Here is a 56,500-nt window from a genome sequence, read left to right on the forward strand (position 1 = left end):
GGGTGTAGTGGGTGATGAGCGGTGACAGTGGCGGGCAGTCGGCACCGTGATCGCCGCCTCCGGAGCTGTGCGGCGTTCTCGTGGCGTGGCCCGGCCGCGGAGCCGTGGTCGCTCTCGGGCGGCGGGAGGTGCCGCTGCTGCCGGCCGGTACTGTCGGCCTGGCGCTCCGCCTCTCGCTCCGTCCTGGCGTGGGGGCGAAGCGGGCTGAGGGAGGGAAGGCCGCGGTTCCGTTACGTGGGCCGTGGGCTGTAGTGGCTCAGGAACATGTCGACGCCGCTGGTGAGGAGGCGGTCGGTGAGGTCGTCGTCGATATGTGTGCCGTAGGAGCCGAAGACCATATGGGGGAAGGCCAGGAGCGCGTAGAGCTGGATGATGGCCGCCTCCAGATCCGGGATCACCAGTCGGCCCTGGTCCGCCAGGGTGCGCAATGCGTTCGCGACCGCGGGATGGTGCCCCTCGGGCCCGTGCTGCTGCCAGGCCCGGCCCAGCTCGGGAAAGCGCTGCGCCTCGGCGGCCACGAGATTGCGCAGCGCCGCCACCTCGCGATTGGTGCGCACTGAGTGGACCCAGCTGCGTGCGGCGTCGAGGAGGGCCGTGCGGAGGTCCTCGGCCTCCGCCAGCCCTTCGAGAGCGGTCTCCGCACTTCCCGCGAGGGGTTCGTCGAGGGCGCCCGTGATGACCGCGGTGAAGAGGGCTTCCTTGCTGCCGAAGTGGTTGTAGACGGTCACCTTCGACACGCCGGCCTCGGTGGCGATGGCGTCCATGCCGACACCGAAGCCCTCCCGCAGGAACAGCTCGCGTGCGGCTCGCACGATGGCCTGCCGTTTGAGCTCCGCACGGGGGCCGACTGGCGGCTGCTTGGCACTCTCCCTGCTCATGGTCAGGACCCTAGCACCCATCTGAACTGAACAGTTGAGTTCAGATGAACTGAACAGTACAGTTCAAGTGTGCTCACGTTCAGCGTCGGTCATATCCGCGAGGGCCGTCATCACGCGCTCGGCCTCCCCTCGTGCTCATCCTGGCGCCCGCCCATGCGCCACCTGGCCTCAAGGAGCTGCCATGACCCACTCCACTGCCGGTACTCCGCACACGCCGGAACACGCCGCCCCGTCGCCTCCCGACCCGCGCCGCTGGGCCGCCCTCGCGCTGGTCTGCCTGGCCCAGTTCATGCTGATCCTGGACGTCACCGTGGTGAACGTCGCCCTGCCCGACATGGCCGCCGACCTGGACCTCGACCGTGAGACGCTGACCTGGGTCGTCACCGCGTACACCCTCTGCTTCGGCGGTCTGATGCTGCTCGGAGGCCGCCTCGCCGACGCCCTCGGTGCGCGCCGCACCCTGCTCGTCGGACTCGCTGTCTTCACCGTCGCATCCCTCGTCGCCGGACTGGCTGAGAACGCTCCGGTCCTGCTCGGCGGACGCATCGCCCAGGGCATCGGCGCCGCCTTGTTGTCGCCGTCCGCGCTGTCGATCGTCACCACGACCTTCCACGGTGCGGAGCGCAACAAGGCCCTCGGCGTGTGGGCCGCGATCGGCGGGTCCGGTGCCGCGGCCGGTGTCCTGGTCGGCGGGGTGCTGACCGACGGGCCGGGCTGGCAGTGGGTCTTCTACGTCAACGTGCCCGTCGGCCTCCTGGTCCTGACCGCCGTCCCCGTGTATGTGGCGGCCCGGGGACCGCAGCCCGCCCGGCTCGACGTGCCCGGCGCACTGCTGGTCACCGGAGGCACGGGCGCGCTGATCTACGGGCTGGTCGAGGCGGGGGGCTCGGGATGGGTGGATCCCGCCACGCTGGTGCCGCTGGCCGGCGCGGTGGTGGCGTACGTCCTGTTCGCCGTCGCCGAGCGGACGAGCCGGGCCCCGCTGATGGACCTGCGGATGTTCACCCGGCGGCCTGTGCTGGCCGGGGCGTTCCTGATGCTGATGGCGACGGCCCTGCTGATCGCCTTCTTCTTCCTCGGGTCCGTCTACCTCCAGCACCTGCGAGGCTTCAGTCCGTTGAAGACCGGCCTGGTCTTCCTGCCGGTGGCTGTCGCCACCGGCATCGGCGCGCACCTGGGGTCCCGCCTCGTCGGCCGGATCGGCAGCCGCGCCACGGCCGTCGGGGGCATGGTGATCGCGGCTGCCGGAACCGTGCCCCTCACCCGACTGTCGGGTACCGGCAGCGTGTACGGCGGCCTGCTGCCGGGCTTCGTGGTCGCCTCCCTGGGGGTCGGCGCGGTCTTCGTCACCGCCACCACCACCGCGCTCGCCATGGTCGAGCATCGAGAGGCGGGGCTGGCCTCCGGAGTCGTCAACACCTTCCACGAGGTGGGCGGTTCGATCGGCGTGGCGGTCGTCTCCACCGTCGCGGCATCCGGCTTCGAGCGCGGCGCGGTGGGCGGCTTCACCGACGCTTTCACCGTGTGCGCAGTGGCGGGGGCCGTCAGTGCCGCGGTGGCCCTGGGGCTCGTACCGCGCGGCAAGCCGCAGTTGACCGGCGGACCGCACGTGCACTGAGCCGACGCTCGCCGCCAGGCGGGCCGATGGTGCGGCGGCCCGCCGAGGTGTGTAAGGGCCGCCGGATCGGCGTACCGGCGGCCCTGCCTTGTGGGGTGTGGCCGCGCTGGTCGGCCGAGGGCCTGGACGAGGTCGTTGCACGCCTGTTCGCAGGAGCGGCAGGCTTCGGCGCACAGGCGGCAGTGCTCGTGCTGGTCTGCGTGCGCGGAGCATTCGTCGGCGCAGGCTCTGCAGGCGGTGGCGCACGCGGTGAGGGTCGCGCGGGTGATGTCGGCGTCGTAGCCGGTGTGCCGGGAGAGCGCGGCGGCGGTGGCGTTGCCATCATCGGTCGCCTCCTTCGGATCGGTGCCGGAGGGCGGCGGGCCCTGCCGCTTTTCCACTAAAGATGTTCGTAGAACGTTCGCGCAGCCGACCTCATCTCCCGTTTACCCCCGTGGGGTATATTGATCCGGCAGTCCTCTCGACAGGAAGCCCCAGGTGCAGTGACGGCAGTCCCGGCAGCCCTCGCCTCGCGGACTCGCGACCCCCGTGGCGCCGTCCGCTGGACCCGTGCTGCCGCCATCGCCCTGTTCGCCGCGCTGGCCGTACTGATTCACCATGAGGCGACGGCAGCGCCCATGGCCTCGTCGCCGTCGTCCGCCGTGCACGTGATGCCCGGGGGCATGGTGATGGCAGGCAATCCCGCACTGCGGGCCATGGAGATGCCCGGGCACACGCACCGAGACGCGGCCGCGGAGCAGGGGGCCGCGGAGCAGGCGGCCGCTGCGCTCGCCGGACCCGCGGCGGACGGCACCGAGGGCGCGGCATGTGTCGGCATGGCCATGCAGCACTGCGCGCCGGCGAGCGTCGGCGAGTTCACCCTCGTGCCGCCTGCGGCCTCGACGGTGCCGTGGGGCCTCGACGCTTACGGCCCCGCCGCCCTTGGTGCGGTGCCGGCCGGGGCGGTGGGCCGGGCGCCCCCGGATCTGTCCGCTCTCTCTCAGTTGCGCATCTAGGCCGTGCCCAACGGCCTCCTCGCCGCTTTCTCATGCCGAGGAGCCGTCTCCGCACGTGTCGTCCCATGCGTACAGAGAGATTTGAGGTCAATCGATATGAACAGCATCAACCGCCGCTCCGTCCTGCTGGCCGGCCTCGGCGTCGCGGGCACGGGCGCGCTCGCCGCCTGCAGCGCCGGCTCAGGCAGTACGCCTTCCCTGGTCAGCCCCTCCGGCTCGGCGGTCGCTGCCGCAGAGAAGAAGCGCCCCAGCACCGGCAACGTGCGTAACGTGACCCTGACCGCCGCGCCCGCCACGCTCGACCTGGGCGGTGGTGTCATGGCCAAGAGCTGGGCCTTCAGCGGCCGGACCCCGGGCAAGGAGATCCGGCTGTCCGTCGGCGACACGCTGGCCGCCGAACTCTCCAACCAGCTGCCGAACAGGACCACCACGTCCATCCACTGGCACGGCCTCTCCCTGCGCAGCGACATGGACGGCGTGCCCCCGGTCACCCAGCAGGCGGTGCGGGCGGGCTCCACCTTCACCTACCGCTTCCTCACCGACGCCCCCGGCACCTACTTCTTCCATCCCCATGTCGGTGTTCAGCTCGACCGGGGCCTGTACGCGCCGCTGATCGTCGAGGACCCGAAGGAGCCGCTGTCGTACGACGACGAGTGGGTCGTCGTCCTGGACGACTGGGTCGACGGTGTCACCGGCACGCCCGACGAGGTTCTCGCCGAGCTGAGGCAGGGCATGGGCGCCATGGACATGGGGGACGGCTCCGGATCCGGCAGCGGCCACGGTGGCCATGACATGGGGGACATGGAGGGGATGGACATGGGCGACGGTTCCGCCTCTCCGTCCGCCTCGTCCTCGTCCGGCGGGATGTCCATGAGGTTCATGCTGATGGGCGCCGAGAGCGAGCTGCTCGGCGGCGACGCCGGTGATGTGAAGTACGCGTACCACCTGGTCAACGGACGCGTCCCCGCGGACCCGGACGTCTACCGGGGCGAGCCCGGCAAGCGTGTACGGCTGCGGATCATCAACGCGGGCGGCGACACCGCGTACCGGGTGGCGCTCGGCGGCCACAAGCTGACGATCACCCACACCGACGGCTTCCCGGTCGAGCACCAGCAGGTCGACGCCCTGCTGATCGGCATGGGCGAGCGCTACGACATCCTGGTGACCCTCGGCGACGGCGTCTTCCCGCTGGTCGCCGAGGCAGAGGGCAAGGACACCGGCGGTATGGCCCTGGTCCGTACCGGATCCGGCAGCGCGCCGCAGCCGTCCGTCCGGCCGAAGGAACTGAACGGCAGGATCCTGACCGCCTCCCAACTGAAGGCGGCGGACGACGTCCGGCTCGCGTCGAAGAAGGCGGACCGGGTGCACCGCATCGAGCTGACCGGCGGCATGGACACATACAACTGGGCCATCAACGGCAGGGCGTTCGACATGGACGACCCGTCCGCGAACCCCGTCCTCGTCGAGGAGGGCCGGCGGGTCCGGCTGGACTTCGTCAACACGACGGAGATGTGGCATCCGATGCATCTGCACGGCCACACCTACCAGCTCGCAGGTGGCGGCCCGCGCAAGGACACCGCCATCGTGCTTCCGAAGAAGACGCTGTCGGTGGAGTTCGACGCGGACAACCCCGGCCAGTGGATGCTCCACTGCCACAACGCGTATCACGGCGAGGCCGGGATGATGGCGCTGGTGGCCTACCAGGCGTGAACGCCGGCCGTCTCGCGTGCCGGCCGGTCCGCCGGCCGGCACAGGGCGGGTAGGCCCGGAACGCGGCTGATCGCTGCGAACGAAGCGGCGTGGCTTTGTGCACCGACTTTCGGTTTTCGCCGGCCGCTTCTTCGCGACCCGCCCCCTCGTTGCCAAAGCCCTCGCTCGGTGGGGGCACATCCTGCTGCCGCTGGTCCTGATCGCCCTCGGCCTGCTCATCCTCATCGAAGGCGGCGCTTTCGGGCTGTGAAGCACCTGGGACACGCAGGCGCGGGTGCTTCGGCGTCGTGCGTCGGTGCCGATTCCGGCCGTTCGGGTCCGAGATCAGGGGCGGGTGGCCGCGTAGAAAGGCATGTAGTCGTAGGAGTCCGGTCCGGTCGACCCCCACTCGTACGGCTTGCCGAGCTGGGCGTAGGCGAACTCGATGGCGGGGCGGGCGCGTCCGCCGGCGGGGCCGTTGTACGTGGCCGAGCTGTCGCTGGTGCCGGCGGCCCGGTCGGCCTCGGCTTCCTTCTCCCCGAGCTGTGCCCGCTGCTCGGCGGTGAGGCTGTTCAGCGATCACCCGCACCGTCGCCGGCCGCTGCCACCGCCACGGGCGGTCCATGATCTCTGCCACGAGGTCCCCAGCCGCCGCATGCCGTCGCTCCCTTTCGCTGCACTACGCAGCCCCATAGGAGAAGCTTCATCAGCGGCCCCATGCCCGCGTCCGCGGCTGGGACACCTGCGCTCTCGCGGGAGTTGGGATCGGCAGGGAAGGGCCGTCGAGCGTTCGCTGCGCGGGTCAGGCGGCTCGGCGGACGGGCTCGTCGGCGCTGCCGGCGGCTGGTGCCGGCGGGGCGGGAACGGGGCCGGGAAGAGCGATCGGCAGGCGCAGGCGTTTCAGCGCGAGTGCGTTCACGGCCACAATGACGCTGGAGCCGGACATGGACAGGGCGGCGATCTCGGGCCGGAGGACCAGGCCGAAGGCGGGTTCGAACACCCCGGCGGCGATCGGCAGAGCGAGGGCGTTGTAGCCGATGGCCCAGCCCAGGTTCTGGCGCATCTTGCGCAGGGTGCCGCGGCCGATGCGCAGGGCGGTGGGCACGTCCAGCGGGTCGGAGTGCATCAGGACCAGGTCGGCGGTCTCGATGGCGACGTCGGTGCCCGCGCCGATGGCGATGCCGAGGTCGGCCCGGGCCAGGGCCGGGGCGTCGTTGACGCCGTCGCCGACCATGGCGACCGTGCGGCCGGTGGCCTGGAGTTCGGCGACCTTGGCGGCCTTGTCGCCCGGCAGGACCTCGGCGATCACCGTGTCGATGCCCAGCTGCTCGGCGATCCGCTCGGCGGTAGCCCGGTTGTCGCCGGTGAGCATGACCACTTCGACGCCGAGGGCGTGCAGCTCGGCCACGGCGGTGGCGGAGGTCTCCCGGGGTGCGTCGGCGATGCCGATCAGGCCGGCAGCTCGCCCGTCGACGGCGGCGATCACGACCGTACGGCCGGTGGCGGCCAACTCCTCCCGCTTCGCCGCTAGTTCCGTCAGGTCGACGTTCTCACGTTCGGCCAGACGGCGGTTGCCGACCACGATCCGGTGGCCGGACACGGTGGCGATGGCTCCGTGACCGGGGACGCTCTCGAAGCCCGCCGCGAGTTCCGTCACGCGCTGTGTCGCCTCCGCATGGCGTACGACGGCTTCGGCGAGCGGGTGTTCGGACTCCCGCTCCACCGCCGCGACCAGGCGCAGCAGCTCGCCTTCGTGGAAGCCGCGAGCGGTGACCACGTCGGTGACTTCCGGCTCGCCCTGGGTGAGCGTGCCGGTCTTGTCCATGACGACGGTCTGGATGCGGGCGGAGGTCTCCAGCCCCATGGCATTCTTGAACAGCACGCCGCGCTTGGCGCCCAGACCGGTGCCCACCATGATCGCGGTGGGCGTGGCCAGCCCGAGCGCGTCCGGGCAGGTGATGACCACGACCGTGATGGCGAACAGCATGGCGGCACCGAGGGAGCGGTCGGTGGCCAGCAGCCAGACGGCCAGCGTCGCGGCCCCGCCGATCAGCGCGACGAGGACCAGCCAGAACGCCGCCCGGTCCGCGAGCCGCTGTCCCGGGGCCTTGGAGTTCTGGGCCTGCTGGACCAGCTTGACGATCTGGGCCAGGGCGGTGTCCGTGCCGACCTTCGTCGCCCGCACGCGCAGCGTGCCGTTGGCGTTGATGGTGGCACCCACGACCTGCGAGCCCGGCTCCTTGTGCACGGGCAGACTCTCGCCCGTGACCATCGACTCGTCGACCTCGCTGCTGCCCTCCTCGACCACGCCGTCGACGGCGATCTTCGCGCCGGGGCGGACCAGCAGCAGGTCGCCGACGACCACCTCGGCGGTGGGCACCTCGACCGGCTCGCCGTCGCGCAGCACGAGCGCCTTGGGCGGGGCCAGGTCGAGGAGGGCGCGGATGGCGTCGTTGGCGCCGCCGCGGGCACGCATCTCGAACCAGTGGCCGAGCAGGACGAAGGAGGTCAGCACGGTGGCCGCCTCGTAGAAGACGTCTCCGCCGCCGGTGAGCGTGACGATCAGGGAGTACAGCCAGCCGGAGCCCACGGCGACCGCCACCAGCACCATCATGTCCAGGGTGCGGGCCCGCAGGGCCCGTAGCGCACCGTCGAAGAAGATCACGCACGAGTAGAAGATCACCGGAAGGCTCAGCAGCAGCGCCCACACGTCCTCGCGCAGCCCGAACGGGACGGGCACGTCCAGGTGGAAGACGTCCTCGCCGATCGGCGACCAGATCACGATGGGGATCGAGAACACCGCCGCGACCAGGAAGCGGTTGCGCATGTCGGCCACCATGGCCGCCATCGACATGGCGCCGTGCCCGCCGTGGCCCATCACCTCGTGGGGCGAGGGCGTCGCTTCCTCGTGCTCGTGGGCGGCGTGGTCCGCGGGCGCGGCCGGTTCGTGGACGTGAGGCGCGGCTGTCGTCTCGGGCCGCGCGGTCGCGTGGCCCGCGTGCACGCCCGGCGGCGGTGCGCTCGGTGCCGTTGCGGTCGGGGCGGGCGGATCCGGCTCGGCCATCGGATCGCAGACATGGGCCGGGACGGACTGACCCGCGCAGTGCAGGCCGCACTCCTGCACCCGGTCGCGCAGCTCCGCCAGGGACGTGCGCCTTGGGTCGAAGACCACCGTCGCCGTCTGCGCCACCGGGTTTGCCTCGACATCGAGCACGCCGGGCCGTCGCCCCAGGACGGCGGTGACAGCGCTCTGCTGGGAGGCCCAGTTGAGACCCCGTACGTCCAGCACCGCGGTACTGCATCCCTTGGGAGCACGGGCGTACCGGGGCTCGGAGGGGCTGGCGTGACCCTCATGGCCTTGGTGTTCCGTGTGATGGTCGTGCACGGTCACTTCTCCTTCGCAGGGCGGGTAGTGGCACCCTCCCAAGGTCGAGGGATGCGTCACGGACCGGCGAGGGCGGTCAGGATCCGGGCCGCCTGGACGCCGGTCAGAGTGGTGGGAGGCGTGCATCAGTGGCCCTTCGGGTTGGGGCACCCATATGTCGACGGTGCGCGCGAGGAGGGCCGGCAGCAACACAACGGCGGCTTTGCCTCGGCGGCACCGGTGGCGTCGGGGACGGGGAGGCGTGGTCCGTGGGAAGAACGAGTCCTCCTGGAGTTCGCGGAGGCGGTGGTCAGCTGGTGGCCGTCGGTGTGCCGCTGGGGGTGCCGCCGAAGGCGTCGGCGAACGCGTGCACCAGGGCGGTGGCGGTGTAGCCGACTCCCCAGAGCCCCCAGGCCGCGGCTGGTGCGTCGGTCCGCGTTGACCGAGCATCTCGGGCCCATCACCCGTGTCGGTCTGGACGGCAGTGCCTGGGACGGACTGCCGACCCGGGTGATGGTGGACGGCGGAGTCGTGCACATCGATTCCTTCCCGGTCGGTGACGACACCGTCCTCATCACCCGAGGCGAAGGGGACCTTTTCTCTCTGTTGCTGGTCCCTCCGGACACGTCGCCCGACGCGGCACGCGGCGCCATGGCCCGGGCCGTACGGGTGGACAACGTCACCGAGGCCAGGCAGATCCTCATCGACACGGGCGGCGACACGCCGTCTCTGCCGGCCTGACACATCCATCGCGGATCGACTCCCCGTCGGCCCGGACGCTAGGGGGTGTTTCGAAAGTCCTGTGCGGTGCCCGCGGTGTCCGGTGCGTGCTCTCGGCGTGCCGGACGAAAGCCCTCGTACTGGGTGTACTTGGGGTTTCGGCCGGTGCGGCGAGAGTGCGTGCCGGGCGCCGTGGGTGCTGTGCGGGACTTTCGAAACACCCCCTAGATGCGGGCGAACTTGTCCGTCTGCTGGGCGAATTCCTGGGCCATGGCGGCGCTGACCGTGGGCCTGGTGTCGCCGATCGTGTCCAGATAGTCGTCGGTGGTGGGGGTGGTCCGGGTTCCGGTATCGAAGGTGCGCTCGAACTGGGCCTGCGAGACGGTGCGCGCCGCGTGGGCGATGTCGGCGGGGGTGAACCCCTCGCTGGCGGACGCGAGTACCGCGCTGTCGGCCCGCGCCCCCGCTCGGGCCAGGTAGCTCTCCCACAGCGCGGTCCTGGCGGTGTGGTCGGGAGGGCCGATCGGCAGCACGTAGTCGAAGCGGCCGTGCCGCAGGAACGCGGAGTCGAGCGTGGTCACGTTGTTCGTGGCGCAGACGAGGAGCCGCCCGTCCTGCCTTCGGAACCGGATGATCGCCTTGAGCAGCTCGTTCACGACGCCGACCGCAGTCGCGTCCGCGCCGCCACGTTCGCCGGCGACCTCCTCGACCTCGTCGATGAAGACGAGGACGTGGTCCAGCCCGGCGATCTCGTCGAAGCGCCGGTTCAGCCCGGTCGCCAGGCCGTACTCGGCGGCCAGACGGGCGGGGAACAGTTCGAGGAAGGGCCATCCCAGACGGCTGGCGATCGCGTGCGCGAACGTGCTCTTGCCTGTCCCGGGCGGGCCGAACAGCATCACCGCCCGTGGCAGTTCCACTCCGTGCTGGGCGGCCAGTTCGGGATGGGCCAGCGGCAGGACCAGGCGCCGCTCGATGAGCCGCTTCTCGTTCTGCATGCCCGCGACCTTCTCCCACAACCCCCCGGGTGGCAACTCGGCCCCGAGCGAGGAGAGCATGCCGACGGACTGCGGGGTCACCGGCCCCTGCTTCTGAAAAAAGACCAGGCCCGAGCGGGCGCCGAAGTCACAGTTGCGCAGAGCGGTGGCACCGGTCTCTCCCTCGGGCAGGACCGCGTGCACCGCCCGGACGCCGTCAGCGAAGAGCCGTTGCTCAAGGGCTGTGACCAGAGCACTGCCCAGCCCGCGCTGCCGCCAGCCGGGCGCCATGCAGATGCGCAGAATCCATGCCCGCTCACCCTCCACCGTGCTCACCGCGGCGCCGATCAGCACGTCGTCGGCCGTGGCCACCACAGCCGGGTGGCGGGCCTGGAGAGCCGTCACGGCGTCCGAGAGCGGGAAGAGCGGCGGCTCCTCGGTCGTGCCGCTCTCCATGTCGACGCGGACCACCGCCTCGAGATCGTCTTGGGCGTAGTCCCTGACCCGCCAACCCGCCATGATCAGCTCCGCGTGTTCGGCCGTACTCCCATCATCAGCCGATGCACGCAGGACGCGCGCGACAGGCATCGGCCACGAGGCCGTCCCGGTGGCACGGACCGCTCGCCCGCCCCATCACCGCGGGATGCAGTGATGGTGGCAGTCGGGTCACGCCGCGGTGTCGGGCGCGGCTGCCGCGGTTTCCCGGGCGAGGAAGGAGCCGAGCTCGCCGATCGTGCTCATGAGGGGGGCCGGGAAGACGACGGTGGTGTTCTGGTCGACACCGATCTCCACCAGGCGCTGCAGATTGCGCGGTTGAAGCGCCAGGGGGTGGGCCATCATGGTGTCCGAGGCGTCACCAAGCGCGGCTGCGGCCAGCGACTCGCCCTCCGCGTTGATGATCTTCGCCCGCTTCTTCCGCTCGGCCTCGGCCCGGCGGGCCATGGCGCGCTTCATGGTGCCGGGCAGCTGGATGTCCTTGAGCTCGACCAGCGTGACCTGCACACCCCGGTCGGAGCGGTTTCGACAGCCGGCAGGCTGCCGATGTATCCGCCACGTCACCCGGCGCACCAGTCGCCGAGCCGAACGGACCGGCACCGGCGTGCCGGCTCTCGGGCGTCGGTCACGGCTCTCGCCTCCTGCGGCCGGCCGAGGCTTGCTGCGTGTCCGCGCCGGAGCTGACGTGCCGCTGGGTCTGCTGGGGGCCGTGCCAGTCCAGGCACATCGCGGTCGCATCGTCTTCGAGACGGCCGCCGGCGGCCTTCAGGACCGCGGACGTCAGCGTCAGCGCGGTCTCCCGCGGGTGCAGGCCCCGGGTCTGCTCCAGCAGGGCGAGCAGGTCGACCTTCTCCCCGTGACGTTCGAGCATGCCGTCGGTCATCATGAGCAGGCGGTCGCAAGGGCGGAGGTCGACTTCCTGCACGCGGTAGGGATGCGGCACGCGTACGGACAGACCGAAGGGGTGGTCCACCTCACAGGTGAGCACCTCCGCAGTCCCCCCGCGCAGTCGCAGGGGCCAGGGGTGACCGGCGTTGACGAGCCGGGCCTGCCCGGTGTGAAGGTCGATGCGCAGCAACTGCCCGGTGGCGTGGCCCCGGCCGTGGTCGGCCAGGGCCTGGTCGGCCAGGTGGGCCTGCTCGGCCAGGTCGGCTCCGGCACGGCGGGCACCGCGCAGGGCGCCCACGAGGACCGTGGCGGCCAGCGCGGCGTCGATGTCGTGGCCCATGGGATCGGTCACCGACAGGTGCAGCAGTCCCTTCTTCCGGGCGGCGTTCCGTCTCGACAGCCTCAGCTTTGCGAGGGAGGTCATGGACGTGCTCGGATTCGCCGAATACCTGGACGAGCGGGCCGGCGTCCTCAGCGGAGGGACGCGGCAGAAGCTCAACGTGACGCTGGCGTTGATGCACGACCCGCAGGTGCTGCTGCTGGATGAGCCCTATCAGGGCTTCGACTGGGACACCTACCTGCGGTTCTGGGAGCTTGCATCCCGGTTGCGCGAGCGGGGGCGTTCAGTTCTCGTGGTCTCTCATCTCGCCTACGACACCGCGCCCTTGGACGAGTTGTGGCGCCTGGACGGCGGTCGTCTCCAGGCGCACGGGAGGGAAGCGGCATGAGGGAGCAGGTGATGCTGCTGTTCACGGCCACGCGGTACGCGGTGGCCGAGCACGCCCGTAACCGATTCGCAGCGGTGCTCATCGCGATTTTCCTTCCCGTGTGGACGCCTCTGGCGTATGTGTCGATGCCGGACAGACCGGTGCGGGTGCGGCTGCAGGCCACGGGGGAGGTCCTGGCGCCTCACGGCAACGAGCTCACCGCGGTCAGAACCTGTCTTTCAACCTGCCCAGTGTGGAAGGGGTGACCAGAGGGGCGACTGACCCCGTGACGGCTGAGTGCGGGACGTTACTTTCAAGCTTCGCTACTGGTCAATTTTCAGCCGTCGCCGACTTGCTTCATGTCGTAGTCCTCCTCCAAGGCCATACGGCATCCCGAGCCGGAGACAGCCGAGTAGCCGGACGAGTGCGACAGGCCATCACAGGAAGGTCACTGCTTCCCCAGGTAGCGGACACATCATCTCCCCGGCAGTACCGTCATCCCCTCCATATCCGCCCACCGGGGGACGAGATGACCAACCCGTACATGTGGCCGCCCAGACCGCAGCCGCCGCGACTGACCCCGACATGGGCGCGCAAGAGGTACGTCCTGCCCGCACTCGGCATCGCGTTCGTTCTCGGCATCTACCTCGGCGTCGTCCTCGGCCTCGTCGCCGGAGGCAGCAGCGACGGCACCACGACCGACGATGCGAAACCCGTGGCGGCCAGCCCTGGCCCGACCGTCACCGTGACGGCGAAGGCGGAGGTGAAGCCCGCGCCCACGGTCACCGCGACGAAGACAGTGGAGGTGACCGTCACTGCGCCGCCCGCGGAAGGCAGCGGCGACGACTCCGGCGGTGGCGGGACAAGCGGCGGGAGCAGCTCTGGCGGCCAGACGGGTGTCCAGTTCGGATACGCCTGCTCCCCCGTCGGCGCTCTCGGCACCGCAGAAGACGGACGGCCCGCCAAATGTTTCAAGGGCAAAGACGGCCGGGCTCGGTGGGGCTATGACTCGAACCGTGGATAGATTCTCGGGAACCGACGTCCTGCCTGACCAACGGCACGGCCGTCAGCCGGGCAGGAGGTCAGGCCGCCTGCGCCAGGTAGTACGGGGTGTTGTCGCGCCGTTCGGCGGGGTGGGTTCTCGGCGCCGGACGACCTTGTACTGGCCGCTGCGCGTGACGCCGCGGTGCTGGTCACCGTGCTCATCACCTACCGGCACGCCGCCGAGCGCATGGAGCGCGAGCTGCCCGAGGACTTTCTCCAGCTCGCATCGGCCGCCTTGCGGGCCTGCGAGAAGCGCCTTCGCGGCCTGAGTGATTGAGGATCCGTCAGAGCCCCTCCTTGGCCTGCAGAAGGTAAAAGCTGTGGCCGGTGGTTGCTCTGATCTCCCTTCAGCAGGATGCTGCGGAGGAGGCCGAGGCTTGTCGCCGGCGGAGGGAGTGTCGGCGTCCCGTGCTGAGGGGTGGTGGGCGCTATGCCCACGAGCACGAAGGTCGGGAGCGTTTCCCGGGCGCGGTACGAGGAGATCATCGCCGAGGACCGGAAGCTCGTCGAGGTCGATACGGAGATCCAGTTCAAAATCGGTGACCATGCTTTGGAGATCGAGCCGATGCGGCCGCACGGCGGCTCGTTACCGGCCGCCGGTGAGGAACTGCTCGGGGTGCGGGAGTGGCATGCGGGGGAAAGCGGCTGCGTCCAGTCCTGAGTGTCCTGGGCTGGCAGGCCGCACAGCCGAAGCGGGACGTGCCCGCGCCGGTGCTGAAAACAGCTGCCGCCCTGGAGCTGTTCCATGCCTTCGCGCTCATCCACGACGATGTCATGGACGACAGTGACATGCGCCGCGGCCGCCCGAGTGTGCACCGGGCCATGGCACTTCGCCACGAGGCAGCCGATGGGCCCACGCCGGGGCGGGTGGGAATCGGTACCGCGATCCTCGCCGGAGATCTGGCCCTGGTCTGGTCGGACGAACTCCCGCACACCGCTGGTCTGCAACCGGCGCAGCTGGCCGCCGTTCTCCCGCTCATCGACGTGATGCGCACGGAGATCGTCTGCGGGCAGTACCTCGACATCACTGCCGCCGGGCGGCCCAACGCCACCGTGGAGGTGGCACTGCAGGTGGCGCGCTACAAGACGGCGAAGTACACCTTCGAGCGGCCTCTGAGTGGGCGGTTCGTGAGTCTTTGAGCGGATCTGCTGTCGCCTGATGGTGTGGCGGCAGGGCGGAATCTGCCGGTCCGCGGCTGTTGATCTGGTGGTGTGACCGGGTGAGTGAACGCAAGCCGTACCCGAGTGACTTATCGGACGAGCAATGGTCGTTGATCGAACCGGTGATCACCGCGTGGAAGGCCCGGCACCGCTCGGTCAGCGGCCACCAGGGCAAGTACGCGATGCGGGAGATCGTGAACGCGATCCTCTACCAGGGCCGGACCGGCTGCCAGTGGGCCTATCTCCCGCACGACCTGCCGCAGAAGAGCGCGACGTACTACTACTTCGCCGCCTGGCGGGACGACGGAACCGACCAGGTCATCCACGAACTCCTGCGCTGCCAGGTCCGGGAGAGTGCCCGCCGATTAGAGGACCCGACCCTGGTGGTCCTGGACACCCAGAGTGTCCACGTGGCCGCCGGGGTCCCCGCCTCCACAACCGGCCACGACCCGGCCAAGCGGGTGCCGGGCCGCAAGCGGGGCCTGGCCGTGGACGTCCTCGGCCTGGTCATCGCAGTCGTCGTCCTCGCCGCGAACGCCCACGACAACGCCGCGGGCAGCATCCTGCTGGACCAGGTCGCCGAACACGCCGGCGGAAGTGTCCGCAAGGCCCTGGTCGACCAGGGCTTCAAGAACCAGGTCGTCGCGCACGGCGCCGGCCTGGGGATCGACGTCGAGATCGTCGAACGCGACCCGCAGGTCAAAGGGTTCGTGCCGCAGCCGAAGCGGTGGAGGGTCGAGCAGACCTACGGGATCCTGATACTGCACCGGCGCCTGGTCCGTGACTACGAGCACCGCCCCTCCTCCTCCGCCTCCCGCGTCTACTGGGCGATGACCCACGTCATGACCCGACGCCTCACCGGCGCGAACGCCCCCACCTGGCGCGAGGCGCAGGCGGCGGCAGCGTGAACATCCAGCCCCTGCTCGACGCCCTGGGCCTCCAGGAAGACGCCGCCCGGGCCCACGCGGACGACCTCCGCGCACAGATCGACGACCTACAGACCCGGTTGCGGGAGGCCGAGACGCACCTGGAGCACCTCGCGATCACCCGCACGACCGTCACCGCCCTCGCCGACCGGCTCCCCGCATCGCCGCCGGACCTGCCCGAGCACCCGGACTACCCCCGCATCCTCGCCGCGTTCAACCACACGACCGGACCGCTACGGGCCAAGGACGTCTGCGAAGCCCTCGGCCACGAACTGCTGCCGAAGCACGTCGAAGGCACCCGCGCCAAGCTGAAACGCCTGGTCAGACTCGGCATCCTCACCGAGGCCGACACCGGCAACTTCGCCAGAAAGCAATAGCCGACGGAACCTCCACCAGCGACCTCGCACCAACCTCAGCCGGAAACAGACATCAGCTCACGAACCGCCCACTGAGAGCATCCGGCTACGGCCAAGCCTTCTACCAAGCGTTCACCGTGTGGCGTTTAAGTTGCTGTTGGGCGGGGTTTCGGAAGGTTTCCAGGTGGATCGCGCCGAGCCTCGTTCGTGCCACCACACTCGATGCTGCTTCCTGAACCGCCTGGAGGCCGTGATCAAAGAGGAAAGCGTTGCTCGTAGCGGCTGAAGGAGGGCACGCGCCCGGAGGGCCCACTGCCGACATGGCCACGAGTACATGCCGGAGAATGTATACCTGGGTTCTCGTTGGCAGGACCGGAGCGGGGCAAGGCCCGCTAGGTCCACCCCGGCGATGTGACATCTCGTGACAGATGAGAGGCTCAGACGGGTGAGCGAGACACCACCGAACACCCTGCAATACCGGTTTGACGGGCCAGAAGACGCTCCCGTCCTGATCCTGGGTCCCTCACTGGGTACCACATGGCACATGTGGGACCGCCAGATCCCGGAACTGACCAAGCAGTGGCGGATCTTCCGCTTCGACCTGCCGGGCCACGGCGGCGCACCGGCGTACCCCGGCGGCTCGGTCACCGAACTGGCCGCCCGTCTGCTGGCCACGCTGGACGCGGTCGGTGTGCAGCGGTTCGGCTACGCGGGCTGCGCGCTCGGCGGCGCCATCGGCACCGAACTCGCCCTGCGCCGCCCCGAGCGCCTCGCCTCGCTCGCGCTGATCGCCTCCTCGCCTCGCTTCGGCACGGCCGACGAGTTCCGCCAGCGCGGGGTGATCGTGCGGACCAACGGCCTCGACCCCATCGCGCGGACGTCCCCCGACCGCTGGTTCACCGCGGGGTTCGCGGCGGCGCAGCCCGCCATCACCGAGTGGGCCGTGCAGATGGTCCGCACCACCGACCCCGGCTGCTACATCGCCGCCTGCGAGGCGCTCGCCTCGTTCGACGTGCGCGCCGAACTCGGCCGGATCGGCGTCCCCACGCTCGTCCTCGTCGGCTCCGACGACCAGGTCACCGGCCCCGCCGAGGCCCGTACGCTGGTCGCGGGCATCCCGGACGCCCGGCTCGCGGTCGTCCCCGGGGCCTCCCACCTCGTCCCGGTCGAGCAGCCCGCCGCCGTCACCGATCTGCTCGTCCGCCACTTCTCCACCGCCTGGCAGCCCGCCTACGACTCGACCACCGGCCAGGTCGCCATTCCGGCCGCCCCGGTCAAGCCGGCCCTCGCGGCCGTCCTGCCGCAGACCGGACCGGTCGCCGAGATCGCGCCGCCCGTCCTCCAGCCGGAGGCGACGGGCAGACCGGACCCGTACGACGCCGGGCTGAAGGTCCGCCGCGAGGTGCTCGGCGACGCGCACGTGGACCGGGCGCTGGCATCAGCGGACGACTTCTCCGGCGACTTCCAGGAGTTCGTCACCCGCTACGCCTGGGGCGAGGTCTGGGACCGGCCCGGCCTCGACCGCCGTTCCCGCAGCTGTGTCACCCTGACCGCGCTCGTCGCCGGCGGGCACCTGGACGAGCTCGCCTTCCACACCCGCGCCGCCCTGCGCAACGGCCTCACCCCGAACGAGATCAAGGAAGTCCTCCTCCAGGCGGCCGTCTACTGCGGGGTACCGGCCGCGAACAGCGCGTTCCGCGTGGCCCAGCAGGTCATCCGCGAGGAGACCACCCCCGAGGAGTGAGCCGCCGCCGACCGCCCGTCCGGGGGAGGATGGAGTCATGACCATGAAGCTCACGAAGAAGTCGCATGCCTGCGTCCGGCTGGAGAAGGACGGACGCACGCTCGTCATCGACCCGGGCGGGTTCAGCGAGGAGGACGCCGCCCTCGGCGCGGACGCCGTGCTGGTCACCCACGAGCATCCGGACCACTTCGACGAGGGACGGCTGCGGGCGGCCCTGGAGGGCAACCCGGCCGCCGAGATCTGGACCCTGCGCTCGGTCGCCGAGAAGATCTCCGCCGCCTTCCCGGGCCGGGTGCACACCGTCGGCCACGGCGACACGTTCACCGCCGCCGGCTTCGACGTGCAGGTCCACGGTGAGCTGCACGCGGTGATCCACCCGGACATCCCGCGCATCACCAACGTCGGCTACCTCGTCGACGGCGGCCGCGTCTTCCACCCCGGCGACGCCCTCACCGTCCCCGGCCGGCCCGTCGAGACGCTGATGCTCCCCGTGATGGCCCCCTGGAGCAAGATCTCCGAGGTCATCGACTACGTCCGCGAGGTCGGGCCACAGCGGGCGTACGACATCCACGACGCCCTCCTCACCGACCTCGCCCGCCCCATCTACGACCGCCAGATCGGCGCCCTGGGCGGCGCGGAACACCTCCGGCTCGCACCCGGGGCCTCGGCGGACGTGTAGCGGCCCACGGGACCAGCGGCCCACGGGACCACGGGACCACGGGACCAGGGGCCCCACCGGGCCCGTGACCGGGCGGGACGGGCGTTGTCGGACCCGCCCGGTAGGTTGTGGGGCATGCGCATCGCGACCTGGAACGTGAACTCGATCACCGCCCGCCTCCCGAGGCTCCTCGCCTGGCTGGAGAGCAGCGGCACGGACGTGCTCTGCCTCCAGGAGGCCAAGATCGCGGAGGACGGCTTCCCGCTGGACGCCTTGCGCGAGGCGGGCTACGAGGCCGCCGTGCACGCGACGGGGCGGTGGAACGGCGTGGCGGTGATCTCCCGCGTCGGCATCGAGGACGTCGTCAAGGGCCTGCCCGGTGACCCCGGCTACGACGGCTCCGTGGAACCCCGCGCGATCTCGGCGACCTGCGGCCCGGTCCGCGTCTGGTCGGTGTACGTGCCGAACGGCCGCGAGGTCGACCACCCGCACTACGCGTACAAGCTCCAGTGGTTCGAGGCCCTCAAGGCCGCCGTCGCCGGTGACGCGGCCGGCAGCCGCCCCTTCGCCGTCATGGGCGACTACAACGTGGCGCCGACGGACGACGACGTGTACGACGTCGCCGCGTTCGAGGGCCTCACCCACGTCACCCCCGCCGAGCGCGCCGCACTGGCCTCCCTGCGCGAGGCGGGCCTGACCGACGTCGTCCCCCGGCCCCTCAAGTACGAGCACCCCTTCACGTACTGGGACTACCGCCAGCTCTGCTTCCCGAAGAACCGTGGCATGCGCATCGACCTCGTCTACGGCAATGAGCCGTTCGCCAAGGCGGTCACCGACGCGTACGTGGACCGGGAGGAGCGCAAGGGCAAGGGCGCCTCGGACCACGCGCCGGTCGTGGTGGACCTGGAGGTCTGAGCCGCGCGACACCTCCGGGGCCGCGCGGGCCGTCACAGCAGGTCGAGGTCCACCGACTCGGCGAGCGCCGCGAGGCCCGCCTCGTTGGGGTGCAGATGGTCCCCGGTGTCGTACGCGGGGAGCAGCCGGGCCGGACGAGCCGGGTCGCGCAGCACCTCGTCGAAGTCGAGGACCCCGTCGAACGCCTCGCCCGCCTCGCCGCCCCGGATCCACTCGTTCACCGCGACGCGCTGGGCGTCGGCGGCGGCCGTGCAGCGTGCCTCGCCCTCGCAGGGCGCCACGGTCGCCACGAGCACGCGCAGACCCCGCTCGCGGCCCCGGGCCGCGATCTCCCGCAGCCCGGCGACGACCTCGCCCGCCGTGGCACCCCAGCGGACGTCGTTGACGCCCTGGAAGACGACGACGGTACGGGCGGAGGTCTGGGCGAGGACATCGCGGTCGAGGCGGTGCACGGCACTGACGCCGCCCGTGTCGGTGGAGACACCGTCACCGGGGTAGCGGTCGGTGACCACCCGGTTCGCCGAGATCCCCTGGTTGAGGACGCCGTAGCGCGGGACCTCGTCCTGGCTCAGCAGCCGCCGGGCCAGGACGTCCGGCCACCGCCGGTTCGCGTCGACTGTCGTGGCCTCCCCGTCCGTGATCGAGTCCCCGAGGAGTACGACGGAGCCCGGTCCGCCGCCCACGTCCACGCCGGTCAGCAGCGGCCAGGACGAGATCGTGGAGGTGTACGCCGTGGCCGACGCGTCTCCCGCGTGGTTCCCGGGCTCGCTGACGTACGACGTCTGGCGGGCGAGCCGGTGCACGGGGGCGGCCGTCACGGTGCCGGGCAGGTGGAAGCTCACCAGCAGGTCGGTGTCCGGCGGCACCTCGAAGCCCAGCGGATCGCTGAACGCCTGCGCACCGGCCGGGATCTCGGTGCCGGCCGCACCCCGGAAGGACAGGGCCACCGGCTTGCTCCGGGCGCTCGCGCCCGTCGCCCGCACCGCCACCGTCGCGCCGCCCACCCGTACCGGCGCCGAGGCGAAGGTGTTGTCGAGCCGGATCCGCACCCGGTGCCCGCCCGCCGAGGTGTGGACGACCAGCCGCAGGGTCCGGTCCGTCCAGGGGCCGACGGCCGGGTAGCCGGACGTGGAAGCGGCCCAACCGCCGGTCCAGGCAGCGGTGTCGGGGCGGACCGAGAGGGCGAACACATGCAGGTCGGGGACGCGCGGGAGGGTCACCGAGGAGACCTCGCGGCCCCGGACGAGCGGCACGGTGACGACGTACAGCCGCGCCTTCTCGACGAGTTGACCGCCGGGGGAGTTCACATGGGGGAGGGCGACGGCCTTGGTGGCGAGCGGTCCGGTGCGCCAGTCGGGGGCGGTCAGCCGGTACGGGGAGCGGGCCCCGTCCCGGTAGCGGACGGTGCCGGTGCCCGTCGCGGCGCCACCACCCGTGGCGGCCACCAGGAAGGCGAGGGCGTCGCCCCGGCCCCGTACGCGCACGGCCTGGCCCGCGGCGCGCACGTTGTCGGGCTCGCCCGCCGCGCGGCGCGGCCAGGTCAGGCGCGCGCCCTGAACGGTCAGCGTGCGCCCCGGCGTCCATCCGGCAGCCGTCAGGTCGTCTGCGGAGAGCGAACGGCCGGAGCCGTCGAAGTCGGCCTCCGCGGGCCGCGCGTCGTCGCTGACCGCCCTGTTGTCGAAGAGGTGTTCCAGCGGGGCCGGTTCGGCCGCCGGGCCGGCGGCGGCCCGTGCGGTGGCGACGGGTGCGACCGCCGCCACGAGTGCCAGGACGACGACCGTTCTCCAGACGCGTCGGCGCACGCGTGATCCCTTCTGCTCGCTGGACCCGCGACGGCGGCGATGCCGGCGGACACGACATCGCCGCGCCCACGGGTGCGACACCGGTACGACGACGAGACGACCGATGTGTCATGACGACGGATGTGCCATGAAGCTAAAGAGGCGTCAGGGACCCGTCAATGAGGCAGGCGGGAACCACGGCCGAACTCCCGGCGAACAAGCGGTTTCCGCGCGCCTGTGGTGCGAAGCGTGAGGCGGATGACACGCTGAGCGCATGAACATCTCTTTCCTGGGCAACTGGCGCAAGAGGCGTGACCCCGCGTTCGGGGTCGCGGTGTTCACCGGCGGTGACGGTGACGACGACGGTCACGAGGGCCTCGCCGAACTTCTCTCCGAATGCGAACTGCTGCGCGCGCAGGCGGCGCTGGCCGGCGTCGAACTCGACGACTCCGCACGTTCGTTGGAGGCGATCGACCAACTCGTCCCGCGTTGGCGCGACGACGAGGAGACCGCGGCCTGGCTCGGGAACGACGCGGGTCTCTACCTGGGCACGGTCGTCGTCCGCACCGTCCCGGGCGCCCGCTGGGAGATCTGGCCCAACGGCCAGCCCGTGGTGCGGCTGGACTCCGGCCGCGAGATCGACGTGGTCGAGGCGGGCCGGGCGTGGGCCGCCAGCGGCGCACCGGAACTCTCCCAGCTCTACGCCGAGGTCGCCGAGCAGTGAGCGGCCCGCGCGCGCTCCCCGGCGCGGACAGAGGCGGACGAGCGGACGGTGGCCGACAGGCGGACGGTGACCGACAATACGGCTAATCCCCGCGAGTGCGTGTCGCGTATTGCGGTCTCCTGCAGCCGGATAGTTTGCGGCACCTGCGACACCACACGGTCGAGGGCGAGTAGGGCGGGCAGGGCATGGCGGTCGATCCGCTGATCGAGATGCACGACGTGAACAAGTACTTCGGCGAGCTGCATGTCCTCCAGGACATCGAACTCACCGTCGGCAAGGGGGAGGTGGTCGTCGTCATCGGCCCGTCGGGGTCGGGGAAATCGACGCTGTGCCGGGCCATCAACCGGCTGGAGCCCATCCGTTCCGGCACGATCCGGATCGACGGGCAGCCGCTGCCGAGCGAGGGCAAGGCCCTGGCGGCGCTCCGCGCGGACGTGGGCATGGTCTTCCAGTCCTTCAACCTCTTCGCGCACAAGACGGTCCTGCAGAATGTGACGCTCGGTCAGGTCAAGGTCCGCAAACGGAAGAAGGAGGAGGCGGACCGGCGCTCCCGCGAACTCCTGGACCGGGTCGGTCTCGCCGACCAGGCGCCGAAGTACCCGGCCCAGCTCTCCGGCGGCCAGCAGCAGCGGGTCGCCATCGCCCGCGCCCTCGCCATGGACCCCAAGGTCATCCTGTTCGACGAGCCCACCTCGGCCCTCGACCCGGAGATGATCAACGAAGTCCTCGAAGTGATGCAGCAGTTGGCGCGTGAAGGCATGACCATGGTCGTCGTCACCCATGAGATGGGTTTCGCCCGCTCGGCCGCCAACCGGGTGGTCTTCATGGCGGACGGCCGCATCGTCGAGGACCGCTCTCCGGACGACTTCTTCACGAACCCGGAGAGCGACCGCGCCAAGGACTTTCTCTCCAAGATCCTCAAGCACTGACCACCGGCACCGGACCGGGTGCGGGCCTCGACTACGATGAGCGGTTCATCCACTTGGGGTGAGCGAGGCCGTGGACGCCACCCCCGGCCGAACAGGGACGCCGCTGCCGGGCGCGCAGCGGCCAGGGGCCAGGCCCGCCCGGCAGCAGCCGGAGATCACTGCTCGCGCAGCGGGATCGACACGTACGACGGGTCGTTCGGCGGCGAGGAGAAGGTCAGCTGCGCGCCGGTCGGGTTGTGCTCGATGTAGAGCGGGTCGACCGTGTCGACGACCAGGGCGAGACGGTGGCCCGCCGGAACGTCGTAGGCCGTGGAGAGCAACTCCAGGTCCACGCCGAACGGCTTGCCGGGCGTCTCGCCGTGGAAGGTGTACGGCGCGTGGCTGACCAGCCTGCCGAGGCCGAGCGGGCCCACGTCGTAGAGGTATGCGACGAGGGTGCCGCTCTCCTTGGTGGCCGTCACCGTGGTGTGCAGCTTCGCGGTGCCGCGCACGGCCTGCGAGGTCGGGTACTTCTCCGACTGCCACACGGCCGCCCAGCGGCGTGGCAGCAGCGGTATCGATGCCACGGGCGGGAGTCGGGCCACCTGGTCCAGGATGCTGGAGAGGAAGACCACCCCGCCGTTCGCGCCCGAGTCGACGTTCGCGCGGATCGTGGTGGAGTTCGCCAGGGCGATCTTCTTGCGGGTGGCGGTGACCGACTTCCAGTCCGGGTAGCCCTCGAAGGCGCCGCCCGTACGGGACTTGAGCCGGACGGGCTGCTCGCGGTCGATGCCGTTGGCGGTCCCCTTCAGGTAGCGGTCGAACCAGCGCCGGGTGTCCGTCCACACGTCGTTGGGGAGGCCGAACAGACCGGTCATCTCGGTGGTGGCGTGGTCGCCCGGCCGCAACTCCAGCCGCTTCGGGCCGGTGAGCTTCTCGTAGAAGTCGGCGTACTGGTTGGGCGGGAAGATCGAGTCGCCCCAGGCATTGGCGAGCATGACGGCCGTGCCATGGGTGTTGAGCTGGTCCACATAGGTCCTGGGGGAACGTTTCTTCCCCCAGGTGATCATGTCCCCTTCCTTGGCGAGGTTGGAGGCGTAGAAGTCCTTGAAGATCTGCTGGAGTTCGGGGCTCTGCCGGCCGGTGATCCGTCCGGCTCCGTCGAGCAGGGCGGAGGCCTGGAGGTGCTGGGTGCGTCCGCCGTAGATCGAGTCGATCAGGTCCGCCCAGCCGCTCAGCGCGGCGACCGCCTTGACGCGTTTGTCGTGCGCGGCGGCGAGGAGGCTGATGCCCGCCCCGTACGACAGCCCCGCCATGCCGATGTGGGCCGCGTCGGCCGGGGTGTTGGCGAGCGCCCAGTCGATCACCTTGGAGGCGTCGGCTGTGTCGGGTGGCCCGGCGACCTCTATGTATCCGCCGGACTCCCAGAAGCCGCGCACGTTGTAACTGACCACGACGTAGCCCGCGTCGGCCAGCTTGCGGGCCTGGGCCAGGTATTCGACCTGGGGCAGGCCCCAGCTCGTGGGCAGCACCAGGAGCGGGTACGTGCGGGAGGCGTCCGCCGGGGCGACGACATTGGCCTTGAGGACGGTCGCGCCGTCGCCCTCGATGTCGACGAAGCGGGTGGTGGGTGTGGCGGTGGCGCCGGACGCGGCCTGGGCGGAGGGGGCGAGACCGAGGGCCGTACCGGCGACCAGGGTGGCCGAGACGGTGCCCACGGCGGTCGTCCGCAGCGCCCTGGTCGTACGCGATGTGGTGCCGTGCGGGTGCCTCACGGGTCGCTCCTCACTCGTGTCAGTGCAAAGTGACCCGACGGTAACCGGACACCCTTACCGGAAGTAACTCCTCGGTAAGTTACGTGACGGTAACGTTCGGCGGTGAACTATGAGGCGCGGTGGGAGATCTGGGCGGGGGCGGACGGTGCGGGTGCCGGGGTCTGGGCCGCCCGGGTGACGTCCGCGACGAGCTCGACCACGTCGGCGCCGTACGCCTGGGAGTTGACCACCTTCAGGAGGAGCACGAAGGTGCCCGTGCCGTACTTGCGGTGCAGACGCTCGTGGTTGCGGGCGAGATAGCGCGTGGCGGCCTGGTTGGTGATGGCGCGCTGGCCGCAGAAGAGGAAGACCGGCCGCGACTGGTCCGGCTGTCCGGTGGTGAGCCGGGCCAGGAGCACGTGCTCGGTGACGCCGGGGTCCAGGCGGTACTGGTCGCTGCCGATCTGGAAGGCCGCCCGGTGCGGGCCCGGCTCAGGATCGCTGTTGAAGGTGACGCCGGGCAGCATGGCCCCTATGTGCGCCGCCATCCGGCGATTGGAAACGGGGCCTCCCACGCAGAACTCGGTGCGCTCGCCGAACCCCTGCTGAGCCGCGTCCTGGGTGATGATCTGGGCGTGCGAGCCGCAGTCCTTGATCAGCGCGGAGAGCTCCAGCAGCGCGAACACGTCGAAGCGGTGGACCGCCAGGTCCGCACTGGACGGATCCCGGTTGACCACCAGCAGGGACTCCGAGTTCGCCGGCAACCCGAAGAACGCCTGCTTGCGGCGGAGCTTCCGCTTCCACAGGTATGTCCGGAAGAACCAGCCCAGGGAGGCACTGAACCCGGCCGCGATCACGCCGAGGACGATATTGCGCACGTCGTCATTCATGGCCGCGCATGGTAGCGGGCGCCGTCGAACAGTGCTCGAATCCCGTGTCCGATTCAGGGCCCCGGAGTGCCTCCTGACGGGGCCATGGCAGCCGCGTTAGTCTGCGCGGACGGTCCTTGACTGGAGGTACTGATGCGTCTGCGTCGCCCTGTCGCGCGGAAACTGGCTGTACTGGCGGCGACGTCCGCCGTGATGTCGGTGGGGGCGGCCCCGCCGACCTCGGCGGCGACGAACACCCCCTCGAAGAGCCCGGTCGCCGTCGGCTACGGCGGCGCCGTCTCCAGCGTCGACCCGGACGCCTCCGCCGCCGGCATCGAGGTGCTCCGCAAGGGCGGCAACGCGGTGGACGCCGCGGTCGCCACGGCCGCCGCGCTCGGTGTGACCGAGCCCTACTCGGCGGGCATCGGCGGAGGCGGCTACTTCGTCTACTACGACGCCAAGTCCCGTACGGTGCACACCGTCGACGGCCGCGAGACCGCGCCGCTCAGCGCCGGCGAGGACCTCTTCCTGGAGAACGGGCAGCCGATCCCGTTCGCCGAGGCCGTCACCAGCGGGCTGAGCGTCGGCACCCCCGGCACCCCCGCCACGTGGGGGACCGCGCTGAAGAGCTGGGGCAGCAAGCCCCTGGACAAGCTGCTCAAGCCCGCCGAGAGACTCGCCCGCGACGGGTTCGTGGTCGACGAGACCTTCCGCGCCCAGACAGCCTCCAACGAGGCCCGGTTCCGCAACTTCCCGGCCACGGTCGACCTCTACCTCCCCGGCGGCAGGCTCCCGGTGGTCGGCTCTACCCTCAAGAACCCCGATCTGGCCCGCACCTACGCCGAGTTGGGCCGCAAGGGCGTCGGCGCGCTCTACCGGGGCGACCTCGCCCAGGACATCGTCGACACGGTCAACAAGCCGCCGGTGGACCCGGCCTCGGGTTACAACGCCCGCCCCGGCGACCTGACGAGGGCCGACCTCGCCCAGTACCGCACCAGGCGCCAGGCCCCCACCAAGGCGTCGTACCGCGGCCTCGGCGTGTACGGCATGGCGCCCTCCTCCTCCGGCGGCACGACGGTCGCCGAGGCGCTCAACATCCTGGAGCGGACCGACCTCTCCAAGGCGAGCGACGTCCAGTACCTGCACCGTTACATCGAGGCGAGCCGGATCGCGTTCGCCGACCGGGGCCGCTGGGTCGGCGACCCCGCCTTCGAGGACGTACCGACGAAGGAACTGCTCTCGCAGCGGTTCGCGGACTCCCGTGAGTGCCTGATCAAGGACGACGCGGTGCTCACCAGCCCCGTCGCCCCGGGCGACCCGCGCAACCCGGCGCCCTGCGCGAGCGGCGGTACGGCGGCGCCGACGACGTACGAGGGCGACAGCACGACCCACCTCACGGTCGCCGACAAGTGGGGCAACGTCGTCTCCTACACCCTCACCATCGAGCAGACCGGTGGCAGCGGCATCACCGTCCCGGGCCGCGGCTTCCTGCTCAACAACGAGCTGACGGACTTCTCCTTCACCCCGGCGAACCCCGCCGTGCACGACCCCAACCTGCCGGGACCGGGCAAGCGGCCGCGTTCGTCGATGTCCCCGACGATCGTGCTCGACCGGCACGGCAAACCCGTGGTGGCGCTCGGCTCGCCCGGCGGCGCGACCATCATCACGACCGTGCTGCAGACCCTGACCGGCTTCCTCGACCGGAGGCTGCCGCTGGTCGACGCGATCGCCGCGCCGCGCGCCAGTCAGCGCAACCAGACCACCACCGAACTCGAACCGGGCCTGTGGAACAGCCCGTTGAAGACCGAACTCGAAGCCATCGGGCACGGCTTCCGGCAGAACCCGGAGATCGGCGCGGCCACCGCCGTCCAGCGTCTGCCGAACGGCAAGTGGCTGGCCGCCGCGGAGACGGTACGGCGCGGAGGCGGCGCGGCGATGGTCGTGCACCCCGTCAGGTAGCGCCCCCGGGTGCGCCCTCGGAGGCGGGCGGCGGCGTCGTACGGAACGCCAGCCGTCCGTCCTCCACCTCCGCCGCCACCCGGCTGCCGGACGGCAGCCGCCCGTCGAGCAGCAGCCGCGACAGCGGGTTGTCGACCTCCCGCTGGATCGTGCGGCGCAGCGGCCGGGCGCCGTACTCGGGCTGGTGGCCGTGGCGGGCGAGATGGTCGACGGCCCGCTCGCCGAACTCGATCGTGACGCCCCGCGCGTGCAGCCGCAGCCGCGTCCCCTCCAGCAACAGAGCGGTGATCCGCCGCAGTTGGTCGTCGCCGAGCCGGCGGAAGACGACGATCTCGTCGATACGGTTGAGGAACTCGGGTCGGAAGTACTCCCGGAGCGGCCGCAGGATCCGCTCCCGCCGGTCCTCCTCGTCCGCCTCGGCGCCGCCCGCCGAGAAACCGAGCCCCGCCCCGCCCCCGGCCGATGGCGTCCGAGCCCAGGTTGCTCGTCATGACGACCACGGCGTTGGCGAAGTCGACCGTACGGCCCTGGGAGTCGGTGAGCCGGCCGTCGTCGAGGACCTGGAGCAGCAGGTTGAAGACGTCCGGGTGGGCCTTCTCCACCTCGTCCAGCAACAGAGGTGAGTACGGGTGGCGTCGTACGGTCTCGGTCAGCTGCCCGGCCTCCTCGTGGCCGACGTAGCCGGGCGGGGCGCCCACCAGGCGGCTGACCGTGTGCCGTTCCTGGTACTCGCTCATGTCGAGCCGCACCATCCGGTCCTCGCTGCCGAAGAGGGCCTCCGCGAGCGCCCGGGCCAGTTGCGTCTTGCCGACGCCGGTCGGGCCCAGGAACAGGAAGCTGCCGATCGGCCGTTCGGGACTGGCGAGCCCGGCGCGCGAGCGCAGCACGGCGTCCGCCACCACGTCCACCGCCTCGTCCTGCCCGACGACCCGGCGGCGCAGCCGCTCCGCGAGGCCCAGCAGCCGTTCCCGCTCCTCCTGGGTGAGGCTGCTGACGGGGATGCCGGTCTGCCCGGAGCCGGTGACCCGGGCCAGCTCGTGCGCGTCCAGCAGCGCGCGCTTGACCGCCGGGGTCAGCGCGAGCGACGCGGGCGCGGGGCCCTGACCGGGTTTGTGCCGCTCGGGGCCCGACCGCTCGTCGATCGCACCGGCCAGCGCGTCGGGGTCGGAGAGCACGATGGCCACTGACCACGACGCCGAACGCGACGCCATCACCGCAGCGATCCAGCGGCTGTTCGACGGCCGTCCAATCCGGTCCACGGGGGCGCTCACCACGCTGCAACTCGCCGCAGAGGCAGGCGTCAAGCGCTGGGTCCTCACGCACAAGCACGTCGACTTGAAAGAAGAGTTCACCCGCCGAAAGTCCGAGGCAAACGGCATCCCGCCCGCGTTCCAGCATCTGCACGCCCGCGCAGCAGACGCCGAAGCCGTCGCCCGCGCACTGCGGGAGGACAACGGCCGGCTCCGCGAGCGCGTCGCCGTCTATGCCCAGGTCATCCACGAACTCCGCACCGAGCTGGACCGGCGCACCGACAACAGCACCCAGCCCAGCCCCGTCCGGACCTTCCCCACCAGCATCACCTGACGCGCGAGGCGGTCGCTGCGCTGACCCTTTCCCAAGCCTGGTACGTGTCACAAGAACTGCGATGCGTGTCTGGGATGGGGAACTCTGTCGACCGCATCAGCCGGTCGAGTGGTACCGGCCCGGCCGCTCGGGCTCCATCCGGAAGCAGACCAAGCGGGTCTTGGCGGCGGCCGTGCGCAGCTCGTCGTCGGTGGGTCGCCGGTCGCCCGGGAGGCCGAGCATCAGTGCCTTGGCGGCCTTGGGCCCTTTGCGCCGACCGAACTCACCGAGCAGGGCGGCGACTTCCTCAGGGTCCTCGACGACCGTCGGGACGGCGCTGTGGTCCTGGCCCCGGATGCGCAGCCGGACGGCGGACCCTTGGCGCATGCTGGGGATCCAGCCGAGCTGGGAGGACATGGCGAGCACCGTGCCGGGGTCCCAGTCGAAGTAGCCGATGGGGACCGTGAATTCGCGGCCCGTCCTGTGCCCCTGGTACGTGAGCAGCATCAGGCGCCCGCTCAGCGGCTTGTGGAAGCGGGAGGCGAGCAGCGGCCGTACGACCTTGTTGGCGGCTCTAAAGATCTTCACCATGGGCGGCGTGGCCGTGTTCGCCGCGGGCGTGCCGGAGGTGCTCACCAGATGCCGCCGGGGACGGTGTGGACGATCTCGGCCTGGTCGCGCTTGGTGTAGGCGTTCCAGTAGTGCTCGGCGATGGTCTCGGGCTCGGTGCCGGGACCGCTGCCGATGAACACCCCGATGGCCACGTGCGCGGCGTGCACACCGTGCTCGGCGAGGTCGATGCCCAGGGCCATGGCGTAGTTGCGCAGGGCCGCCGCCGCGACGCCGACGCTGCCGAACGCGCCGCCGAGCGGCCGGATAGAGGAGGCGCCCGTGGAGAACAGCAGGGTGCCACTGCCGCGTTCGAGCATGGCGGGCAGCACCTGACGGACCGCGGCAACCGCTCCGTACAGGTAGTAGTCGAGCTGCTTGTGGAGGTCCTGCGCCGTGGCGTCGACGGCGGCGGCGCCGGCGAAAGTGGGGTCGGCGGGCGAGTACTCCAGTACGTCGACGGCCCCGAACCGGTCGGCGACCGCGGCGAGCGCCGACTGCAGCGAGTCGGGACGCGTCACGTCCGCGGCGAAGCCTGCGGCCTCGATGCCGTCCTCGGCGAGCCGCGCGGCGAGCGCGTCGAGCTTGTCCTGGGTCCGGGAGACCAGGGCGACCTGGAAACCCTCCCTTCCGAAGCGGCGGGCGATGGACAGGCCCAGTCCGGGGCCTGCCCCGATGACGGCGATGACGGGCATGGGTGGTGCTCCTCTGGTCGGACGGGCTGGACGGATGAGGGGCACCTCCCGCCACGACAGCGGTCAGGACTGAAAGTCGAGGGCAGCCTCATGTTCTTGGATCGTAGCAGAGAACATGAGGCATCCCTCCGGTTGGTAGGCTGAGGGACATGGCCATCGACCCTCCGTCCGCCTCCGCCGGGAACCCGGCCCCTGTCCGCCCCCTGCGGCGCGACGCGCAGCGCAATCGCGAGGCCCTCCTCACCGCGGCCCGCTCCTGCTTCGCCGAGCAGGGCCTGGAGGCACCCCTGGAGCAGGTGGCCAAGCGGGCCGGGCTGGCCATCGGCACGCTGTACCGGCACTTTCCCACCCGGCTGGACCTGGTACAGGCGACCTTCGCCGGGAAGCTGGCCGTCTGGCGGGAGGCCGCCGAGAAGGCCGTCACCATGGATGACGCCTGGGCGGGACTGTGCCACTTCCTGGAGACCATGTGCGAACTCCAGTCACAGGACCGGGGGTTCAACGACCTGGCCTCCATGCGGTTGCCGGAGAGCGCCTGCCTGGCGGGCGCCCAGACCCGCATCCGCGAACTCGGTGTACACATCGTCGAGCGTGCGCAGGAGCAGGGCAGCCTGCGCCCCGACCTCACCCCCGAGGACCTTGCCTTCGTCATCTGGTCGCACAGCCGCGTCACCGAGGCCACCCACGCCATCGCCCCGGACGCCTGGCGCCGCCACCTCTACCTGCTGCTCGACGGCTTCCGAACCGACCGCGCCCACCCGCTGCCGGCGCCGCCGCTCACCGAGGAGCAGCTGTACCGCGCCATGATCAGCCTCGGCGGAAACGGGGCCTGCGTCCCGTGACCGTCGGCACGCGTCATTGTCCCAAGGCGCCGCGGGGAGCCCCTTCCCGCGACCAGGCCGAGCCGGTACGTGTTCCGTCCCCGCGACGCAGAATTCGTGGAGACTTTTGGCGACCTCCGCGCGCACCAGCGACACGGCGCGCTCGAAGGCCGCCTCGTCAGCGAAGCATGCGCACATCCAGACCACGTCCGGGTCCCCGCTGCTGACATGCATCAGGTAGAGCAGCCACGACGCCACGCTCTACAAAGACTGCGACACAGTCGAGCGCGCCATCAACAAGTTCAAGGAATGGCGGGGGCTGGCCACCCGCGACGACAAGACACTCGATATTCCTCAGCGGCGCACGGAAGCCCGGTCGGCGTCACGCCGAGGAGGCGGCAAGGGCCCGCGCGCTGCTGAAGGCAGCGGGCGTTGACCAGTCCTGTTGGCGAAGGAGGTCCAGCAGGGCGGTTTCGGCCGGCCCCGGGTCGTGACGCACGCCGACCAGGACCCGTTCGGAGAGGGCGGGGGCCAGCGGCCTGGCCAGCTGGGTATAGGGGGGCGGGACGGTGGAGGCGGGGACCATGGTCACACCCAGGCCATGCGCGACCAGTTGTACCGCCGTGGCGATCTGAGAGGCGCGTGCCACGGTCGAGGGAGTGATCCCGACGCGCCTGAGAACCTGGCCGATCTGTTCGTCCAGGAGGCCGCCACGGGTGAACCGCACCCAGCCCTCGCCGGCCAGGTCCTCCAGTCGTACGGAGTCCGCCCGGTGCAGGGGGTGTTGGGGAGGAAGGATCACGGCATACGGCTCCTCGCCCAGTTCGTGGACGTCGTAGCCGCACTCGGGTGCGAGGTGGTGGTACAGCACCAGATCGACCGTACCCAGGTGGTCGAGGTGTTCCATCTCCACCGGCGTGGGTTCTTCCACGAGAGTCACATGAAGGCGCGGATGGATGCGCCGCAACTCTCCCAGGGCGGCGGCAAGCTGGTTGGTCGCCAGGCCGGTTGAGGCGACCACGAGGAGTTCGCCCGTCAGATCGCCTCCGCTGGCACGTGCCGCGGCGCGGGCTCGGCGGGCGGCGCTCACGGCGATCTCGGCCTCTTTGAGGAAGGCCCGCCCGGCGACGGTCACCGCGACTCCGCGCGGGATCCGGGTGAAGATGCGGACGCCGAGATCCTTCTCCAGCGCCGCGACCTGATGGGAGACCGTGGGCTGGGCGACGCCGAGCCGGGCGGCGGCCGCAGTGACAGAGCCCTCTTCGGCCATGGCCAAGGCGTATTCGTACTGGCGCAGGTTCATCGGTTTCTCCTCACGTGACTCATAGAAGCATTCTATAGCGCGTGCGCAAATGAACTATTTGCTTCTATGGATAGTCACTCATACCGTGATGCTCATGGCGCGGTCAACACGAGGAATTTCCCGGTGCCGCCGTTTTGAGGAGAAAGCCATGGGACAGAAGTCGAAAACCACGGACAGTGAAATTCAGGAGCTTGTTGACAAGGCTGCAAAACTCGTTCCCCGGCTGGCTGAAATCGGCAACCGCGCGGACAGCCTGAGTGAGGACCCGACGGAGGCGATGAAGCTGCTCAATGAAGCCGGCTTCTGGCGTCTGCAGGTCCCGGCCGCATACGGCGGGTACAGCGACGGCAGCGTCGCGTTCGGCCTGGAGGCCCTGTACAAGATCTATCTGTCTATCGGTCGAGGAGACGCCGCCGTCCTGCTCAACACCGTCGTCGGCTCCGTCGTCCTGGCCGAGTTCTTCAGCAGCGATCTTCCCGAAGCGACCAAGCGTCAGGTGGCAGAGGACATCGCCACCGGCCGGAGGTTCCGCTTCGTCGCGTCCGCCTCCGAGACCGGTGTCGCCACCGGCCCGACCACCGCGCGCAAGGTCGACGGCGGCGTGCTGGTCAAGGGCACCAAGTCCTTCAACAGCAACAGCGGCAGCGCGGCCGAGGGCTACGCGAGCGTCTCCGCCCAACTGGAGGGCTCGACGTCCCTGGTCACCGCCCTGATCCCGCTCGACGCCCCGGCCGTTCGCCTCCACGGCGACTGGGACGTCATGGGCATGCGCGGCACCCAGAGCCAGCGCATCACCTACGACGACGTCTTCGTCCCCGACGGCTGGTACACCGTCCAGGCCACGCGCGACCCCCTGCTGTTCCCCGTGGCACAGGCCGGCCAGGCGATCATCGTTCTCGGCCCTGCCTACGGGGCACTGGACGCGGCGATCGACTACGTCAGGGCCTCCACCACTCCCACGGTGAAGATCTACGACTCGATCCAGACCGACCCGTTCGTCCGCCGGCGCATAGGCGAGTTCCGCATCAAGCTGGACGCGGCCCGAGCCCTGCTGATGGAACTCGTCCGTGCCGTGGAGAACGCCGACGACAAAACCGAGATCGCCCAGCTCATGATCGACGCGCTCTCCGCCAAGACCGCCGCGACCGGCATCGCCGTCGAGGTCGCGTCCGGGATCGTCGACCTCACCGGGACCCGCAGCGCCGCCGCCAAGTACAACATCGACCGTTTCTGGCGCAACATCCGCACCTTCTCCCAGCACGACCCCAAGGTCGATGCGGCACAGTACTTCGTCGGCGGCTACCACCTGGCCGGAGAAGTCCCCGGCATGGAGGTCTACGTCCGTGTCTGACAGGCTCGCCGGCAATGACCGCCCCGCCCAGCGCGGTACAAGAAGGGAAACCACCGCCCCCCAGAACGCGTTGCCCTTCGATGCCATCGCGCCGACGCTGTTCTACTTCGCCCCGAAGAACCTCTGGGTGCTCGCCTACAACGGGGCTTGGCCATACAGCTTCGGCTACCGCACCTCGAGCGAGCGACACGGCGCTCAACCTGTTCGAGGCGGTCGAGGTCTACAAGGTCCAGGGGCAGAACCAGTACCTCATGATCGTCGAGGCCCAGAATTACACAGGGTACGGTCGCTGCTTCCGCTCGTTCACGGCCACCAGCCTCGGCGGCACGTGGACACCGCAGCCGCAGGCCGAGACCGTGACCAGCCCCTTCGCCGGCAAGGCCAACAGCGGCGCGACCTGGACCAACGACATCAGCCACGGCGATCTGGTTCGCACCAACCCCGACCAGACCAAGACCATTGACCCCTGCAACCTGCAGTTCCTCTACCAGGGGCACGACCCCAACATCGACGGCCTGGACTACGGCCTCATCCCTTACCGGCCAGGCGTACTGACACTGCAGCGCTAGCCGGTGGCGTGACGCAGGGCCTGGTCTTTCAGGGGCGCGGGGAACCGCGCGAGAACCCCCACGCGCCGGTGGTCGCCCGATCGCCGGCCGGGCAACCGCGCTCCGCAACAACGGTCACCGCGCGGTCAGCACCCGCGGCCCCGCCTCCGTGATCGCCACCGTGTGCTCCGCGTGCGCCGCCCGGGAACCGTCGTTCGTGCGCAACGTCCAGCCGTCCGGGGCCGCATGGTACCCGTCCGTACCCCCGCCGATCACCATCGGCTCGATCGCCAGGACCATCCCGTGCCGCAGCTTCATCCCGCGCCCGGGGTGCCCCTCGTTCGGCACCCCCGGGTCCTCGTGCATCCTGCGCCCGATGCCGTGCCCGCCGAACCCGTCGGGGATGCCGTACCCGGCGGCCCGGCAGACGCTGCCGATCGCGTGCGCGATGTCTCCGATGCGGTTGCCCACGACGGCCGCCTCGATACCCGCCGCGAGGGCGCGCTCGGCCGTCGCGACGAGCCGCAGGTCTGCCGTGCGCGGCGTGCCCACCACGAAGCTGAGCGCCGAGTCCCCGGCCCAGCCGCCCAGTTGCGCGCCGAAGTCGAGGGACACGAGGTCACCGTCGCGCAGCCGGTACGCCGTCGGGATGCCGTGCACGATCGCGTCGTTCACGGAGGCGCAGAGCACCGCGGGGAAGGGCGTGGGCGCGAAGGAGGGGTGGTAGCCCAGGAAGGGGGAGGTGGCGCCCGCCTTCCGCAGCACATCGTGGGCCAGCTCGTCCAGTTCGAGCAGGGAGACCCCCACGTCGGCGGCGTCCCGCACGGCCGTGAGCGCCTGCCCCACGACCTGCCCCGTCTCGTACATCGCTTCGATCGACTCATCCGTCTTCAGTTCCACCATGCCAATTACTATACCGCTCGGCGCCCAATTCTAATACCGGTCCGCCGGAGGGGATCGGTATTAGAATGGGGTCATGGTGCGCACCCCTCTCACCCCCGAAGAGCGCGAACGCGGCGAGCGGCTCGGCCGGTTGCTGCGTGACGCCCGTGGCGGCCGCAGTATGGCTGAGATCGCCGCCGGCGCGGGCATCTCCGCGGAGACCCTCCGGAAGATCGAGACCGGCCGTGCCCCCACCCCGGCCTTCTTCACGATCGCCGCCCTCGCCCGCGCGCTGGGTCTGTCCATGGACGACCTCGTGACGCGCTGCGGGCCGGCCGCCGCCGAGACGCCGACGGCGGCGACGGTGGCGGCCGTGGCCTGAGGCGGACCGTCGCCCTGGCCGAAGTTGTTCGCCTGCCCTGGCTGGACTTCTCGCTCACGGCCACCGCGACGGCGCGCGCGGCACACCGCGTCCGCTCCGAAAACTCTACGTAGCCCGTCTGTAACACAACTGGTGTTTTCTTGCGGACCGGAGCACTCCAGTCGGCCGGGGAGTATGCGATGGCTGTGGATCAACTCCCGGGTCAGGTGCGGGAGTTCGCGGGATACCTGAACAAGCTGATGACCAGGCTCGACCAGGGCGCCGGTTGGTGCGCCGTCTTCTGGCAGCGGGATCCCGAGGGCATGCGCGCGTGCCTGGACGGTCTGGAAGTGCCGCCCTGGGACGTCGTGGAAGCGCTGATGCACGACCTCGACACCGCGTACGGACCCGCCGCGGCCGCCCAGGAGACCCAGCGGGCCCGCGCACTGCACCGCGCCTCGCTCGCCGCGTACGACTCCCGGCCCGGTGGCCGTCACGCCCTCGGCGACCGGCTCGACGTCATGCTCCGCGAACAGCGCTACGCCGCCGACCGTACCGCCGACCTGACCCGCAGGCTCCAGGCGGCCACCAGCCAGGAGGAGGCCGACTCCCTCCGCCTGGACCTGGCCTGGGCCCACAACGACCACGAACGAGCCAGTGCCCGCTGCATGGAACTGCGCACCCGCATCGAGGACGCCGACCGCCGCGCCCCGCACCACCCCGTGCGGGGCGCGGCGCGCGTCGAGAGCATGCCGTCGGGGACGTCAGCCGCGTACCGTCGGCGGGGAGCGGGCGGACGACCGTCACCCCGTATCCACCCCGCCCCCACCGCCACACCCACCCCGGCCCCAGATCCGAGGCCCGATCCCGGCCCCGGGACCACGCCCGGAATCCACCGCCCAGGAGTCCCCGCACCCGCCCCGCGGCGACCAAGCAGCGTGCCAAGCGCCGCCCCCGAGGGTGCCCGTTTCGCCGGGGCGGTGGAGGTCGAGGAGGCACCGCCCGCGGCCGAGCCCGTGGCCGAGTCCAAGACCGAGCCGAGCGGGGGCCGCAAGGGGAAGGCTCCCCGGGGTGCCCGGTACGCCGGGGCCGGGGAGCCGGCCGAGGCCGTGGCACCGCAGCAGCCGCAGGCGCGTCAGGCGCTGGACGACGAGGCGCGGCAGGAGATCGCCGGGACCGTGCACCGGCTGGTGAGGTTGCGCCGGGAAGGCCGCAGCGGGGAGGCGCACGCCCTCCTCGTGGAGGTCGCGCACTGGCCCGCCGCCCGTTTCCCGCTGCTCGCGGCCGAGTTGCACCGCGCGGGGCTGGACGCCGACTGGGCGACCCTGCTGTGGGAGGCCGGGTCGTTGCCCGCCGACCGGCTGGTCGCGGTCGCGGACGCCCTGAACGCGGTCGGTCGCGCCGCGGACGGGGAGCAGATGCTGCGGCAGGGCGTCACGAGGCCCGCCGAGGAGATCGGCGAGGCGGTGCTCGGCTTCGTCGCGCAGGGGCGTGATCGGGAGGCGCGTGCGCTGCTCGACGTCTATGTGCGCGTGCGTACGCCGGAGGAGGCGGCGCGGAGCGTGGAGGCCCATCCTCGACGGCTCGCGCCCCTCGTCCTGGCGGCGGCGCGCGGTGTCTCGAAGGAACGCCACCGAGACGTCACCCACGCCCTACGAGTCCAGGGCCTCACCTGACCCCGCCCCCGCCCCCGCCCCACCAGCCCGCAGCCGGGCCCGCCGTCGCCGGTGCGTCCGGTTCCAGGTGCGAAACGCAGGCGTAATCACCCACTGGAGTGCGAAACGTGATCGACTCGGCCGGTTGACGACGATGGTCTTGCCCAGCCCGTCGACGGGGCTTAGTTTCAAGCCTCTACGGCCTGCTTCTACGGGCGTAGAGGCTCTCTGACGTCCCTGTCGAAGGAGCAGCTGACATGGCCAACGTCGTACGCGCCGCCCTGGTCCAGGCCACCTGGACCGGAGACACCGCGTCCATGGTCGACAAGCACATCGAGCACGCCCGCGAGGCGGCCCGGCAGGGCGCGAAGGTGATCGGCTTCCAGGAAGTCTTCAACGCGCCCTACTTCTGCCAGGTCCAGGAACCGGAGCACTACGCCTGGGCGGAACCCGTGCCCGACGGCCCCACCGTGACCCGCATGCGGGAGCTGGCCCGCGAGACCGGCATGGTGATCGTCGTCCCCGTCTTCGAGGTCGAGCAGTCCGGGTTCTACTACAACACCGCCGCGGTCATCGACGCCGACGGCAGCTACCTCGGCAAGTACCGCAAGCACCACATCCCCCAGGTCAAGGGGTTCTGGGAGAAGTACTACTTCAAGCCCGGGAACCTCGGCTGGCCGGTGTTCGAGACGGCCGTCGGCAAGGTGGGCGTCTACATCTGTTACGACCGCCACTTCCCGGAGGGCTGGCGCCAGCTCGGTCTGAACGGCGCCCAGCTCGTCTACAACCCGTCGGCCACCCACCGCGGCCTCTCCGCCCACCTCTGGCAGCTGGAACAGCCGGCCGCGGCCGTCGCCAACGAGTACTTCGTCGCCGCGATCAACCGCGTCGGGCGGGAGGAGTACGGGGACAACGACTTCTACGGCACCTCCTACTTCGTGGACCCGCGCGGCAAGTTCGTGGGCGAGGTCGCGAGCGACCAGAGCGAGGAACTCGTCGTCCGGGACCTCGACTTCGACCTCATCGAGGACGTACGACAGCAGTGGGCGTTCTACCGGGACCGCCGGCCCGACGCGTACGAAGGACTCGTGCAGCCCTGACGTGGGCACGTACAGCCGTGACACTCGCAGAACCCGTACAGCAGTGAAAGGAGTGGTGCAGCCGTGACCGACGAACTGCTCGGACGCCACAAGGCCGTACTGCCCGACTGGCTCGCGCTCTACTACGCGGACCCGCTGGAGATCACCCACGGCGAGGGGCGCCACGTCTGGGATGCCGCCGGCACCAAGTACCTCGACTTCTTCGGCGGCATCCTCACCACGATGACGGCGCACGCCCTGCCCGAGGTCACCAAGGCGGTGAGCGAGCAGGCCGGGCGGATCATCCACTCCTCGACGCTCTACCTCAACCGGCCGATGGTCGAACTCGCCGAGCGGATCGCGCAGATGTCCGGCATCCCGGACGCCCGCGTCTTCTTCACCACCTCCGGCACCGAGGCCAACGACACCGCCCTGATGCTGGCCACGACGTACCGCGGCAGCAACCAGATCCTGGCAATGCGCAACAGCTACCACGGCCGCTCCTTCAGCGCGGTCGGCATCACCGGCAACAAGGGCTGGTCCCCGACCTCGCTGTCCCCGCTGCAGACGCTGTACGTGCACGGCGGCGTCCGCACCCGCGGCCCGTACGCCGACCTGAGCGACGCCGACTTCATCACCGCCTGCGTCGCAGACCTGGAGGACCTGCTCGGCCACGGCCGCCCGCCGGCCGCGCTGATCGCCGAACCGATCCAGGGCGTCGGCGGGTTCACCTCACCGCCCGACGGCCTGTACGCGGCCTTCCGCGAGGTGCTCCAGCGGCACGGCGTGCTGTGGATCGCCGACGAGGTGCAGACCGGCTGGGGCCGCACCGGCGACAACTTCTGGGGCTGGCAGGCGCACGGCCAGAACGGGCCGCCGGACATCCTGACCTTCGCCAAGGGCATCGGCAACGGCATGTCCATCGGCGGTGTCGTCGCCCGCTCCGAGGTCATGAACTGCCTCGACAGCAACTCGATCTCGACCTTCGGCGGCACCCAGATCACCATGGCCGCCGGCCTCGCCAACCTGAACTACCTGGTCGAGCACGACCTCCAGGGCAACGCACGCCGCGTCGGCGGGCTGCTCATCGAGCGGCTGCGGGCGATCACCGCGCAGATCCCGGCGGTCAAGGAAGTACGCGGCCGGGGCCTCATGATCGGCATCGAGCTGGTGAAGCCCGGCACCGAGGAGGCCAACCCCGAGGCCGCGTCCGCCGTTCTCGAAGCGGCCCGCCGGGAGGGCCTGCTGATCGGCAAGGGCGGCGGCCACAACACCAGCGCGCTGCGCATCGCGCCCCCGCTGTCGCTGACCGTCGCCGAGGCCGAGGAGGGCGCCGACGCCCTCGAACGGGCTCTGAGGAGCATCCAGTAGTACCAGAGGAACAGATCTGAGGAACCCCGCCATGACCACCACCTCGGCCACCGCTCCGGAACCCGCCCTGTCGGTACGCCAGGTCCTCGCCCTGGACCGGGTCCTCGCCGGAGAGCCCGAGGTGGTGGCCGGGGCCGGTCACCTCGACCGGCCCGTGCGCTGGGTGCACGTGGCGGAGGCGCCCGACGTCGGCGTGATGCTCAGCGGCGGCGAGATGGTCCTCACCACCGGGGTCCTGCTCGCCGGCGACGAGGACGCCCAGGCCGAGTACATCCGCTCGCTGTACCGGTCCGAGGCCGCCGCGGTGGTCCTCGGCCTCGGGCGGGCCTTCCCGACGCCGCCCGACGTGATGCGGCGGGCGGCGGAGCGGTGCGGTCTGCCCATGGTCGTGCTGCACCGGCCGTTCCCCTTCGCCGACCTGACCGAGGAGGTCCAGTCCCGGCTGGTACGGCGGAAGTTCGCGGCCGTGAGCCTGTCCGAGGCCGTCCGCACCACCCTGACCGGACTCATCACCGCGGGCGCTCCGCTGCAACGGCTGCTCGACGAGATCGCCCAGCACGCGGGCTGTCCGCTCGTCGTCACCAACCTCGCCCACCGGGTCCTCGCCACGGCGGGGGAGCGGTCGGCGGTCGACGACGTGCTGCGCGACTGGGAACGCATCTCCCGTCAGGCGGGCGGCACCCAGGGCGACGGCTGGGTCCGGGCCGAGTTGGGCGGGCGCGGGGAACGCTGGGGGCAGATCGTGCTGTGCGGCTACCGGGGCGACATCGCCACCGGGCGGCTGCTCGCCGACCGGGCCGCCGAGGCGCTCGTTCTCCACCGGATGCTCGGCGGCGCGGCGCACTCCTGGGAGGAGCAGTCCGCGCAGAGCCTGCTGACGGACCTCGTCTCCGGGGTCGTACCGGCCCGGCAACTGCTGCCCAGGGCGCGGGCGGCAGGGCTGCCCGTCAATCGCCGTACCTTCGTGCCGCTCGTCGTACCCGACGGTGACCCGGCGCAACTCGACCGAGTGTTGCGGATGTTGGGGCTCCCCGGGCTCGTCGCCGAACTCGCGGAGGGGGCCACCGCCGTACTCCTCAGCCTGGCCCGGGACCAGGACGCGACCGCGCTCACCGAGCACTTCGCGGCCCGGCTGCGGTCGGAGTCCGGGGTGCGGACGACGGTCGTGGCCGCCGCCGAGGCGCGCATCACGTGGGAGGACGTGCCGGGCGGGCTGCGGGAGGCACGGCACGTGGCGGACGCCGTCGCCCAGTCCGCCGCGACCGGGCTGGACCTGCCCGTCGTCGTACGCCTCCGCGACGTCCATCTGCGCGGCCTGATCCGGCTGTTGCGCGACGACCCGCACGTCCAGGCCTTCGCCGAGCGGGAGTTGGACGGGCTGCTGTGCGGCGACGGACACGCCGAACAGGATCTGCTGCCCGTGCTGCGGACCTATCTGGCGACCGGCCGGAACAAGTCACACACCGCGCAGCTGCACCATGTGAGCCGGCCCGCGCTGTACCGCCGGCTGGAAGCCATAGAGGCCCGCCTCGGTGTGGACCTCGACGACTTCGAACAGGCCGCCTCCGTCCACATCGCCCTGCTCGCGCACGACGCGCAACAGGGCTGAAACATGCCGGGACCTGCGAAAACAGCGGTGAAACATGCGCCCACGAAGAGGTGACACGGTGGAACGGAGAAGGCCCGCAGACGTGACACCGTGCAACTCAAACCGGCTTCCCGGACTTCCTACTCTCCTGGGGCGGGCGTCGGAAGTTCCGCCTGCCCCGCGACGCCCGGCACGCACTCTCGCCGCACCGGGCACAAGCCCAAGTACATCCAGTACGAGGTCTTGCGCCCGGCACGCCGAGAGCACGCACCGGACGCCGCAGGGCCCGCCCTTCGGGCGGACGACGGCACTTCCGACGCCCGCCCCAGCACACCGAGTGACCGGAGGTCCCGATGAGCAGAGTCATCCGCGCAGCCATCTTCCAGACGGCCTGGACCGGCGACAAGGAGTCGATGATCCAGGTCCACGAGCAGGCGGCCCGCGACGCGGCGGCCCAGGGCGCGCAGGTCATGTGCTTCCAGGAGCTCTTCTACGGGCCCTACTTCTGCCAGGTCCAGGACAAGGCGTTCTACGAGTACGCGGAAGCGATCCCCGACGGCCCGATCGTCAAGCGCTTCCAGGCACTCGCCAAGGAACTCGGCCTGGTCCTCGTGCTGCCGATGTACGAGGAGGAGCAGCCGGGCGTCCTCTACAACACCGCCGCCGTGATCGACGCGGACGGCAAGTACCTCGGCAAGTACCGCAAGCACCACATCCCGCAAGTCCCCGGATTCTGGGAGAAGTTCTACTTCCGCCCCGGCAACGCGGGCTGGCCTGTCTTCGACACCGCCGTGGGGAAGATCGGCGTCTACATCTGCTACGACCGGCACTTCCCGGAAGGCTGGCGTGCGCTCGGCCTCGGCGGCGCCGAGATCGTCTTCAACCCCTCGGCCACCTCGCGCGGCCTGTCCCGCTACCTCTGGCAGCTGGAGCAGCCGGCGTCGGCCGTCGCCAACGAGTACTTCATCGGCGCCATCAACCGGGTGGGTGTCGAGGAACTCGGCGACAACGACTTCTACGGCACCTCCTACTTCGTGGACCCCGAGGCCCAGTTCGTCGGCGAGGTCGCGAGCGACAAGGAGACCGAACTCGTCGTCCGGGACCTGGACCTGGCCAAGCTCCGCGAGGTCCGCGACCGCTGGCAGTTCTTCCGCGACCGCCGACCGGACGCGTACGGCCCGCTGACGGCGCCGTAGCAACGCCCTCCCCGCGCCCGTAAGGGGCGCGGGGCGGTGCCTGATACGCGGCTTCCGCCGCGATGGGGGCCCCTCCCGCTCGAGCGGAGTCGAGAGTGGGGGAGCGACCAGCCACGAACGACCGGCACTGTCCCGACAACCGAACGGAGCGTGACCGAATGAGCGGCCGTACCGTCATCCGCGGCGGTCTCGTCATCACAGCCTCGGACGAGATCCACGCCGATGTCCTGATCGAGGACGGTCGAGTCGCCGCCCTCGCCGCCGGCGGCACATCCGCCGCGGAGGCCTGGACCGCCGACCGAACCCTCGACGCCACGGGCAAGTACGTGATCCCCGGCGGCGTGGACGCCCACACCCACATGGAGTTGCCCTTCGGTGGCACCTTCGCCTCCGACACCTTCGAGACCGGCACCCGCGCCGCCGCCTGGGGCGGTACGACGACGATCGTCGACTTCGCCGTGCAGAGCGTCGGCCACACCCTCCGCGAGGGCCTCGACGCCTGGCACGCCAAGGCGGAGGGCAACTGCGCGATCGACTACGGCTTCCACATGATCGTGTCGGACGTGAACCAGGACACGCTCAAGGAGATGGACCTGCTGGTGCAGGAGGGCGTCACCTCCTTCAAGCAGTTCATGGCCTACCCGGGCGTCTTCTACAGCGACGACGGCCAGATCCTGCGCGCCATGCAGCGCTCCGCCGAGAACGGCGGCCTGATCATGATGCACGCCGAGAACGGCATCGCGATCGACGTACTGGTCGAACAGGCCCTGGCACGCGGCGAGACCGACCCCCGCTACCACGGGGAGGTCCGCAAGGCCCTGCTGGAGGCCGAGGCCACCCACCGCGCCATCAAGCTCGCCCAGGTCGCGGGCGCCCCCCTGTACGTCGTGCACGTCTCGGCGATGGAGGCAGTCGCCGAGCTGGCCCGCGCACGGGACGAGGGGCACAACGTCTTCGGCGAGACCTGCCCGCAGTATCTGTTCCTGTCCACGGACAACCTCGCGGAGCCGGACTTCGAGGGCTCCAAGTACGTGTGCAGCACGCCCCTGCGGCCGCGCGAGCACCAGGCCAAGCTGTGGCAGGGCCTGCGCACCAACGACCTCCAGGTGGTCTCCACGGACCACTGCCCCTTCTGCTTCGTCGGGCAGAAGGAACTCGGCCGCGGCGACTTCTCCAAGATCCCCAACGGCCTCCCGGGCGTCGAGAACCGGATGGACCTCCTCCACCAGGCGGTCGTCGACGGGCACATCTCGCGCCGCCGCTGGATCGAGATCGCCTGCGCGACCCCGGCCCGGATGTTCGGCATGTACCCGAAGAAGGGCACGATCGCGCCGGGCGCGGACGCCGACATCGTCATCTACGACCCGCACGCCGAGCAGGTCATGTCCGCCGAGACCCACCACATGAACGTCGACTACTCGGCGTACGAGGGCAAGCGCACCACCGGCCGGGTCGAGACGGTCCTCTCGCGCGGCGAACTCGTCATCACCGAGCGGGAGTACACCGGGCACGCCGGGCACGGCGCCTACACCCCCCGCTCCACCTGTCAGTACCTCAACTAGGAGTGGAGCAGATGGACTTCGGACTCGTCCTGCAGACCGACCCGCCGGCCTCGCGTGTCATCGAGCTGATGAAGCGCGCCGAGGACAACGGCTTCACGTACGGCTGGACCTTCGACTCCGCCGTGCTGTGGCAGGAGCCGTTCGTGATCTACAGCCAGATCCTGTCCAGCACCACGAAACTGACGGTCGGCCCGATGGTCACCAACCCGGGCACCCGCACCTGGGAGGTCACCGCCTCGACCTTCGCCACCCTCAACGACATGTTCGGCAACCGCACGGTCTGCGGCATCGGCCGCGGTGACTCGGCGATGCGGGTCGCGGGCCGCAAGCCCAACACGCTGGCGCGGATCAGCGAGGCGATGAAGGTCATCCGCTCGCTGGGCAGCGGGCAAGAGGCCGACCTCGGCGGTACGGTCATCAGCTTCCCCTGGATCAAGGAGGACGCCGAACTCCCGGTCTGGATGGCCGCGTACGGCCCCAAGGCCCTGAAGATGACCGGTGAGGAGGCCGACGGCTTCATCCTCCAGCTTTCCGACCTCTACCTCACCGAGTACATGGTCAAGGCGGTCAAGGACGCGGCCGTCGCCGCCGGACGCGACCCGTCCGAGGTGAAGATCTGCGTGGCCGCGCCCGCGTACGTCACCGAGGACGACTCGCCCGAGGCGCTGGCCCACGCCCGCGAACAGTGCCGCTGGTTCGGCGGGATGGTCGGCAACCACGTCGCCGACCTGGTGTCCAAGTACGGCGAGCACTCCGCGGCCGTACCGGAGGAGCTGACGGAGTACATCAAGGCGCGCGAGGGGTACGACTACTCCCACCACGGCCGCGCCGACAACCCCGACACCCAGTTCGTGCCCGACGAGATCGTGGACCGCTTCTGCGTCATCGGCACCCCCGCCATGCACATCGAGAAGCTGAACGCGCTGAGGGCGCTCGGCGTGGACCAGTTCGCCGTCTACGACATGCACGACGCGCAGGAGAGGGTGATCGACACCTACGGCTCGACGGTCATCCCGGCGGTCAACGGCTAGACCCGGCTTCCCCGGAAGGCCCCGCCGACTGCAAGAATCCGGCCACCCCGACAACCGGAATCAACCGCTCCGATCCACTCCGCCACCTCCCCCGACCTCCCCGAGCCCCCACACCTTGTCTCCTGCCCTTCCGCCGTCCCGGAAGGGCAGGGCCCAAGGCCTCCGCACGGCCTTTCTTCCCGTCCCGCCTTCCTGATTGGCCTGCCCATGACCGACATAGCTCCCACGGGGTCGCCGACGGCCCCGTCCGCCGACCTGTCCGGCCGGATCGAGCTGGCGCCCGGGGACTTCCCCGCCGAAAGCCCCTTCGCCAACGAGGACCTGCGCCCGGTACCCGTCTCCGAGCGCAAGTGGACGACGTACAACTTCGCGGCGCTGTGGATCTCCATGGCCCACTGCATCCCCAGCTGGACCCTGGCCTCCGGCCTGGTCGCCCTCGGTATGGACTGGAAGCAGGCCGTCTTCACCATCGCCCTCGCCAACGTCATCGTGCTGCTGCCGATGCTGGCCACCGGGCACGCCGGCCCCAAGTACGGCATCCCCTTCCCGGTGCTGGCCCGCGCCTCCTTCGGTCTGCGCGGCGCCAACATCCCGGCGATGATCCGGGCCGCCGTGGCCTGCGGCTGGTTCGGCATCCAGACCTGGATCGGCGGCTCCGGGATATTCGCCCTCGGCTCCAAGCTCACCGGCGGTGAGTGGGAGAGCGCGGGGAAGATCGCGGGCAACCCCTGGCCGCTGTGGCTCTGCTTCATCCTCTTCTGGGCCCTGCAGATAGCGATCATCTACCGCGGCATGGACTTCCTGCGGCACTTCGAGAACTGGGCCGCGCCGTTCGTGATCGTCGGCGCGTTCGTGCTGCTGGTCTGGATCGCGGTCAAGGCCGACGGCTTCGGCGCGCTGCTCGACCAGCCCTCCAGGCTCGGCTGGGGCCCCGACTTCTGGCCGGTCTTCTTCCCCTCCTTGATGGGAATGATCGGCTTCTGGGCAACTTTGTCCCTGAACATCCCTGACTTCACCCGTTTCGGCGCCAGTCAGAAGGCGCAGACCTGGGGCCAGTCCCTCGGCCTGCCCACCACGATGACGCTCTTCGCGATCCTCGCCGTCCTGGTCACCTCCGGCTCCGAGGTCGTCTACGGCGAGGCCATCTGGGACCCGGTCACACTGGCGGCCAAGGCCGACAACGTCTTCGGTCTCCTCTTCGCCCTGATCACCGTGCTCGTCGCCACCATCTCCGTGAACATCGCCGCCAACGTGGTCTCACCGGCGTACGACCTGGCGAACCTCGCCCCGAAGCTCATCAACTTCCGTACGGGCGCGCTCATCACGGGTGTCGTCGGCATCCTGATCTTCCCGTGGAAGCTGATCTCCACGCCCGAGTTCTACATCTTCACCTGGCTCGGTGTGGTCGGCGGTCTGCTCGGCACCGTCGCCGGCATCCTCATCGCCGACTACTGGATCGTCCGCCGTACCGTCCTGCACCTGGCGGACCTGTACACGCCGGGCGGACGCTACTGGTACTCCTCCGGCTGGAACTGGCGGGCCATAGCGGCCTTCGTGGTCGGCGGTGTGCTCGCGGTCGGCGGCTCGTACTCGACCGTCTCCGAGGACGGCGTCTCCTCGGGGCCGTTCCCGCACGACGGCCTGATCCCGTTCCTCAAGCCGCTCGCCGACTACGGCTGGGCGGTGGGCCTGGGCACGTCGATGCTGCTGTACGTGGTGCTGATGGCCGGTGAGCGGGAGAAGGTCCGGACCGACAAGGAGCGGGTGTCCGTCTGACGGGCCCGTGCTCGCGGCGGCCGTCGCCGGGGAGACGCCCTACTGGGAGTCCTCCAGCACGGCCGCCGCCTCCTTCGCCGCCTTGATGGCACCCTTGTTGATCTCGTCCGTGCCGGGCGCCTTGCGCGACTCGAAGTCGCTGCCGTTGTAGGTGACGACCACCAGGGCGTTGGACATCCGGACGTACACCACGCCCTCACGGGTCTGCTGCTTGTCCTCCGTGGTGAGGTTCACCACGGAGTATGCCTCGTCGCCGAGACCGGGCACGGCGCCGCCGCCGCTCTTCTCCGTGGTGCGCGTCCTGTAGGCGCTTTCGGCCTTGTCGTCCGATTGCTGGACCTCGTACGAGACGTCCAGCCAGCGGTAGTCGAAGCCCTTGAGCGCGTTCCACGAGCAGGTGCGGCGCACGGACTCGTTGGTCGACGCGATCTCCTTGCCGGCCGTCTTCGCGCCGGGAACAAGTGCTTTGACCGTTTTCTCCGTGATGCCGGAGCAGGGCGAGGGCGCCTTCTCGTACGTTTTGGTCACCGTCGCCGTCGACGGCGCGGACTTGTCGGTCGAGACGGGGCCCGACGCGGTGTCCCGCGCGGTGTCCTCCCCGGCCGGGCTCGCGGACAGCGGACCGGACGACAACGCCCAGCCCGCGACGGCGAGTACGGCGACCGGCATCAGTCGCGCGGTGAGGGCGAGCGGCAGAGGGAGATCACGCACAGCGCACTTCTCGGGGTCGAGGCGGCGGTACCGCCGGGCGGTGGGGTACGCCAGTGTCACACGACTGCCTGTGGGACGAAAGTGCGAACTCGCTCCGTGCGCACCCGGTGACAGGGTCCTCGCGCGGGCGGAGTCACGGCGTCCCGTGCGGAGTCACGGCCTCCGCCCCCTCGTCCGTGTCAGGATCGGACCATGATCCCGATACGCGGCCGTACGGCCTCCCGCGCGCTCGTGGCGGTGGCGCTGGCCCTGGCCGTCGGCGGCTGCGGACTCTCCGAGGAACTCGACCGCGAGCGCGACCCGGACCGTGCCGGGCCCACGGCCGCGGCCTCGTCGGCGGGGACGGAAGCCCCCGGTGGACCGGGTCTCCCGGCGCCTTCCGAGGCGCCGGAGGGCGAGTTGGGGGCGGATCCGACGGGGGACACCTCGCCCGGAACGACGGCCGGCTGCCCGAGCTCCGGGGTGCGTATGCTGCCCGGCCTCGTGGAGGCGGCGATGGGGTTGCGGGCGATGGGCGTGACCCTCACCAACTGCGGCGAGAGGACGTACACCGTCAAGGGCTACCCGTCGATCCAGCTGCTCGACGCGGAAGGCGAGCCCTACGACGACGTACGTGTCCTCCAGGGCCCCCAGGACGTCACCACGGCCGTGCCCGACCTCGGTCCGCGCCAAGTCACCCTGAAACCGGGCGAGTCCGCCGGGACCACACTGGTCTGGCGCAACACGGTCACCGAGGCGGACGCACCGGCCGTGAACGCCCCCACCCTGCGCATCGCCCCGCTCCCCGGCCGCCCCGCGGAGCTCCTCACCCCCGACGGCGGCTTCGATGTGGGCAACACGGGCCGCCTCGGCACGACGGCCTGGACGAAAGTCACCCCCGACTCTTAACCGTTCGCGCGTGCTCCACGGTGATCAGCACCCTGGCACCATGAGCCGGTCACCGTACGACACCGAGCCCCAACTCCCGTCCCTGCCCGAGGAGATCCTCGCCTATTACGAGCGCGGAGGAGAGCTCACCCGCCTCCGTGAGGGCGCCGGTCGGCTGGAGTTCTGGCGCACCCGGGACCTTCTCCGCCGACTGCTGCCCGGGGCGCCCGCGCGTGTGCTCGATGTCGGTGGCGGTACGGGGATCCACGCCGAGTGGCTCGCCGGGGACGGCCACCGGGTCGAGGTCGTCGACCCCGTTCCGATGCACGTGGAACGGTCCGGGCGGCTGCCCGGGGTCACCGCCCGGCTCGGGGACGCCCGCGCGCTGCCCGCCGAGGACGCCGCTCACGACGTCGTGCTGCTCCTCGGTCCGCTCTACCACCTGCCCGAACGACCCGACCAGGTACGGGCGTTGGCCGAGGCCCGGCGCGCGGTGCGGCCCGGCGGTGTGGTGGTCGCGGCCACGATCAACCGCTTCGCCGGTCTCAACGACAGCCTCAGGCAGGGGGACTACTTCATCCCCGAGCGCCGCGAGCGCACCGACGCCGTGTCGGACCACGGCAGGCACCGGTACTCGCCGGCCGACCCCGAGTTCACCACCGCCTACTTCGCCGATCCCGCGGACGTGCCGGGCGAGTTCGCCGAGGCCGGCCTCGCGCCCGACGGGCAGTACGGCGTCGAGGGCGTCGCCTGGCTGATGGGCGGCGTGGAGGAGTGGCTGGACGACCCGAAGCGCAGGGAGGCAGTACTGGCGGCGACCCGGCGCATCGAGACGGAGCCGTCGCTGCTGGGGGCGAGCGGACATGTGCTGACCGTGGGGCGGAGGCCGGGAGAAGACCTGAAGGGCGGCCACTGCTGAGCAGCGGTGCACCGTCCGCTGCGTACGATCACCGAACGCCCGCCGCGCAGTGAGGAGTCCGCCCGTGTTCACCACTCGACCGACGCTCCAGGGGACCTTCGGCATGGTGTCCTCCACGCACTGGCTCGCCTCGCAGTCGGCGATGGCCGTGTTGGAGGACGGCGGCAACGCGTTCGACGCGGCCGTGGCGGCGGGCTTCGTCCTGCACGTCGTCGAACCCCACCTCAACGGCCCGGCGGGCGAGGTGCCCATCCTCCTCGCCCCGGCCGGCGGCGAGGTCCGGGTGCTGTGCGGACAGGGCGTGGCACCCACCGGGGCGACCGCCGCGCACTACCGGGGGCTCGGCCTCGAACTCGTCCCCGGCACCGGCCCCCTGGCCGCCGCCGTGCCGGGCGCCTTCGACGCGTGGATGCTCCTCCTGCGGGACCACGGCACCAAGGACCTCGCCGACGTCCTGAAGTACGCCATCGGGTACGCGGAGGACGGACACGCGCCCGTGGAGAACGTGGGGGCGACCGTCGAGGCCGTGCGGGACCTCTTCGAGAAGGAGTGGCTGTCGTCGGCGGAGGTGTACCTGCCGGGCGGGCGGGCGCCCCGGCCCGGCGAGCTGTTCCGCAACCCAGCCCTGGCCGCGACCTGGCGGCGGCTGCTCGCCGAGGTCGAGGGGGCCGGGGACCGGGAGGCCCGGATCGAGGCGGCGCGCGCGGTGTGGCGTTCCGGCTTCGTCGCCGAGGCCCTCGTCCGCCAGGCCGGCCGGCCCACCCTCGACACCAGCGGCGAACGGCACACCGGCACGCTCACCATGGCCGACCTGGCCGCCTGGTCCGCGACCTACGAGGCGCCGGCGACGTACGACTGGAACGGCTGGACCCTGTGCAAGGCGGGCCCCTGGAGCCAGGGCCCGGTCCTCCTCCAGCAACTCGCCCTGCTGCCGCGCGACCTGCCCCCGTACGGGTCCGCCGAGTACGTGCACCTCCTCGTCGAGGGCTGCAAGCTCGCCATGGCCGACCGGGAGGCCTGGTACGGGGACGCGGCGCCGGTGCCGCTCGCCGAGCTGCTGTCCGACGAGTACAACGCCGCCCGGCGGGCGCTCGTCGGCGACACGGCGTCGTACGGCCTGCTGCCGGGCGCCCCGGGCGGCCGCACCCCGCGACTGAGCGCGCACGCGCGCGTGGTGGCCACCGAGGCGCCGGGCTTCAACGCGCTGGGCGTGGGCGAGCCCACGGTCGCAAGCGGGCTCGGGGGAGTCGGCGAGCCCACCGTGGCCAAGAGTCCCCGGTCGCCGGTGCCGGGGGAGCCGGAGATCGCGGCGGACGGCGCCACCCGGGGCGACACCTGCCACCTCGACGTCGTCGACCGCTGGGGCAACATGGTCGCGGCCACGCCCAGCGGCGGCTGGCTGCAGTCCAACCCGGTGGTACCCGAGCTGGGCTTCCCGCTCGGCACCCGGCTCCAGATGGCCTGGCTGGACGAGGGCCTGCCCAACTCCCTCACGCCGGGCCGACGCCCGCGCACCACGCTCACCCCGTCGCTCGCGCTGCGCGACGGGGCGCCCGTCATGGCCTTCGGCACGCCCGGCGGCGACCAGCAGGACCAGTGGCAGCTGCACTTCTTCCTCGCCGTCGCCCTCCGTCCGCACGTGCGCGGCGGCCTCGACCTCCAGGGCGCGATCGACGCCCCGAACTGGCACAACGACAGCTTCCCCGGCTCGTTCTACCCGCGCGGCATGCGCCCCGGCAGCGTCACCGTCGAGTCCCGGACGCCCCCGGCGGTCGTCGAGGAACTGCGCCGGCGCGGCCATGACGTCGTGGTCGGCGAGGCCTGGTCCGAGGGCCGGCTGTGCGCGGTCGCACGCGACCCGGAGACCGGGGTGCTGTCGGCGGCGGCGAACCCGCGCGGCATGCAGGGATACGCGGTCGGGCGCTGAGCCAGGACGAATCCTCCCGCTTCCGAGGGCTCCGGCCGGCACCGGGAATTCACGGTGATTCCATGCCGAATACCCCGAACGGGTGGGGATTGTCAGTGCCGCGTGCTGTCATGGAGACATGATCGAAGACAACGAAACCATCGACGAGTTTCTCGCCCGACACGCCTCGGACGTCGAGGAAGCGATCCGCAAGGCCGCCGCCACGGAGATCATGCCGCGCTTCCGGCAGCTCGCCGCGCACGAGGTCGACCAGAAGAGCGGACCGCACGACCTGGTGACCGACGCCGACCGCAAGGCCGAGGCGTATCTCACGGAAGCGCTCCCCGCGCTGCTGCCCGGGTCCGTTGTGGTGGGCGAGGAGGCGGTGCACGCCAACCCCGCGTCGTACGAGGCGCTCCAGGGGCAGGCACCGGTCTGGATCGTCGACCCGGTGGACGGCACCCGGCAGTTCGTGCGCGGCGAGCCCGGGTTCTGCACGCTGGTCGCCCTCGCCCAGGGCGGGGTCCTGCTCGCCTCCTGGACGTACGCCCCCGCGCTCGACCGGCTCGCCGTGGCGATCCGCGGCCAGGGGGCCACGCTCGACGGTGAGCCGCTGCGTGCCGGAGTGCCCGACCCCGGCCGCGACCTCGACATAGCCACCTCCCACCCGGACTACACCACCGAGGACCAGAAGCGGGCCCTGCTCGGCCTCTGGACCGACGGGGTGTCCCCGCGTGCCTGCGGCTCGGCCGGGCTGGAGTACCTCGCCATCGCCCGGGGCGACTTGGACGCCATCGCGTTCAGTTGGGAAGCGGCGTGGGACCACGCGGCCGGTCTCCTGCTGGTCGAGGAGGCGGGCGGCGCCCATCTCACCCTGGCCGGCGGGCCCTTCCGCATCACGGGCGGCAACACCCTGCCGTTCACCGCGGCCCGGGACGCGGCCACGGCCCGCCGCGTGGCGGATCTGCTGGCGGCCGGGGCCTGAAGGGAGGGTCCGAGCCGGGCGCCGGCGCGAGGGACAGCCCGCCGGGAACGGGGTACGCGCCGGGCCATGGCGGCGGCCCGGGCGCGGAGGACGGCGCGCGGGGGCACGGGGTGCGGAGGTCGCCACGCGGTCCGGCGTGCGAGTCGGCCGGGTGTGGGGTCACCCCTGACCGGTGCTGTCGGTGCCGCGGCATATCCTGAGCGCAGGTGTTGCCGTCGGCGGGAGCCCGTCGGCACGGCCTGCTGGTCATCGGCCGACGACGAAGGGGTCCGGACGTGCCGTCGATGCTCGACGCGGTGGTGGTGGGGGCGGGGCCGAACGGCCTGACGGCCGCCGTGGAGCTGGCCCGCCGCGGTTTCTCCGTGGCTCTGTTCGAGGCGAAGGACACCGTGGGAGGCGGCGCCCGCACCGCGGAGCTGACCCTGCCCGGCTTCCACCACGACCCCTGCTCGGCCGCCCACCCGCTCGGCGTCAACTCGCCCGCGTTCAAGGCGATGCCGCTCCACCGCTACGGCCTGGAGTGGCTGCACGCCGACCTCCCGATGGCGCACCCCTTCCTCGACGGCTCGGCGGCCGTGCTGTCCCGCTCGGTGGGGGAGACGGCCGCCTCGTTCGGGCCGCGTGACGCGGGCGCGTACCGCAGACTGGTCGAGCCCTTCCTGCCCAAGTGGGACACGCTCGTCCGGGACTTCATGTCGCTGCCGCTGTCCGCGCTGCCCCGCGACCCGGTCGGTCTCGCCCGCTTCGGCCTCGTCGGCCTGCCGCCCTCGACCTGGCTGATGCGCCGCTTCAAGGACGAGAAGGCACAGGCGCTCTTCGCCGGACTCGTCGCCCATGTCATCGCCCCGCTCGGTGGCCTCGCCACCGGCGCCGTCGGCCTGGTCTTCGCCCTGGCCGCGCACGCCGCAGGCTGGCCGGTCGCCCGGGGAGGCTCGCAGGCCATCTCCGACGCGCTCGCCGCCTACCTGAAGGACCTCGGCGGCACCGTCCACACCGACTACGAGGTCAAACGCCTCGACGACCTGCCGCCGGCCCGCGCCTACGTCTTCGATACCTCACCCACCGCGCTGGCCCGGATCGCGGGCTTCGGCGGCCACTACGACACGTACCGCTACGGCGCGAGCGTCTTCAAGCTCGACTACGCGCTGGACGGCCCCGTGCCGTGGACCGCCGAGGAGGCGCGCCTCGCCGGTACCGTCCAGGTCGGGGCGAGCAGGGCCGAGATCGGCGCGGCGCTCGACGCGGCCTCCCGGCAGGGCCGTGCGCCCGACCGGCCCTTCCTGATCACCGTCCAGCCCAGCCTGGTGGACCCCGGCCGGGCCCCTGCGGGCAAGCACGTCTTCTGGGCCTACGGTCACGTTCCCAACGGCTGGACGGGGGACCTGACGGACGCCGTCGAGCGTCAACTGGAGCGTTTCGCCCCGGGCTTCCGCGACCGTGTGCTCGCCCGCGCCACCGCCGGCCCGCCCGAACTCGCCGCGCACAACGCGAACTACGTGGGCGGCGACATCGCCTGCGGCGCCGCCTCCGGCCTCCAACTGCTGCTGCGCCCCAGGCTCTCGCTCCGCCCGTACGGGACCCCGCACCCGGCCGTGTTCATCTGCTCCTCCGCGACCCCGCCGGGACCCGGGGTGCACGGCATGTCGGGCCACAACGCGGCCAAGGCGGTCTGGCGGAGACTGCGGCAGGAACCCTGAGTCCACCGGCGCTCTTGCCCGCACCCCGGCCAACATCAATCGGGCACGCGCACTGCGCGGAGGACCGGACCGTGCTGGGGTGCGTCCGCCTCGTCGCCCCGCGTCCGCTGAACGTGCAGATCGAGGACATGCGGCGGGGCGTGCACCAGCATCTCGAACTCGGCACCGGAGAGATCGACTTACCACCCGTGCTCGCTGCCTTCCAGGGCCTCGACCACCGAGGACCGGTCTCCGTGGAGATCCAGGGCGGTTCCCTCGACGCCCCGAAGCGGCCCGCCGCCCGCTCGACTTCCTGCGCGGCGACGGCCTGACCCGACCACGCCGGAAACCGCCCGACCCCACCTCGCCACCTCTCACGTCCCTCACCTCCGGCGTTCTTCGCCTCTGGTGTCCCTCACGCTCCAGGCCGCCAACCGCGACCCGTCCGTCTTCGCCGACCCCGACACCCTGGACGTGCGCCGCGGTGCCTCCGGCCACGGACTGCACCGGCGCATCGGCCGGTCCCTGGCCCGCGCGGAACTCCAGGTCGGCCTGCCAGCGCTCTTCGCCGTCTGCCGGGCCTGCGCCCGACCGCACCGCCGGAGGACTTCGCGCCGACGATGACCACGGTCCACGGGGTGCGGTCGCTGCCGGTCGGCTGGTAGGCCGTCACGAACGAGGCGTGCCGCCCACCACGGAATGCGCCGGAAATGGAGGGCTCGCGTGTCCCGTCGGCTGGTATAGAGGCGGGCATGACGACCATCACCCTCGTCCGGGGCGACATCACCCGGCAGTCCGTCGACGCCATCGTCAACGCCGCGAACTCCTCCCTCCTCGGCGGGGGAGGAGTGGACGGCGCCATCCACCGGCGCGGCGGCCCCGCCATCCTGGCCGACTGCCGCAAGCTCCGCGCCTCCCAGTACGGCAGAGGCCTCCCCACCGGCCAGGCCGTCGCCACCACGGCGGGCGACCTGGACGCGCGCTGGGTCATCCACACCGTCGGACCCGTCCACAGCCAGAGCCTCGACCGCTCCGCCCTGCTCGCTTCCTGCTACCGCGAGTCCCTCCGCGTCGCCGACGAGTTGGGAGCCCGGACCGTCGCCTTCCCGGCCGTCTCCGCCGGCGTCTACGGCTGGCCCATGGCGGACGCCGCCCGTATCGCCGTGGAGACGGTCCGCACCACCGAGACCTCGGTCGAGGAGGTCAGGTTCGTCCTCTTCGACGACGAGGCATACCAGGCGTTCGCCGAACAGACGGGCTGACACCGGCGCGGAGCGGGGACGCGGCACGGCGTGTCGCTCTTCCGCACTCTGACGGACGAACGGCGCGAGCGACTCGAACGGAGTCGCATGGAGCGGTCGTTCGAGGGAAACACGCTGGTCAGGGTGGTCGACGTGGTCGGTCGGCGGGTCCGTCCGGGGCGCTGTGCTCGGTTGCGACGCCTCGTGGCGCCTCCCACCGTGAGCGCAAGGACAGCTCCTTCGAAAGGAACGTGCATGCGCGCCCTCGTCTCCCGTGCTCTTCTCCTGTCACCTCTGGTCTGCGGGGCACTGGTCTTCGGGCCGGTCGGCACCGCCACCGCGGCCGTCGACGTGGGCCGAACCGCCTCCGACCGTGCCGCTTCCCGGGCCGCCGCGGTCCCCGAACCCGATCTGGACGCCTTCTTCGACTCGTTGGAGAAGGAGATCGACGCTCTCGTGGCGACGGAGGAGGCGGAGGCGGACGCCATCGTCGACAAGGAGATCGCCGACATGGAGGCGCTCCTCGACAAGCTCGAGAGCGACCTGGACGCGCTGCTGGCGGACCTCGACGCCGACACGGACGCGGCCGCGGAGGCGGCCGGCACGGTCACGGAGACCGACGCCGTCGGCACCGACGTGGACGAGCTGCTGGGCCAGCTGGACCTGCTCGACCGCATGGACCAGAACGACGTGCTCGCCCCGCTGCTGGACGAGATGACCACCATCGCCGAGCTGGACGCCGACCAGCTGAACACCACCGAGGCGGCCCGGCACGTCGCGGCGCTCAGGACCGCCCACGCCACCGTGCAGCAGCGGTTGCAGAAGATCGAGGCGGCGGCCCCGGCCGGCTCGGACCGCGCCGCCGCGGCGAAGGCCGACCCGGTCGCGGATCTGCCGGCCGCCCTCCAGGCCGCGGTCGACGCGTTGCTGAAGGCGCTGACCTCGCTCGACCTGGGCGCGGTCCTGGGTGCGGTGACCGGTCTGCTCGCCCCGGTCCTCGCTGTCGTCACCGGTCTCCTGCAGCCGGTGCTCGGCCTGGTCACCGGGCTGCTCGGCGGTCTGCTCGGCGGCTTGCCCGCCACGACGCTCCCGGCGATTCCCTCGACGTGACGGACCGCCCGGACACTCGCCTCGGGCACCCGTCCCGGCCACCGGCCGGGGCGGGTGTCGTGTTGTTTGCCCGGTGCTGCGTCCCGTTTGCCCGGTGGTGCGTGCCGTCGGCCCGGTCGTGGGAGGTGTCGGTCGCCGTCCGGTGGGCTCAGTCCCCGTCCGGCGCGTCGCTGATCCCCAGCCGCAGGTGCTCGACGTGGTAGACGGCCTGGTCCAGCAGCTCGGCGACATGGTGGTCGTGCAGCGCGTACACCACGGAACGGCCCCGGCGCTCGCCGACGACCAGGCCGAGGTTGCGCAGCAGACGCAGCTGGTGGGAGCAGGCGGACTGTTCCATCCCGACCTCGGCAGCCAACTCGGTGGCCGGGAGCGGCCCTTCGCGCAGCCTGGCCAGGATCAGCAGGCGGGACGGGGTGGAGAGGGCCTGGAGGGTGGTGGCCACCTTGGCGACGTTGGCCGCGTCCAGACGCACACGAGGGGTGGCGTCCTGCGCTGAGGTGACGGCTCCATGACCCATGGCGAGTATCTTACCCATCGCACATGAAGGCATGAATGAGTCTTCATGTG

General features: G+C 71.1%; 51 protein-coding genes and 6 pseudogenes. 41 read left to right on the forward strand and 16 right to left on the reverse strand.

Annotation, left to right across the window (positions count from 1 at the left end; translation table 11 throughout):
* Positions 1–230: 230 nt before the first annotated feature.
* Positions 231–878 carry a TetR/AcrR family transcriptional regulator gene (locus E4N62_RS09900; protein ID WP_230213561.1) on the reverse strand — a complete coding sequence of 216 codons (648 nt, stop codon included), beginning with the start codon at positions 876–878 and terminating at the stop codon, positions 231–233.
* Between the two features lie 181 nt (positions 879–1,059).
* Between E4N62_RS09900 and E4N62_RS09905 the strand changes: the two genes are divergently transcribed.
* A complete protein-coding gene (locus tag E4N62_RS09905; protein WP_230213562.1) occupies positions 1,060–2,496 on the forward strand; it encodes an MFS transporter in 1,437 nt (478 codons plus the stop codon).
* A gap of 113 nt (positions 2,497–2,609) precedes the next feature.
* Here E4N62_RS09905 and E4N62_RS09910 read toward each other — a convergent pair.
* Positions 2,610–2,831: pseudogene (locus E4N62_RS09910) on the reverse strand (four-helix bundle copper-binding protein); the annotation flags it as partial.
* Positions 2,832–2,978: 147 nt separating this feature from the next.
* Between E4N62_RS09910 and E4N62_RS09915 the strand changes: the two are divergent.
* The 3 genes from E4N62_RS09915 (at position 2,979) to E4N62_RS09925 (ending at position 5,451) form a co-directional block, all read left to right on the forward strand.
* The gene (locus tag E4N62_RS09915) at positions 2,979–3,491 is read left to right on the forward strand and encodes a hypothetical protein (protein WP_230213563.1); all 513 of its coding nucleotides are present in this window, start codon (positions 2,979–2,981) and stop codon (positions 3,489–3,491) included.
* Between the two features lie 96 nt (positions 3,492–3,587).
* Entirely contained in the window at positions 3,588–5,201 is a 1,614-nt protein-coding gene (locus E4N62_RS09920) for a multicopper oxidase family protein (RefSeq protein WP_230213564.1), read from the forward strand.
* 97 nt (positions 5,202–5,298) lie between these two features.
* On the forward strand, positions 5,299–5,451 hold the full coding sequence (locus E4N62_RS09925; protein WP_374116961.1) for a hypothetical protein: 153 nt from the start codon (positions 5,299–5,301) through the stop codon (positions 5,449–5,451).
* A gap of 531 nt (positions 5,452–5,982) precedes the next feature.
* Here E4N62_RS09925 and E4N62_RS09930 read toward each other — a convergent pair.
* Positions 5,983–8,565 carry a cation-translocating P-type ATPase gene (locus E4N62_RS09930; protein ID WP_230213565.1) on the reverse strand — a complete coding sequence of 861 codons (2,583 nt, stop codon included), beginning with the start codon at positions 8,563–8,565 and terminating at the stop codon, positions 5,983–5,985.
* A gap of 360 nt (positions 8,566–8,925) precedes the next feature.
* Between E4N62_RS09930 and E4N62_RS09935 the strand changes: the two are divergent.
* Positions 8,926–9,285 (forward strand): annotated as a pseudogene (locus E4N62_RS09935) (DUF5994 family protein); the annotation flags it as partial.
* A 203-nt stretch (positions 9,286–9,488) separates the two neighbouring features.
* Here the strand turns inward: E4N62_RS09935 and E4N62_RS09940 are convergent.
* The 3 genes and pseudogenes from E4N62_RS09940 to E4N62_RS09950 all read right to left on the reverse strand — a co-directional run.
* Positions 9,489–10,757 carry an ATP-binding protein gene (locus tag E4N62_RS09940; protein WP_230213566.1) on the reverse strand — a complete coding sequence of 423 codons (1,269 nt, stop codon included), beginning with the start codon at positions 10,755–10,757 and terminating at the stop codon, positions 9,489–9,491.
* Between the two features lie 147 nt (positions 10,758–10,904).
* On the reverse strand, positions 10,905–11,240 hold the full coding sequence (locus E4N62_RS09945) for a hypothetical protein (RefSeq protein WP_230213567.1): 336 nt from the start codon (positions 11,238–11,240) through the stop codon (positions 10,905–10,907).
* Positions 11,241–11,358: 118 nt separating this feature from the next.
* Positions 11,359–11,985: pseudogene (locus tag E4N62_RS09950) on the reverse strand (PP2C family protein-serine/threonine phosphatase); the annotation flags it as partial.
* A 58-nt stretch (positions 11,986–12,043) separates the two neighbouring features.
* Here E4N62_RS09950 and E4N62_RS09955 point away from each other — a divergent pair.
* The 11 genes and pseudogenes from E4N62_RS09955 (at position 12,044) to E4N62_RS10000 (ending at position 19,132) form a co-directional block, all read left to right on the forward strand.
* Entirely contained in the window at positions 12,044–12,349 is a 306-nt protein-coding gene (locus E4N62_RS09955; protein WP_374116962.1) for an ATP-binding cassette domain-containing protein, read from the forward strand.
* The gene (locus E4N62_RS09960) at positions 12,346–12,594 is read left to right on the forward strand and encodes a hypothetical protein (RefSeq protein WP_230213568.1); all 249 of its coding nucleotides are present in this window, start codon (positions 12,346–12,348) and stop codon (positions 12,592–12,594) included. Before E4N62_RS09955 ends, E4N62_RS09960 begins: the two co-directional genes overlap by 4 nt.
* 263 nt (positions 12,595–12,857) lie before the next feature.
* Positions 12,858–13,352 (forward strand): hypothetical protein, encoded by a 495-nt coding sequence (locus E4N62_RS09965; protein WP_230213569.1) that lies wholly within the window; start codon positions 12,858–12,860, stop codon positions 13,350–13,352.
* Between the two features lie 162 nt (positions 13,353–13,514).
* Positions 13,515–13,649, forward strand: coding sequence for a hypothetical protein (locus E4N62_RS47900; protein WP_268269150.1), 135 nt, complete (start codon positions 13,515–13,517; stop codon positions 13,647–13,649).
* 153 nt (positions 13,650–13,802) lie between these two features.
* On the forward strand, positions 13,803–14,033 hold the full coding sequence (locus E4N62_RS09970; RefSeq protein WP_230213570.1) for a hypothetical protein: 231 nt from the start codon (positions 13,803–13,805) through the stop codon (positions 14,031–14,033).
* Positions 13,997–14,488: pseudogene (locus tag E4N62_RS09975) on the forward strand (polyprenyl synthetase family protein); the annotation flags it as partial. The gene E4N62_RS09970 and the pseudogene E4N62_RS09975, both read left to right, overlap by 37 nt.
* Positions 14,489–14,592: 104 nt before the next feature.
* Entirely contained in the window at positions 14,593–15,441 is an 849-nt protein-coding gene (locus E4N62_RS09980) for an IS5 family transposase (RefSeq protein ID WP_308184886.1), read from the forward strand.
* The gene (locus E4N62_RS09985; RefSeq protein WP_230213572.1) at positions 15,438–15,836 is read left to right on the forward strand and encodes a hypothetical protein; all 399 of its coding nucleotides are present in this window, start codon (positions 15,438–15,440) and stop codon (positions 15,834–15,836) included. The genes E4N62_RS09980 and E4N62_RS09985 overlap by 4 nt, the downstream gene beginning before the upstream one ends.
* Before the next feature lie 424 nt (positions 15,837–16,260).
* Positions 16,261–17,559: a 4-carboxymuconolactone decarboxylase gene (gene pcaC / locus E4N62_RS09990; RefSeq protein WP_230213573.1), complete on the forward strand. Its 1,299-nt coding sequence runs from the start codon at positions 16,261–16,263 to the stop codon at positions 17,557–17,559.
* Positions 17,560–17,602: 43 nt separating this feature from the next.
* Positions 17,603–18,238, forward strand: a complete 636-nt coding sequence (locus tag E4N62_RS09995; RefSeq protein ID WP_184903911.1) for an MBL fold metallo-hydrolase — start codon at positions 17,603–17,605, stop codon at positions 18,236–18,238.
* A 114-nt stretch (positions 18,239–18,352) separates the two neighbouring features.
* Positions 18,353–19,132 (forward strand): exodeoxyribonuclease III, encoded by a 780-nt coding sequence (locus E4N62_RS10000; protein WP_215450480.1) that lies wholly within the window; start codon positions 18,353–18,355, stop codon positions 19,130–19,132.
* Positions 19,133–19,164: 32 nt separating this feature from the next.
* Here E4N62_RS10000 and E4N62_RS10005 read toward each other — a convergent pair whose 3' ends face one another.
* Positions 19,165–20,934 (reverse strand): SGNH/GDSL hydrolase family protein, encoded by a 1,770-nt coding sequence (locus tag E4N62_RS10005; protein ID WP_230213574.1) that lies wholly within the window; start codon positions 20,932–20,934, stop codon positions 19,165–19,167.
* 253 nt (positions 20,935–21,187) lie between these two features.
* On the opposite strand from E4N62_RS10005, the gene E4N62_RS10010 reads away from it, so the two are divergent.
* Together E4N62_RS10010 and E4N62_RS10015 are read left to right on the forward strand one after the other, a co-directional pair.
* Positions 21,188–21,637 carry a DUF6278 family protein gene (locus tag E4N62_RS10010; protein ID WP_230213575.1) on the forward strand — a complete coding sequence of 150 codons (450 nt, stop codon included), beginning with the start codon at positions 21,188–21,190 and terminating at the stop codon, positions 21,635–21,637.
* A 185-nt stretch (positions 21,638–21,822) separates the two neighbouring features.
* The gene (locus E4N62_RS10015; protein WP_230213576.1) at positions 21,823–22,566 is read left to right on the forward strand and encodes an amino acid ABC transporter ATP-binding protein; all 744 of its coding nucleotides are present in this window, start codon (positions 21,823–21,825) and stop codon (positions 22,564–22,566) included.
* A 155-nt stretch (positions 22,567–22,721) separates the two neighbouring features.
* Here E4N62_RS10015 and E4N62_RS10020 read toward each other — a convergent pair whose 3' ends face one another.
* Together E4N62_RS10020 and E4N62_RS10025 are read right to left on the reverse strand one after the other, a co-directional pair.
* Positions 22,722–24,320, reverse strand: coding sequence for a CocE/NonD family hydrolase (locus E4N62_RS10020; RefSeq protein WP_230213577.1), 1,599 nt, complete (start codon positions 24,318–24,320; stop codon positions 22,722–22,724).
* 107 nt (positions 24,321–24,427) lie between these two features.
* Positions 24,428–25,189: a hypothetical protein gene (locus E4N62_RS10025; protein ID WP_230213578.1), complete on the reverse strand. Its 762-nt coding sequence runs from the start codon at positions 25,187–25,189 to the stop codon at positions 24,428–24,430.
* A gap of 132 nt (positions 25,190–25,321) precedes the next feature.
* Here E4N62_RS10025 and ggt point away from each other — a divergent pair, with 132 nt between their 5' ends.
* Complete coding sequence (gene ggt / locus E4N62_RS10030; RefSeq protein WP_230213579.1) at positions 25,322–27,127, forward strand: gamma-glutamyltransferase; 1,806 nt, start codon at positions 25,322–25,324, stop codon at positions 27,125–27,127.
* Here the strand turns inward: ggt and E4N62_RS10035 are convergent.
* Positions 27,120–28,143, reverse strand: a pseudogene (locus tag E4N62_RS10035) (AAA family ATPase); the annotation flags it as partial. The gene ggt and the pseudogene E4N62_RS10035 sit on opposite strands and share 8 nt — an antisense overlap.
* Before the next feature lie 160 nt (positions 28,144–28,303).
* Between E4N62_RS10035 and E4N62_RS10040 the strand changes: the two are divergent.
* Complete coding sequence (locus tag E4N62_RS10040) at positions 28,304–28,711, forward strand: hypothetical protein (protein ID WP_230213580.1); 408 nt, start codon at positions 28,304–28,306, stop codon at positions 28,709–28,711.
* Between the two features lie 96 nt (positions 28,712–28,807).
* On the opposite strand, the gene E4N62_RS10045 is transcribed toward E4N62_RS10040, so the two are convergent.
* Both E4N62_RS10045 and E4N62_RS10050 read right to left on the reverse strand, forming a co-directional pair.
* Positions 28,808–29,326, reverse strand: a complete 519-nt coding sequence (locus E4N62_RS10045; protein WP_230213581.1) for a hypothetical protein — start codon at positions 29,324–29,326, stop codon at positions 28,808–28,810.
* Positions 29,323–29,994 carry an SDR family oxidoreductase gene (locus E4N62_RS10050; RefSeq protein WP_230213582.1) on the reverse strand — a complete coding sequence of 224 codons (672 nt, stop codon included), beginning with the start codon at positions 29,992–29,994 and terminating at the stop codon, positions 29,323–29,325. Before E4N62_RS10050 ends, E4N62_RS10045 begins: the two co-directional genes overlap by 4 nt.
* Positions 29,995–30,143: 149 nt before the next feature.
* Here E4N62_RS10050 and E4N62_RS10055 point away from each other — a divergent pair, with 149 nt between their 5' ends.
* Positions 30,144–30,836: a TetR/AcrR family transcriptional regulator gene (locus tag E4N62_RS10055; RefSeq protein ID WP_230213583.1), complete on the forward strand. Its 693-nt coding sequence runs from the start codon at positions 30,144–30,146 to the stop codon at positions 30,834–30,836.
* A 361-nt stretch (positions 30,837–31,197) separates the two neighbouring features.
* On the opposite strand, the gene E4N62_RS10065 is transcribed toward E4N62_RS10055, so the two are convergent.
* Positions 31,198–32,118 (reverse strand): LysR family transcriptional regulator, encoded by a 921-nt coding sequence (locus E4N62_RS10065; protein ID WP_230213584.1) that lies wholly within the window; start codon positions 32,116–32,118, stop codon positions 31,198–31,200.
* Positions 32,119–32,395: 277 nt separating this feature from the next.
* Between E4N62_RS10065 and E4N62_RS10070 the strand changes: the two genes are divergently transcribed.
* Entirely contained in the window at positions 32,396–33,469 is a 1,074-nt protein-coding gene (locus E4N62_RS10070; protein WP_230213585.1) for an acyl-CoA dehydrogenase family protein, read from the forward strand.
* Positions 33,470–33,521: 52 nt separating this feature from the next.
* Positions 33,522–34,038, forward strand: a pseudogene (locus E4N62_RS10075) (non-reducing end alpha-L-arabinofuranosidase family hydrolase); the annotation flags it as partial.
* Between the two features lie 114 nt (positions 34,039–34,152).
* On the opposite strand, the gene map reads toward E4N62_RS10075, so the two are convergent.
* Complete coding sequence (gene map, locus E4N62_RS10080) at positions 34,153–34,920, reverse strand: type I methionyl aminopeptidase (protein ID WP_230213586.1); 768 nt, start codon at positions 34,918–34,920, stop codon at positions 34,153–34,155.
* A 73-nt stretch (positions 34,921–34,993) separates the two neighbouring features.
* Between map and E4N62_RS10085 the strand changes: the two genes are divergently transcribed.
* From E4N62_RS10085 to E4N62_RS10125, 9 genes are all read left to right on the forward strand, one after another.
* Positions 34,994–35,281, forward strand: coding sequence for a helix-turn-helix domain-containing protein (locus tag E4N62_RS10085; protein ID WP_230213587.1), 288 nt, complete (start codon positions 34,994–34,996; stop codon positions 35,279–35,281).
* 179 nt (positions 35,282–35,460) lie between these two features.
* Positions 35,461–36,936, forward strand: coding sequence for a hypothetical protein (locus tag E4N62_RS10090; protein WP_230213588.1), 1,476 nt, complete (start codon positions 35,461–35,463; stop codon positions 36,934–36,936).
* A 236-nt stretch (positions 36,937–37,172) separates the two neighbouring features.
* Positions 37,173–38,015 (forward strand): nitrilase-related carbon-nitrogen hydrolase, encoded by an 843-nt coding sequence (locus E4N62_RS10095; RefSeq protein WP_230213589.1) that lies wholly within the window; start codon positions 37,173–37,175, stop codon positions 38,013–38,015.
* Positions 38,016–38,078: 63 nt separating this feature from the next.
* A complete protein-coding gene (locus E4N62_RS10100) occupies positions 38,079–39,365 on the forward strand; it encodes an aspartate aminotransferase family protein (RefSeq protein ID WP_230213590.1) in 1,287 nt (428 codons plus the stop codon).
* Positions 39,366–39,396: 31 nt separating this feature from the next.
* Positions 39,397–40,974: a PucR family transcriptional regulator gene (locus tag E4N62_RS10105; protein ID WP_230213591.1), complete on the forward strand. Its 1,578-nt coding sequence runs from the start codon at positions 39,397–39,399 to the stop codon at positions 40,972–40,974.
* 332 nt (positions 40,975–41,306) lie between these two features.
* Positions 41,307–42,149 (forward strand): nitrilase-related carbon-nitrogen hydrolase, encoded by an 843-nt coding sequence (locus E4N62_RS10110; RefSeq protein ID WP_230213592.1) that lies wholly within the window; start codon positions 41,307–41,309, stop codon positions 42,147–42,149.
* 158 nt (positions 42,150–42,307) lie between these two features.
* The gene (gene hydA / locus E4N62_RS10115) at positions 42,308–43,711 is read left to right on the forward strand and encodes a dihydropyrimidinase (protein ID WP_230213593.1); all 1,404 of its coding nucleotides are present in this window, start codon (positions 42,308–42,310) and stop codon (positions 43,709–43,711) included.
* An 11-nt stretch (positions 43,712–43,722) separates the two neighbouring features.
* Positions 43,723–44,742, forward strand: coding sequence for a TIGR03842 family LLM class F420-dependent oxidoreductase (locus E4N62_RS10120; RefSeq protein ID WP_230213594.1), 1,020 nt, complete (start codon positions 43,723–43,725; stop codon positions 44,740–44,742).
* Positions 44,743–44,949: 207 nt separating this feature from the next.
* On the forward strand, positions 44,950–46,518 hold the full coding sequence (locus tag E4N62_RS10125; RefSeq protein WP_230213595.1) for an NCS1 family nucleobase:cation symporter-1: 1,569 nt from the start codon (positions 44,950–44,952) through the stop codon (positions 46,516–46,518).
* A 39-nt stretch (positions 46,519–46,557) separates the two neighbouring features.
* Here the strand turns inward: E4N62_RS10125 and E4N62_RS10130 are convergent, their stop codons facing one another.
* Positions 46,558–47,229, reverse strand: a complete 672-nt coding sequence (locus E4N62_RS10130; RefSeq protein ID WP_230213596.1) for a hypothetical protein — start codon at positions 47,227–47,229, stop codon at positions 46,558–46,560.
* Between the two features lie 192 nt (positions 47,230–47,421).
* Between E4N62_RS10130 and E4N62_RS10135 the strand changes: the two genes are divergently transcribed.
* From E4N62_RS10135 to E4N62_RS10175, 9 genes are all read left to right on the forward strand, one after another.
* Complete coding sequence (locus E4N62_RS10135; RefSeq protein WP_230213597.1) at positions 47,422–48,117, forward strand: DUF4232 domain-containing protein; 696 nt, start codon at positions 47,422–47,424, stop codon at positions 48,115–48,117.
* A 40-nt stretch (positions 48,118–48,157) separates the two neighbouring features.
* Positions 48,158–49,015 (forward strand): bifunctional 2-polyprenyl-6-hydroxyphenol methylase/3-demethylubiquinol 3-O-methyltransferase UbiG, encoded by an 858-nt coding sequence (locus E4N62_RS10140; protein WP_230213598.1) that lies wholly within the window; start codon positions 48,158–48,160, stop codon positions 49,013–49,015.
* Positions 49,016–49,079: 64 nt separating this feature from the next.
* Positions 49,080–50,942, forward strand: coding sequence for a gamma-glutamyltransferase family protein (locus tag E4N62_RS10145; protein ID WP_230213599.1), 1,863 nt, complete (start codon positions 49,080–49,082; stop codon positions 50,940–50,942).
* A 118-nt stretch (positions 50,943–51,060) separates the two neighbouring features.
* Positions 51,061–51,906, forward strand: a complete 846-nt coding sequence (locus E4N62_RS10150) for an inositol monophosphatase family protein (protein WP_230213600.1) — start codon at positions 51,061–51,063, stop codon at positions 51,904–51,906.
* A gap of 284 nt (positions 51,907–52,190) precedes the next feature.
* On the forward strand, positions 52,191–53,603 hold the full coding sequence (locus E4N62_RS10155; RefSeq protein ID WP_230214076.1) for an NAD(P)/FAD-dependent oxidoreductase: 1,413 nt from the start codon (positions 52,191–52,193) through the stop codon (positions 53,601–53,603).
* A 71-nt stretch (positions 53,604–53,674) separates the two neighbouring features.
* Positions 53,675–53,914, forward strand: a complete 240-nt coding sequence (locus E4N62_RS10160) for a hypothetical protein (RefSeq protein WP_374116963.1) — start codon at positions 53,675–53,677, stop codon at positions 53,912–53,914.
* A 76-nt stretch (positions 53,915–53,990) separates the two neighbouring features.
* On the forward strand, positions 53,991–54,206 hold the full coding sequence (locus E4N62_RS10165) for a hypothetical protein (RefSeq protein WP_230213601.1): 216 nt from the start codon (positions 53,991–53,993) through the stop codon (positions 54,204–54,206).
* 128 nt (positions 54,207–54,334) lie between these two features.
* A complete protein-coding gene (locus E4N62_RS10170) occupies positions 54,335–54,844 on the forward strand; it encodes an O-acetyl-ADP-ribose deacetylase (RefSeq protein WP_230213602.1) in 510 nt (169 codons plus the stop codon).
* Between the two features lie 234 nt (positions 54,845–55,078).
* The gene (locus E4N62_RS10175; RefSeq protein ID WP_230213603.1) at positions 55,079–55,933 is read left to right on the forward strand and encodes a hypothetical protein; all 855 of its coding nucleotides are present in this window, start codon (positions 55,079–55,081) and stop codon (positions 55,931–55,933) included.
* Positions 55,934–56,081: 148 nt separating this feature from the next.
* Here the strand turns inward: E4N62_RS10175 and E4N62_RS10180 are convergent, their stop codons facing one another.
* Positions 56,082–56,450, reverse strand: coding sequence for a metalloregulator ArsR/SmtB family transcription factor (locus tag E4N62_RS10180; protein WP_230213604.1), 369 nt, complete (start codon positions 56,448–56,450; stop codon positions 56,082–56,084).
* Between the last annotated feature and the right edge of the window lie 50 nt (positions 56,451–56,500).

This window comes from Streptomyces sp. MNU76, assembly GCF_020982545.1.
Taxonomy (GTDB): Bacteria; Actinomycetota; Actinomycetes; order Streptomycetales; family Streptomycetaceae; genus Streptomyces.

Coding starts and splice junctions, on each gene's coding strand:
- E4N62_RS09905 (WP_230213562.1), top strand. CDS start 1,060: ATGACCCACTCCACTGCCGGTACTCCGCACACGCCGGAACACGCCGCC.
- E4N62_RS10065 (WP_230213584.1), bottom strand. CDS start 32,118: ATGAACCTGCGCCAGTACGAATACGCCTTGGCCATGGCCGAAGAGGGC.
- E4N62_RS10055 (WP_230213583.1), top strand. CDS start 30,144: ATGGCCATCGACCCTCCGTCCGCCTCCGCCGGGAACCCGGCCCCTGTC.
- E4N62_RS10110 (WP_230213592.1), top strand. CDS start 41,307: ATGAGCAGAGTCATCCGCGCAGCCATCTTCCAGACGGCCTGGACCGGC.
- E4N62_RS10175 (WP_230213603.1), top strand. CDS start 55,079: ATGCGCGCCCTCGTCTCCCGTGCTCTTCTCCTGTCACCTCTGGTCTGC.
- E4N62_RS10095 (WP_230213589.1), top strand. CDS start 37,173: ATGGCCAACGTCGTACGCGCCGCCCTGGTCCAGGCCACCTGGACCGGA.
- E4N62_RS10170 (WP_230213602.1), top strand. CDS start 54,335: ATGACGACCATCACCCTCGTCCGGGGCGACATCACCCGGCAGTCCGTC.
- E4N62_RS10155 (WP_230214076.1), top strand. CDS start 52,191: ATGCTCGACGCGGTGGTGGTGGGGGCGGGGCCGAACGGCCTGACGGCC.
- E4N62_RS10140 (WP_230213598.1), top strand. CDS start 48,158: ATGAGCCGGTCACCGTACGACACCGAGCCCCAACTCCCGTCCCTGCCC.
- E4N62_RS09970 (WP_230213570.1), top strand. CDS start 13,803: ATGCCCACGAGCACGAAGGTCGGGAGCGTTTCCCGGGCGCGGTACGAG.
- E4N62_RS09900 (WP_230213561.1), bottom strand. CDS start 878: ATGAGCAGGGAGAGTGCCAAGCAGCCGCCAGTCGGCCCCCGTGCGGAG.
- E4N62_RS09955 (WP_374116962.1), top strand. CDS start 12,044: ATGGACGTGCTCGGATTCGCCGAATACCTGGACGAGCGGGCCGGCGTC.
- E4N62_RS10105 (WP_230213591.1), top strand. CDS start 39,397: ATGACCACCACCTCGGCCACCGCTCCGGAACCCGCCCTGTCGGTACGC.
- E4N62_RS10150 (WP_230213600.1), top strand. CDS start 51,061: ATGATCGAAGACAACGAAACCATCGACGAGTTTCTCGCCCGACACGCC.
- E4N62_RS09960 (WP_230213568.1), top strand. CDS start 12,346: ATGAGGGAGCAGGTGATGCTGCTGTTCACGGCCACGCGGTACGCGGTG.
- E4N62_RS10135 (WP_230213597.1), top strand. CDS start 47,422: ATGATCCCGATACGCGGCCGTACGGCCTCCCGCGCGCTCGTGGCGGTG.
- E4N62_RS10125 (WP_230213595.1), top strand. CDS start 44,950: ATGACCGACATAGCTCCCACGGGGTCGCCGACGGCCCCGTCCGCCGAC.
- ggt (WP_230213579.1), top strand. CDS start 25,322: ATGCGTCTGCGTCGCCCTGTCGCGCGGAAACTGGCTGTACTGGCGGCG.
- E4N62_RS10050 (WP_230213582.1), bottom strand. CDS start 29,994: ATGCCCGTCATCGCCGTCATCGGGGCAGGCCCCGGACTGGGCCTGTCC.
- E4N62_RS09920 (WP_230213564.1), top strand. CDS start 3,588: ATGAACAGCATCAACCGCCGCTCCGTCCTGCTGGCCGGCCTCGGCGTC.
- E4N62_RS09995 (WP_184903911.1), top strand. CDS start 17,603: ATGAAGCTCACGAAGAAGTCGCATGCCTGCGTCCGGCTGGAGAAGGAC.
- E4N62_RS10040 (WP_230213580.1), top strand. CDS start 28,304: ATGGCCACTGACCACGACGCCGAACGCGACGCCATCACCGCAGCGATC.
- map (WP_230213586.1), bottom strand. CDS start 34,920: ATGGTGGAACTGAAGACGGATGAGTCGATCGAAGCGATGTACGAGACG.
- E4N62_RS10000 (WP_215450480.1), top strand. CDS start 18,353: ATGCGCATCGCGACCTGGAACGTGAACTCGATCACCGCCCGCCTCCCG.
- E4N62_RS10180 (WP_230213604.1), bottom strand. CDS start 56,450: ATGGGTCATGGAGCCGTCACCTCAGCGCAGGACGCCACCCCTCGTGTG.
- E4N62_RS09965 (WP_230213569.1), top strand. CDS start 12,858: ATGACCAACCCGTACATGTGGCCGCCCAGACCGCAGCCGCCGCGACTG.
- E4N62_RS10090 (WP_230213588.1), top strand. CDS start 35,461: ATGGCTGTGGATCAACTCCCGGGTCAGGTGCGGGAGTTCGCGGGATAC.
- E4N62_RS10015 (WP_230213576.1), top strand. CDS start 21,823: ATGGCGGTCGATCCGCTGATCGAGATGCACGACGTGAACAAGTACTTC.
- E4N62_RS09940 (WP_230213566.1), bottom strand. CDS start 10,757: ATGGCGGGTTGGCGGGTCAGGGACTACGCCCAAGACGATCTCGAGGCG.
- E4N62_RS10085 (WP_230213587.1), top strand. CDS start 34,994: ATGGTGCGCACCCCTCTCACCCCCGAAGAGCGCGAACGCGGCGAGCGG.
- hydA (WP_230213593.1), top strand. CDS start 42,308: ATGAGCGGCCGTACCGTCATCCGCGGCGGTCTCGTCATCACAGCCTCG.
- E4N62_RS10010 (WP_230213575.1), top strand. CDS start 21,188: ATGAACATCTCTTTCCTGGGCAACTGGCGCAAGAGGCGTGACCCCGCG.
- E4N62_RS10025 (WP_230213578.1), bottom strand. CDS start 25,189: ATGAATGACGACGTGCGCAATATCGTCCTCGGCGTGATCGCGGCCGGG.
- E4N62_RS10070 (WP_230213585.1), top strand. CDS start 32,396: ATGAAGCTGCTCAATGAAGCCGGCTTCTGGCGTCTGCAGGTCCCGGCC.
- E4N62_RS10120 (WP_230213594.1), top strand. CDS start 43,723: ATGGACTTCGGACTCGTCCTGCAGACCGACCCGCCGGCCTCGCGTGTC.